This window comes from Actinacidiphila sp. bgisy145, assembly GCF_057708125.1.
Map to the genome: position 1 here is coordinate 56,392 of NZ_JBYIRL010000020.1, position 55,947 is coordinate 112,338.

General features: G+C 75.0%; 52 protein-coding genes and 1 tRNA gene (1 of these 53 only partly in view). 30 read left to right on the forward strand and 23 right to left on the reverse strand.

Annotated elements, in window-relative coordinates; genetic code table 11:
- Positions 1-680 precede the first annotated feature (680 nt).
- The 9 genes from AC3ERT_RS19290 to rpsN all read left to right on the forward strand — a co-directional run bounded on the left by AC3ERT_RS19290 (position 681) and on the right by rpsN (position 7,813).
- Positions 681-2,216 carry a type III PLP-dependent enzyme domain-containing protein gene (locus AC3ERT_RS19290; RefSeq protein ID WP_435175631.1) on the forward strand — a complete coding sequence of 512 codons (1,536 nt, stop codon included), beginning with the start codon at positions 681-683 and terminating at the stop codon, positions 2,214-2,216.
- On the forward strand, positions 2,213-3,556 hold the full coding sequence (locus AC3ERT_RS19295; protein WP_335978645.1) for a pyridoxal-phosphate dependent enzyme: 1,344 nt from the start codon (positions 2,213-2,215) through the stop codon (positions 3,554-3,556). The genes AC3ERT_RS19290 and AC3ERT_RS19295 overlap by 4 nt, the downstream gene beginning before the upstream one ends.
- 5 nt (positions 3,557-3,561) lie before the next feature.
- Entirely contained in the window at positions 3,562-4,797 is a 1,236-nt protein-coding gene (locus tag AC3ERT_RS19300) for an aminotransferase class V-fold PLP-dependent enzyme (protein WP_435175633.1), read from the forward strand.
- Between the two features lie 153 nt (positions 4,798-4,950).
- A complete protein-coding gene (locus tag AC3ERT_RS19305; protein ID WP_435135727.1) occupies positions 4,951-5,706 on the forward strand; it encodes a class I SAM-dependent methyltransferase in 756 nt (251 codons plus the stop codon).
- 177 nt (positions 5,707-5,883) lie between these two features.
- A complete protein-coding gene (locus tag AC3ERT_RS19310; protein ID WP_435135729.1) occupies positions 5,884-6,186 on the forward strand; it encodes a hypothetical protein in 303 nt (100 codons plus the stop codon).
- A 100-nt stretch (positions 6,187-6,286) separates the two neighbouring features.
- The gene (locus AC3ERT_RS19315; protein ID WP_335978651.1) at positions 6,287-6,592 is read left to right on the forward strand and encodes an ArsR/SmtB family transcription factor; all 306 of its coding nucleotides are present in this window, start codon (positions 6,287-6,289) and stop codon (positions 6,590-6,592) included.
- A gap of 70 nt (positions 6,593-6,662) precedes the next feature.
- Positions 6,663-7,103: a Fur family transcriptional regulator gene (locus AC3ERT_RS19320; protein WP_335978653.1), complete on the forward strand. Its 441-nt coding sequence runs from the start codon at positions 6,663-6,665 to the stop codon at positions 7,101-7,103.
- 152 nt (positions 7,104-7,255) lie between these two features.
- Complete coding sequence (rpmB, locus tag AC3ERT_RS19325; RefSeq protein WP_335978655.1) at positions 7,256-7,492, forward strand: 50S ribosomal protein L28; 237 nt, start codon at positions 7,256-7,258, stop codon at positions 7,490-7,492.
- A gap of 15 nt (positions 7,493-7,507) precedes the next feature.
- Entirely contained in the window at positions 7,508-7,813 is a 306-nt protein-coding gene (gene rpsN / locus AC3ERT_RS19330) for a 30S ribosomal protein S14 (protein WP_335978657.1), read from the forward strand.
- A gap of 49 nt (positions 7,814-7,862) precedes the next feature.
- On the opposite strand, the gene AC3ERT_RS19335 is transcribed toward rpsN, so the two are convergent.
- The 3 genes from AC3ERT_RS19335 to AC3ERT_RS19345 form a co-directional block, all read right to left on the reverse strand.
- Entirely contained in the window at positions 7,863-8,255 is a 393-nt protein-coding gene (locus tag AC3ERT_RS19335) for a 6-pyruvoyl trahydropterin synthase family protein (RefSeq protein WP_335978832.1), read from the reverse strand.
- Positions 8,256-8,317: 62 nt separating this feature from the next.
- Complete coding sequence (locus AC3ERT_RS19340) at positions 8,318-10,996, reverse strand: AAA family ATPase (RefSeq protein WP_435175635.1); 2,679 nt, start codon at positions 10,994-10,996, stop codon at positions 8,318-8,320.
- 203 nt (positions 10,997-11,199) lie between these two features.
- A complete protein-coding gene (locus AC3ERT_RS19345; protein ID WP_435175637.1) occupies positions 11,200-12,186 on the reverse strand; it encodes an alpha/beta hydrolase in 987 nt (328 codons plus the stop codon).
- Between the two features lie 218 nt (positions 12,187-12,404).
- Between AC3ERT_RS19345 and AC3ERT_RS19350 the strand changes: the two genes are divergently transcribed.
- The gene (locus AC3ERT_RS19350) at positions 12,405-13,283 is read left to right on the forward strand and encodes a helix-turn-helix domain-containing protein (RefSeq protein WP_435135737.1); all 879 of its coding nucleotides are present in this window, start codon (positions 12,405-12,407) and stop codon (positions 13,281-13,283) included.
- An 85-nt stretch (positions 13,284-13,368) separates the two neighbouring features.
- Here AC3ERT_RS19350 and AC3ERT_RS19355 read toward each other — a convergent pair whose 3' ends face one another.
- Together AC3ERT_RS19355 and AC3ERT_RS19360 are read right to left on the reverse strand one after the other, a co-directional pair.
- Positions 13,369-13,758 carry a VOC family protein gene (locus AC3ERT_RS19355; protein WP_335978663.1) on the reverse strand — a complete coding sequence of 130 codons (390 nt, stop codon included), beginning with the start codon at positions 13,756-13,758 and terminating at the stop codon, positions 13,369-13,371.
- 188 nt (positions 13,759-13,946) lie between these two features.
- Positions 13,947-14,573, reverse strand: a complete 627-nt coding sequence (locus tag AC3ERT_RS19360) for a TetR family transcriptional regulator (RefSeq protein ID WP_435175639.1) — start codon at positions 14,571-14,573, stop codon at positions 13,947-13,949.
- Positions 14,574-14,740: 167 nt separating this feature from the next.
- On the opposite strand from AC3ERT_RS19360, the gene AC3ERT_RS19365 reads away from it, so the two are divergent.
- On the forward strand, positions 14,741-15,658 hold the full coding sequence (locus AC3ERT_RS19365; protein WP_435175641.1) for an SDR family oxidoreductase: 918 nt from the start codon (positions 14,741-14,743) through the stop codon (positions 15,656-15,658).
- 38 nt (positions 15,659-15,696) lie between these two features.
- The gene (locus AC3ERT_RS19370) at positions 15,697-16,134 is read left to right on the forward strand and encodes a VOC family protein (RefSeq protein ID WP_335978669.1); all 438 of its coding nucleotides are present in this window, start codon (positions 15,697-15,699) and stop codon (positions 16,132-16,134) included.
- Between the two features lie 123 nt (positions 16,135-16,257).
- On the opposite strand, the gene AC3ERT_RS19375 is transcribed toward AC3ERT_RS19370, so the two are convergent.
- Both AC3ERT_RS19375 and AC3ERT_RS19380 read right to left on the reverse strand, forming a co-directional pair.
- A tRNA-Leu gene (locus tag AC3ERT_RS19375) sits at positions 16,258-16,342 on the reverse strand.
- A 144-nt stretch (positions 16,343-16,486) separates the two neighbouring features.
- On the reverse strand, positions 16,487-16,840 hold the full coding sequence (locus tag AC3ERT_RS19380; RefSeq protein ID WP_335978670.1) for a chorismate mutase: 354 nt from the start codon (positions 16,838-16,840) through the stop codon (positions 16,487-16,489).
- 160 nt (positions 16,841-17,000) lie between these two features.
- Between AC3ERT_RS19380 and fdhD the strand changes: the two genes are divergently transcribed.
- Positions 17,001-17,864, forward strand: coding sequence for a formate dehydrogenase accessory sulfurtransferase FdhD (fdhD, locus tag AC3ERT_RS19385; RefSeq protein WP_435135754.1), 864 nt, complete (start codon positions 17,001-17,003; stop codon positions 17,862-17,864).
- A gap of 52 nt (positions 17,865-17,916) precedes the next feature.
- On the opposite strand, the gene AC3ERT_RS19390 is transcribed toward fdhD, so the two are convergent.
- Together AC3ERT_RS19390 and AC3ERT_RS19395 are read right to left on the reverse strand one after the other, a co-directional pair.
- The gene (locus AC3ERT_RS19390; protein ID WP_435135756.1) at positions 17,917-18,492 is read right to left on the reverse strand and encodes a DinB family protein; all 576 of its coding nucleotides are present in this window, start codon (positions 18,490-18,492) and stop codon (positions 17,917-17,919) included.
- Positions 18,458-19,537, reverse strand: coding sequence for a bile acid:sodium symporter family protein (locus tag AC3ERT_RS19395; RefSeq protein WP_435135807.1), 1,080 nt, complete (start codon positions 19,535-19,537; stop codon positions 18,458-18,460). The genes AC3ERT_RS19390 and AC3ERT_RS19395 overlap by 35 nt, the downstream gene beginning before the upstream one ends.
- Positions 19,538-19,671: 134 nt before the next feature.
- On the opposite strand from AC3ERT_RS19395, the gene AC3ERT_RS19400 reads away from it, so the two are divergent.
- Together AC3ERT_RS19400 and AC3ERT_RS19405 are read left to right on the forward strand one after the other, a co-directional pair.
- Positions 19,672-20,571 carry a LysR substrate-binding domain-containing protein gene (locus AC3ERT_RS19400; RefSeq protein ID WP_435175644.1) on the forward strand — a complete coding sequence of 300 codons (900 nt, stop codon included), beginning with the start codon at positions 19,672-19,674 and terminating at the stop codon, positions 20,569-20,571.
- 321 nt (positions 20,572-20,892) lie between these two features.
- A complete protein-coding gene (locus tag AC3ERT_RS19405; protein WP_435175646.1) occupies positions 20,893-22,719 on the forward strand; it encodes an AMP-dependent synthetase/ligase in 1,827 nt (608 codons plus the stop codon).
- 77 nt (positions 22,720-22,796) lie between these two features.
- On the opposite strand, the gene AC3ERT_RS19410 is transcribed toward AC3ERT_RS19405, so the two are convergent.
- On the reverse strand, positions 22,797-23,501 hold the full coding sequence (locus tag AC3ERT_RS19410; protein ID WP_435175648.1) for an SLATT domain-containing protein: 705 nt from the start codon (positions 23,499-23,501) through the stop codon (positions 22,797-22,799).
- 150 nt (positions 23,502-23,651) lie between these two features.
- Here AC3ERT_RS19410 and AC3ERT_RS19415 point away from each other — a divergent pair, with 150 nt between their 5' ends.
- Positions 23,652-24,383 (forward strand): class I SAM-dependent methyltransferase, encoded by a 732-nt coding sequence (locus tag AC3ERT_RS19415; protein ID WP_335978678.1) that lies wholly within the window; start codon positions 23,652-23,654, stop codon positions 24,381-24,383.
- A 37-nt stretch (positions 24,384-24,420) separates the two neighbouring features.
- On the opposite strand, the gene AC3ERT_RS19420 is transcribed toward AC3ERT_RS19415, so the two are convergent.
- Complete coding sequence (locus tag AC3ERT_RS19420) at positions 24,421-25,164, reverse strand: Clp protease N-terminal domain-containing protein (RefSeq protein ID WP_435175650.1); 744 nt, start codon at positions 25,162-25,164, stop codon at positions 24,421-24,423.
- Between the two features lie 3 nt (positions 25,165-25,167).
- On the reverse strand, positions 25,168-27,243 hold the full coding sequence (locus tag AC3ERT_RS19425) for a phage holin family protein (protein WP_435175652.1): 2,076 nt from the start codon (positions 27,241-27,243) through the stop codon (positions 25,168-25,170).
- 323 nt (positions 27,244-27,566) lie between these two features.
- Between AC3ERT_RS19425 and AC3ERT_RS19430 the strand changes: the two genes are divergently transcribed.
- Both AC3ERT_RS19430 and AC3ERT_RS19435 read left to right on the forward strand, forming a co-directional pair.
- The gene (locus tag AC3ERT_RS19430) at positions 27,567-28,367 is read left to right on the forward strand and encodes an MBL fold metallo-hydrolase (protein WP_335978683.1); all 801 of its coding nucleotides are present in this window, start codon (positions 27,567-27,569) and stop codon (positions 28,365-28,367) included.
- Positions 28,367-29,047 (forward strand): DedA family protein, encoded by a 681-nt coding sequence (locus tag AC3ERT_RS19435; RefSeq protein ID WP_435175701.1) that lies wholly within the window; start codon positions 28,367-28,369, stop codon positions 29,045-29,047. The genes AC3ERT_RS19430 and AC3ERT_RS19435 overlap by 1 nt, the downstream gene beginning before the upstream one ends.
- 19 nt (positions 29,048-29,066) lie before the next feature.
- On the opposite strand, the gene AC3ERT_RS19440 is transcribed toward AC3ERT_RS19435, so the two are convergent.
- Together AC3ERT_RS19440 and AC3ERT_RS19445 are read right to left on the reverse strand one after the other, a co-directional pair.
- Complete coding sequence (locus AC3ERT_RS19440) at positions 29,067-30,185, reverse strand: MBL fold metallo-hydrolase (protein WP_435135767.1); 1,119 nt, start codon at positions 30,183-30,185, stop codon at positions 29,067-29,069.
- Positions 30,186-30,236: 51 nt separating this feature from the next.
- The gene (locus AC3ERT_RS19445) at positions 30,237-31,448 is read right to left on the reverse strand and encodes an aminotransferase class I/II-fold pyridoxal phosphate-dependent enzyme (protein ID WP_435175655.1); all 1,212 of its coding nucleotides are present in this window, start codon (positions 31,446-31,448) and stop codon (positions 30,237-30,239) included.
- 138 nt (positions 31,449-31,586) lie between these two features.
- Here AC3ERT_RS19445 and AC3ERT_RS19450 point away from each other — a divergent pair, with 138 nt between their 5' ends.
- Positions 31,587-33,041: a bifunctional phosphatase PAP2/diacylglycerol kinase family protein gene (locus AC3ERT_RS19450; protein ID WP_435135771.1), complete on the forward strand. Its 1,455-nt coding sequence runs from the start codon at positions 31,587-31,589 to the stop codon at positions 33,039-33,041.
- A 125-nt stretch (positions 33,042-33,166) separates the two neighbouring features.
- Here the strand turns inward: AC3ERT_RS19450 and AC3ERT_RS19455 are convergent, their stop codons facing one another.
- Both AC3ERT_RS19455 and AC3ERT_RS19460 read right to left on the reverse strand, forming a co-directional pair.
- Positions 33,167-33,595, reverse strand: coding sequence for an SseB family protein (locus AC3ERT_RS19455; protein WP_335978691.1), 429 nt, complete (start codon positions 33,593-33,595; stop codon positions 33,167-33,169).
- A gap of 147 nt (positions 33,596-33,742) precedes the next feature.
- Positions 33,743-34,810 carry an RNA ligase (ATP) gene (locus tag AC3ERT_RS19460; protein ID WP_435175657.1) on the reverse strand — a complete coding sequence of 356 codons (1,068 nt, stop codon included), beginning with the start codon at positions 34,808-34,810 and terminating at the stop codon, positions 33,743-33,745.
- A gap of 222 nt (positions 34,811-35,032) precedes the next feature.
- Here AC3ERT_RS19460 and AC3ERT_RS19465 point away from each other — a divergent pair, with 222 nt between their 5' ends.
- Positions 35,033-36,025 carry a ketopantoate reductase family protein gene (locus tag AC3ERT_RS19465; RefSeq protein ID WP_435135775.1) on the forward strand — a complete coding sequence of 331 codons (993 nt, stop codon included), beginning with the start codon at positions 35,033-35,035 and terminating at the stop codon, positions 36,023-36,025.
- 15 nt (positions 36,026-36,040) lie between these two features.
- On the opposite strand, the gene AC3ERT_RS19470 is transcribed toward AC3ERT_RS19465, so the two are convergent.
- Entirely contained in the window at positions 36,041-38,188 is a 2,148-nt protein-coding gene (locus AC3ERT_RS19470) for a DUF5107 domain-containing protein (RefSeq protein WP_435175659.1), read from the reverse strand.
- A gap of 211 nt (positions 38,189-38,399) precedes the next feature.
- Here AC3ERT_RS19470 and AC3ERT_RS19475 point away from each other — a divergent pair, with 211 nt between their 5' ends.
- From AC3ERT_RS19475 to AC3ERT_RS19485, 3 genes are read left to right on the forward strand one after another with little or no spacing between them, the layout of a single operon-like run.
- Positions 38,400-39,239, forward strand: a complete 840-nt coding sequence (locus tag AC3ERT_RS19475; RefSeq protein WP_435175661.1) for a maleylpyruvate isomerase family mycothiol-dependent enzyme — start codon at positions 38,400-38,402, stop codon at positions 39,237-39,239.
- 32 nt (positions 39,240-39,271) lie between these two features.
- Positions 39,272-40,069, forward strand: coding sequence for a hypothetical protein (locus AC3ERT_RS19480; protein WP_435135781.1), 798 nt, complete (start codon positions 39,272-39,274; stop codon positions 40,067-40,069).
- A 9-nt stretch (positions 40,070-40,078) separates the two neighbouring features.
- Positions 40,079-40,516 (forward strand): ankyrin repeat domain-containing protein, encoded by a 438-nt coding sequence (locus AC3ERT_RS19485; protein WP_435175663.1) that lies wholly within the window; start codon positions 40,079-40,081, stop codon positions 40,514-40,516.
- A 168-nt stretch (positions 40,517-40,684) separates the two neighbouring features.
- Here AC3ERT_RS19485 and alc read toward each other — a convergent pair whose 3' ends face one another.
- The 4 genes from alc to AC3ERT_RS19505 form a co-directional block, all read right to left on the reverse strand.
- Complete coding sequence (alc, locus tag AC3ERT_RS19490) at positions 40,685-41,833, reverse strand: allantoicase (protein ID WP_435175703.1); 1,149 nt, start codon at positions 41,831-41,833, stop codon at positions 40,685-40,687.
- Positions 41,834-42,033: 200 nt separating this feature from the next.
- On the reverse strand, positions 42,034-42,957 hold the full coding sequence (locus AC3ERT_RS19495) for a LysR family transcriptional regulator (RefSeq protein WP_435135783.1): 924 nt from the start codon (positions 42,955-42,957) through the stop codon (positions 42,034-42,036).
- Between the two features lie 64 nt (positions 42,958-43,021).
- Positions 43,022-43,891, reverse strand: coding sequence for a crotonase/enoyl-CoA hydratase family protein (locus tag AC3ERT_RS19500; protein WP_435175665.1), 870 nt, complete (start codon positions 43,889-43,891; stop codon positions 43,022-43,024).
- 20 nt (positions 43,892-43,911) lie between these two features.
- Positions 43,912-44,484, reverse strand: coding sequence for a helix-turn-helix domain-containing protein (locus tag AC3ERT_RS19505; RefSeq protein ID WP_435175667.1), 573 nt, complete (start codon positions 44,482-44,484; stop codon positions 43,912-43,914).
- A gap of 122 nt (positions 44,485-44,606) precedes the next feature.
- On the opposite strand from AC3ERT_RS19505, the gene AC3ERT_RS19510 reads away from it, so the two are divergent.
- The 3 genes from AC3ERT_RS19510 (at position 44,607) to AC3ERT_RS19520 (ending at position 46,991) form a co-directional block, all read left to right on the forward strand.
- Positions 44,607-45,377, forward strand: a complete 771-nt coding sequence (locus AC3ERT_RS19510) for an AzlC family ABC transporter permease (protein ID WP_435175669.1) — start codon at positions 44,607-44,609, stop codon at positions 45,375-45,377.
- Complete coding sequence (locus tag AC3ERT_RS19515; protein WP_335978710.1) at positions 45,374-45,691, forward strand: AzlD domain-containing protein; 318 nt, start codon at positions 45,374-45,376, stop codon at positions 45,689-45,691. The genes AC3ERT_RS19510 and AC3ERT_RS19515 overlap by 4 nt, the downstream gene beginning before the upstream one ends.
- A 211-nt stretch (positions 45,692-45,902) precedes the next feature.
- Positions 45,903-46,991 (forward strand): phosphatidylinositol-specific phospholipase C domain-containing protein, encoded by a 1,089-nt coding sequence (locus tag AC3ERT_RS19520; protein WP_435175671.1) that lies wholly within the window; start codon positions 45,903-45,905, stop codon positions 46,989-46,991.
- A 36-nt stretch (positions 46,992-47,027) separates the two neighbouring features.
- Here AC3ERT_RS19520 and AC3ERT_RS19525 read toward each other — a convergent pair whose 3' ends face one another.
- Both AC3ERT_RS19525 and AC3ERT_RS19530 read right to left on the reverse strand, forming a co-directional pair.
- Positions 47,028-47,435, reverse strand: coding sequence for a nuclear transport factor 2 family protein (locus AC3ERT_RS19525; RefSeq protein WP_435135791.1), 408 nt, complete (start codon positions 47,433-47,435; stop codon positions 47,028-47,030).
- Positions 47,436-47,682: 247 nt separating this feature from the next.
- The gene (locus AC3ERT_RS19530; RefSeq protein ID WP_335978715.1) at positions 47,683-48,543 is read right to left on the reverse strand and encodes a L,D-transpeptidase family protein; all 861 of its coding nucleotides are present in this window, start codon (positions 48,541-48,543) and stop codon (positions 47,683-47,685) included.
- A 903-nt stretch (positions 48,544-49,446) separates the two neighbouring features.
- Here AC3ERT_RS19530 and AC3ERT_RS19535 point away from each other — a divergent pair.
- The 4 genes from AC3ERT_RS19535 to AC3ERT_RS19550 form a co-directional block, all read left to right on the forward strand.
- Positions 49,447-50,250, forward strand: a complete 804-nt coding sequence (locus AC3ERT_RS19535; RefSeq protein WP_435175674.1) for a polysaccharide deacetylase family protein — start codon at positions 49,447-49,449, stop codon at positions 50,248-50,250.
- Positions 50,251-50,320: 70 nt separating this feature from the next.
- Positions 50,321-51,322, forward strand: coding sequence for a hypothetical protein (locus tag AC3ERT_RS19540; protein ID WP_435175676.1), 1,002 nt, complete (start codon positions 50,321-50,323; stop codon positions 51,320-51,322).
- Positions 51,323-51,490: 168 nt separating this feature from the next.
- A complete protein-coding gene (locus AC3ERT_RS19545) occupies positions 51,491-53,326 on the forward strand; it encodes an HSP90 family protein (RefSeq protein WP_435175678.1) in 1,836 nt (611 codons plus the stop codon).
- Positions 53,326-55,947, forward strand: the 5' portion of a protein-coding gene (locus AC3ERT_RS19550; protein ID WP_435175680.1) for a hypothetical protein. 489 nt of this gene lie beyond the right edge of the window; the window shows 2,622 of its 3,111 coding nt (coding positions 1-2,622); it begins with the start codon at positions 53,326-53,328; the stop codon falls past the right edge of the window. Before AC3ERT_RS19545 ends, AC3ERT_RS19550 begins: the two co-directional genes overlap by 1 nt.

Here is a 55,947-nt window from a genome sequence, read left to right on the forward strand (position 1 = left end):
GCAACCCGCAACGACCGAACCAGCCCCACACCGGCTTGCCAGCCGCAACCTGCAACGACCGGAACGCCACCACCGAACCGCGAACCACAGCCCGCCACGACCACAACGGCACCGCCGAACCAGCCCGACACCGGCCTGCGAGCCGCAACCCGCAACGACCGGACCGAGACCGCCGGGCCGCGAACCACAGACCGCAACCACCAGACCGGCACCGCCGAACCAGGCCGGCACCGGCCTGCGAGCCGCAACCCGCAACGACCGGACCGAGACCGCCGGGCCGCGAACCACAGACCGCTACCCCCGGACCGCGAACCACAGACCGCGACAACCGGAGCGGGACCGCCGGGCCGAGAACGCCGAACCGTGACGGCCACAACCTGCGAGCGCCAGACCGGCACCACCGGATCGGCACCGCCAACACGGCGGCTGCGAACGGGAACAGGCAGGACGACATCGACAGACCGACACCACCGACACGGCAGCACCAGTCCGGAGTGATCAGCCCGGTACCGACAGACCGGCACCGACAGACCGGCCGCACCGATCCGGCAGCGCCCACCCGCAACCGACAGACCACGACCGACAGACCGCGACCAGCAGACCGCAATCGTCCGGTCGCGCCCCGACAGCTCAGCCCCGGCCCCGGCGGTCAGGGGTTCCATGGAAGGCAGGACGAGACGATGGCCGAGCCGCTGTATCTGCGGGCGCGGGTCGAGGGGGAGGCGGCGGCGCTGCTGGCGGAACCGGAGCTGGTGCACTCGCTGGTGGACGCGTTGGAGTCGCCGCTGAACGTGGTGCTCCCCGAGCAGGCGGCGGCGAACGCCGAGGAGTTCGGCGCGGTGCTCGGACGGCACCGGCTGAAGGGGCGGGTGCTGTTCGCGCACAAGGCGTCGGCGTCGAGCGCGCTGCTGCGGCGGCTGGCGGACACCGCCGCCGGGGTGGACGTGGCGTCGTTGGGTGAGCTCCAGCACGCGCTGGGCTGCGGCTTCACACCGGACCGGATCACCGCGACGGGCCCGAAGAGCCCGCAGTTCCTGTGGCTGGCCGCGCGCAGCGGGGTGACGGTCGCGGTCGACTCGGCCGAAGAACTCGACCTGCTGGCAGGGCTGTTACGCGGCCACGCCCTGCCGCGCTGCCGCACGATGCTGCGGCTGAGCGGGTTCACGGCACCGGGCGTCCGGGTCCGCTCCCGGCTCAGCCGGTTCGGCATACCGGTGGCGGCGCTGGAGGACACGCTGGACCGCGTCGTCCGGTACGGGGACGTGCTGGACCTCGTCGGTGTCGCCTACCACCTGGACACCACGAGCCTGACGGAGAAAGCGACCGCGCTGGAAGGGTGCCTCCGGGCGCTGACGGCGTGCCGTGACCGCGAACTGTCCCCCGGCATCGTGGACATCGGGGGCGGGTTCGGGATCAGCTACCTCGCCCACCGCGAGGACTGGGACACGTACACCAGCGCGCTGTCCGCCGCGGCGCTCGGCACCCGACCCGCCCTCGCCTGGGGCGGCCACGGCTACGGGCTGCGCAACGACAAGGGCACCCTGCGCGGGTCGCTCGCGCTGTACCCGTCCTGGCGGCCGGCCGCGGGCGCGCACTACCTCGACGAGCTGCTGTCGGCGCCGTCGTCCGCGCAGCTGGGCGGCCGCCCACTGGCCGCGCTGGCGCTGGAGCACCTCTACGACGTGCACGCCGAGCCCGGCCGGGCGCTGCTCGACCAGTGCGGGCTGACCCTGGCGACGGTGCAGGAGGTCAGACGGCCGCCGGACGGGGGCGCGGACCTGTGGGTGCGGCTGGCCGCCAAGGCCGACGACATCGCCCTGGAGGAGCATGGGGTGCTGCTCGACCCGGTGCTGCTCCCCCGCCCCGGCACCAGCGAAGCGGCGGACCCGGGACCGTACGGCACGGGACCGTACGGCGCGGATTCGTACGGCGCGGGCTCGTACGGCCGGGGGCCCGTGGCGGTGCACCTGTTCGGGCACCTGTGCCTGGAGACCGACCTGATCACCCGCCGCCTGGTCCATCTGCCGCGGGCGCCGCGGCCCGGTGACGTGCTGGCGTTCGCGAACACCGCCGCGTACTGCATGGACTTCCACGCCGGGCGGTCCCAACGCCACCCGGCCGCCCGCAAGGTCGCCCTGTGGCGGTCGGGCGGGAGCTGGAAGTGGTGCCTGGACGAGGCGTACTGGCCGACAGTTCACAAGGGAGAGCCGCAGTGAGGTACGACCGCATCACCGACGCCATCGGCAACACACCGCTGGTGCGCATCGATCCGGCGGTGCACGGCCTACGCCACATCGACCTGTTCGCCAAGCTGGAGATGCTCAACCCGTTCGGCTCGGTCAAGGACCGCGCCGCCTGGCACATGGCGCGGGCCGGCCTGCCGGACGCGCAGGCCGACGGCAGCCGGATCGTCGAGCTGTCCAGCGGCAACACCGCCAAGGCGCTGGCGGTCATCGCGGGCATGCACGGCCTGACGTTCAAGAGCGTCACCAACCGGATGCGCATACCGGAGACCAAGGAACTGCTCCTGCTGCTCGGCGCGGAGATCGAGGAGCTGCCCGGGCAGAGCGAGTGCCTGGACCCCACCGACACCGAGGACCCGCTCACCCTCTTCCACCAGGCGCTGGCGGACTCGCCGACCCCACTGCTCCACACCGACCAGTACTTCAACCCCCGCAACAGCGAAGCCCACTTCGAGGGCACCGGCCCGGAGATCGTCGCCGACCTCGACGGCCGCGCGCCGGACTACTTCATCGCGTGCGTGGGCACGGCCGGCTCCTCCACCGGGGTGGCGAGCGCGCTGCGCGCCCACCGCCCGGACGTCGAGGTGGTCGGCCTGGTCGCGGCGAAGTCCGACTTCATCCCCGGCATCCGCACCCGCGACGAGGTGCACGAGGTCGGCCTGTTCGACCCGGCCACCTACGACACGCTCGCCGCGGTGGACTCCGGGGAGGCGATCGACGGCATGGTCACCCTGATCCGGCGCTGCGGGCTGCTCGCCGGGCCGACCGGCGGCGCCGCCTTCCACGGCGCGCTGCGGCACCTGCGCGCGGCCGACGAGTCGCTCGCGCGCAGCGGGCAGCCGCCCGCCGAGCGGAAGACCGCGGTGTTCATCGTCTGCGACCGGGTCGAGGGCTACCTCAGCTACATCCGGCAGCGGCGGCCGGACCTGCTCGGCGACACCGCCCGCACCCCGAACACGGTCGCCGGGCTGACCGCGGCCGAGGTCGCCGCGGCCCCGGCGGTGACCGTGGCCGAGGCGCGCGCCTGGATCGAGGAGGCGGACCCACTGGTCGTGGATCTGCGCAGCACCTACGCGTACACGGCCCTGCACATGGCCGGCGCGGTCAACATCACCGACGAGATCCTCGGTGAACTCCTGCGCGCGGGTGTGCCGTTCGCCCGCAGCCGGCCGGTGCTGCTGGCCTGCCCGGTCGGCGAGCAGTCCGCGCGGTACGCCGCGCTGCTCACCCGGATGGGGCACCCCGACACCCGCAGCCTCACCGGGGGCATCGTCGCCTGGCGCGACGCCGGCGCACCCCTGACCCGGGACTGACGCCGATGACGACACCCGAGAACCCGGAAGCCGCCGAGTCCCCCGAGTCCCCCGACGACGTGCTGCGCGAACTGGCGTCCTGGCACGAGGAGGTGCGCGCCCAGTTTCCGATCCTGCGGGCCGAACCCGGCCTGGCCTACCTCGACAGCGCCGCCACCTCGCAGAAGCCGCAGGCGGTCCTGGACGCGGTCCAGGGCTACTTGACGACGTCGAACGCCAACTCCGGCCGCGGGTCGTACCCGTGGGCGAACCGCACCACCGCGCTGGTGGCGCAGGCCCGCCGGCAGGTCGCCCAGTCGCTCGGCGACCCCGACCCGGACCGTTCGCAGGTCGTGCTGACCAGCGGCGCGACCGAGGCGCTGCGCCTGGTGGCCCGGGACTGGCTGGCCGCCCAACTCGCCGACGGCGACGAGGTGATCGTGCCCTTCGCCGACCACCAGGCGAACATCTCCCCCTGGCAGGAGGTACGGGACCTGCTCGCACGCCAGGGCGTACGCGTGGTGCTGCGGCCGATGCCGTACCAGCGCGGGTCGGGCGACTACGACCACGTGGCGCTGGCCGAACAGGTCGGTGCGCGCACCCGGTTCGTCGCGGCCACCCATGTGCACCACGTCTACGGCAACGACATGAACGTCCACCGGGTCCGCGCCGCCGTCGGCCCGCACGTCCCGATCTGCCTCGACGCGTCGCAGAGCGTCGGCCACCAGCCGATCCGGCTGGACGCCCTGGACGTCGACTTCGTGGCGTTCTCCGGCCACAAGGCGCTGGCGCTGCCCGGCACCGGCGCGCTGTGGGCACGGCAGGCGCGCGGCCCCGAGCTGCGCCCGGGCGGGTGGTCCGGCACCCCGAACACGGTGGGCGCGGTCTCGCTGTCCGCGGCGCTGGACTGGCTGCGGGACGCCGACACCGCGCGCGTCCACCGCTGGACCCGCGCCCTGACCGCGCGGCTGACCGACGAGCTGAGCCGGCTCGGCTCGTACCAGGTGCTGGGCTGCCGGACCAGCCTGGCCGCCGACTCCACCGTCCAGCGCCGCCAGAGCCTGGTCAGCTTCCGGCACCGGGCGATCCCCTCCGGCGACCTGGGGTTCGTCCTGTTCGACCGCGGGCTGATGGTGCGCAGCGACCAGCACTGCCAGGGCGGGTCCGGCGAGAAGACCGGCTCGGTCCGGGTCAGCACGCACGCCTACACCTCGGTCGAGGAGATCGACCGGCTGGTGGAGGCGCTGCGCGCGTTGGATTGAAGGGGCGCGCACCGGACCGGAGAGCGACCATCGGGCGGAACCGCCGCCGACGCGCCGCACTCCCATTGGAATGAAAACTGTTTTCAACTATAGGCTGGCAGGAAGACGGGGACACGGAACGGCGGCAGACGGCTCAGGCGGGCGGCGAGGACGATGGACACGGTGCGGGCACGGGAGTACGCGGAGCGCTGGGAGGCCCAGCAGCAGCGCTACGCCATCGCGCGCGAGGAGCGCGCCGGCGTCATCGCCGACGTGGTCGAGCACGTCACGGCCGGGCGGGAGCGCCCGCTCGTGGTCGATCTGGGCTGCGGGCCGGGCACCTTGACCGCCCGGCTCGCGGCCCGGCTGCCCGGCGTGGACTTCGTCGGCGTGGACCGCGACCCGGTCGTCCTGGGCCTGGCCCGGCAGTGCCACGGCGCGGCGGTCCGCTTCGTGGAGGCGGCGATCGGGGCGGAGCGGTGGACCGCCGACCTGGGCCTGGACCGGCCGGTCGACGCCGTGGTCTCCACCACCACGCTGCACTGCCTGCCGGAGCCGCTCCTGCGCCGCGCCTACCGGCAGCTCGGCGCGCTCCTGCGGCCGGGCGGGGCGCTGGTCAACGGCGACCACTTCGCCCCCGAGCCCACCGGGCCGCGCGAGATCAGCGCCCGCGTCGGGCGGCTGCGGGCCGAGCGGCAGCGGGCGTTCGACCACGAGGACTGGGACCAGTGGTGGCGCGCGGTCTCGGACGACCCGGCGTTCAGCGAGCTCGTCGCCGAGCGGCACCGCCGCGCCGGGTCGGTGCCGAGCACCAAGGACAGCGACCTGCCGCTCTCCCACCATGTGCGGCTGCTGCGGGCGGCGGGGTTCGGCCAGGCCGGCTCCGTCTGGCAGTTCGGCAGCAGCCACGTGCTGGTGGCGGTGCGCTGACCCGCGCCTCACCCGTACGGGCACCGGGCCGTCGTCCCTACGGCGCGGCAGGCCCTCTCCGTCGGCGCGGCACGCCCGCAACCTCGATACATGCAGAGATTGCCATATGTTAATGTCGCTATAGAGGCGTGAGCGCGCCTCCGTCGCACCACGACGCACCTTGATGGGAGTGGCAGCATGACCACCTCGACCGAGCACCGGCCGCACACCGACCACCAACACGTCCACGGCGCCGAGTGCGGGCATGTCGCGGTGCCGCACGGCGACCACACGGACTACGTGCACGACGGCCACCTGCACCGCACCCATGACGACCACGCCGACGAGTGCACGATCGCGCGGCACAGCGAGCACCAGGGCCACGCCCATGAGCACGGCCCCGGCTGCGGACATGTCGCGGTCCCGCACGAGGGCCACACGGACTACGTACACGACGGGCACCGGCACGCGGCCCACGAGGGCCACTGGGACGACCACTGAGCCCGCAGCCCCCCGCACCACCGGCTCCCTGTGGCCGGTTTCCCGATCCACCGCCCCCAGGCCCTATATGAGACCGATTCTCATATGTTAGGTTCTGCATATGACGGCTCCCGCGCATCCGGACGACCGGACCCTCGCCCTGCGAGCGGCCAGCGAGCTGCTGCGCGCACTGGCGTCCCCGGTACGGATGGGCATCGTGCGCGAGCTGTCCACCGGCGGCAAGCGGGTCCATGAGCTCGTCGCGGCACTCGGGGTCAACCAGCCCCTGGTCTCGCAGCACCTCAGGGTGCTGCGCACCTCGCGCATCGTGACGACCCACCGCGAGGCCCGCGAGGTCGAGTACACCCTCGTCGACGAACACGTCGCGCACATCGTGCTCGACGCGATCCGGCATGTCGAGGAGTGACCGCCCGGCCGCACCGCAGGCCGCCGCCGAGCACAGCGCACGCACCGCACCACCGACGGAGGGAAGATCCGTGAGCACCGCCGGGCAGTCCGTCCGCAGCCGTTCCACCCGGCAGCGCACCGCGGTGTCCGCCGCTCTGGACGAGGTCGACGAGTTCCGCAGCGCGCAGGACCTGCACAACATCCTGAAGCTGCGCGGGGAGTCGGTGGGGCTGACCACCGTCTACCGCACGCTCCAGTCGCTCGCCGAGGCGGGCGAGGTCGACGTCCTGCGCACCGGCGACGGCGAGTCCGTCTACCGACGCTGTTCGGAGGGCGGCCACCACCACCATCTGGTCTGCCGCTCCTGCGGCAAGGCGGTCGAGGTGGAGGGCCCGGCGGTGGAGCGGTGGGCCGAATCGACCGCCTCGGCGCACGGGTTCGTGGACATCGTGCACACCATGGAGATCTTCGGCACGTGCGCCGCGTGTGCGGCCGAGGGCCCGAAGGGGATCGCACCGCAGGGGCGCTGACGAGCAGGAGCGGCCGAGGCCGGAGCGCGTCCCGTCACGACGGGGCGGCGCCGGCCTCGCGCATGCCGGCACCCGGAGTGCATTTGGAAATGAAAACGCTTTTCCTTAAGCTGGTGGCCGTCCGACTCGCCCACCCACGGAAAGGCAGCCCCATGTCGGCCCACTGCCAGCTGACCGGCCGCAAACCCGGCTTCGGCAACACCGTCTCGCACTCCCACCGACGCACCGCGCGCCGCTTCGACCCCAACATCCAGACCAAGCGCTACTGGCTGCCCGGCGAGAACCGCCATGTGCGGCTGACGCTGAGCGCCAAGGGCATCAAGACCGTCGACCGCATCGGCATCGAGAAGGCCGTCCGGCTCGTCCGCGCACGCGGCCACCAGGTCTGAGGGGACACCAGCGCCATGGCCAAGAAGAGCAAGATCGCCAAGAACGACAAGCGCCGTGCCGTCGTGGCCCGTTACGCCGAGCGCCGCGCCGAACTGAGGCGCGTCATCGCCTCGCCCGCCACCTCCGCCGACGACCGCGCGGCCGCCCAGCGCGAGCTGCGCCGCCAGCCCCGCGACGCCAGCGCCACCCGCGTCCGCAACCGCGACGCGGTCGACGGCCGCCCCCGCGGCTACCTGCGCGCCTTCGGCCTGTCCCGCGTGGCCCTGCGCGCCCACGCGCACGCCGGCCACCTCCCCGGGGTCCGCAAGGCCAGCTGGTAGCAGCCGTCCCTCCGACCGCGCGCCGCCCGGCGCGGCACCCGGCCGCGGGTCAGTCGGTCCGCCGCCGCGACGGGCGGAACTCGGCCCAGGTCTTGACGGTCTCGGAAACCCGGACCGCCACCAGCTCGGGCAGGCGCGCGGTCCACCCGCCGAAGATCCACATGGCGAGGTTCTCGGCGGAGGACGGGAGTTCGCCGAGCACGTCGTTGAGGTGGCGGTGGTCGAGCGTGTCGTCCAGCCACTTCTTGAACCCGTCCAGGTCGCGGTAGTCGCGGACGAAACCGCTGTCCGTCAGCTGGTCGGTGCGCGCGGACAGCTCCAGGACCACCACGTAGTTGTGGCCGTGCATCCGCGCGCACTGGTGCCAGCCGGGCAGCCCCGTCAGCACATGGCTGGCCGAGAAGTGGAACTCCTTGGTGATGGTGAGGACAGCGCTGTCCATGTCCCACGCGGGCAGTTGCCCCGCCCGCGTGCGAGCCTCCTCCGCGGGACCCGGGTTCCCCGTCATGCCGCGCCCCCGCCCTCGCCGAGGATCACCCGGTTCAACCGCTCCGCGCCGAACGACTCACGCATCGCCGGATCGGTGATCAGCGCCCGTTTGCGCGCGACCTCTTCGCGGGCTCGATCCAGCAGGCCGTCCGCCTGTGCGGCCCGGCCGCCGCGCCGCATGGCGACGCCGGCGTGGTAGAGGACCTCCTCCGTGCGCAGGGCGGGCATGGGCCCGACCTCGTCCAGGATGCGCAGTGCTTCCTCGGCTTCGGCCACCGCCGCCACGGTGTCCCCCTTTCGCAGGAAGGTCCGGCTGCGCAGCGAGTGCGCCGCGATCGTGCTCCTGATCATCCCACTGTGCGCCGTCTCACGGATCGTGTCGACGGCAAGCCGGTCGGCCTGCTCCAGGAGTTCCGCCCGCTGCCGCGCGACGCGCAGCAGCACGTCCGCGTAGAGGTTCCGGACGATCGGCACCAGGTTCGCCAGCCAGGTCCGCTCGGTCTCGGCCCACGCGTCGGCGGCGAGCGCGAGGGTCTCCTCCGCGCGCTGCGGGTCGTGGGAGTACAGCTGGGCGAGCAGCGCCGTGTTGTAGGCGTGCCAGCCGCTGTCACCGCCGCGCCGGACCTCGAAGTCGAGTGCCTCGCGCAGGACGTCGGCGGCCGGCTGCTCCTGCCCGAGGCCGGTGAGGACCTGGGCGAGGTAGTTCAGGGCGATCGGCAGCTCCGCCTTGAGGGTCTCGCCCCGCAGCCGGTCGACGCAGCGCCGCAGCCGGGTCACCGCCTCGGTCAGCCGGCCGCTGTCGAAGAGCGAGATGCCCAACTGCATCTCGGCGAGGTTGCGCGCGTGCTGGAGCACCGGATCGCCGCTGCCGCCCAGCCGGGGGTCGGCGGCGTACATCCGCTCCGCTTCCTCCAACTGTGCGAGGCCCTCCTCGAGCCGCCGCTTGGAGACCTGGCGCCCGTACTCCACCCGGGCGACGAACAGCGCCACCGGGTCGCCATGCTCCTCCGCGAGCTCCACCGCGCGGCGCAGCTTCTCCAACCCCGGGACCAGCCCCCGCGTGGCCAGTTGGGTCTTCCCGCGCATCAGGGTGGTACGGATCATGAGGTCGCGGTCGCCGCACCGGGCGGCCGCTTCCTCCGCCTCCGCGGCGAGGCCGTCGATGTCCGGCACTCCGGCGTCCCGGTGCTGGCCGCGCCAGCGCACTTCCGACAGCGAGAGCAGCAGTTCGACGGCCAGCACGAGGCGGCGGTCGCGCCCCGGCACCGTCGGCGGCAACTCCCGGGCCGTACGGATGGCCTCCTCGCAGTGCTGTTCGGCCTCGGAGAACGACAGGCCGTCCACCGCCGCGTCCCGGGCCAGCCCGTAGTAGGCGTCCGAACAGGCGGCCAGGCACTGGCTGCCGCCCCGCTTGAGGTGGCGGGCGATCTCCAGCCGCCGCCCCAGCAGCGGCTCCCCCTGGGCCTGCGCCGCGAGTGCCGCGGCGATGCGCTCATGGCGGGACCTGCGCTGCTCGGGGGTCTGCCGCTGGTAGACCACGCTCCACAACGCCTGGTAGGTGAAGGCGTAGCAGTCGCTGACGTCCGCGCGCGCCCAGGCCGGCAGGGGGTGCTGCACCAGCAGTTCGGTGTTCTCCCTGATCTTCCGCAACTGCTCCATCACCCGGTCGTGCGACTGCTCCAGGACGGACGCCGCGGTCCGGGACAGGAAGACGCTGCCCTCGGTGGCGCCGACGGTCAGCAGTTCCTGGTCGGCTTCGGTGAGGTGGGCGAGCCGGGCCTCGACGACCCGGGTCAGGGTGCTGGGGATCGTGACCTCCGCGCCCTGCTCCTCCTTCCACGCGTCCAGGCACAGCTTGACGAACACCGAGTGCCCCGCGGTCACCTGGCTCAGCCGGGTGGACAGCTCCGGCGGCGCCGTCGGGTGGACGCTCACCACCAGTTCGCGGACGGCCTCCGCCGGCAGGCCCGGCAGCACCCGGCGGTCCACCAGCCCGTCCAGCTGCCAGCGGTAGAGCAGCTCCTCGACAGCGGCACCCGAACCGGAGGCCGGGCCGCTGCCCGTGGTGTGGCTGAGCAGCAGGCCGAACCCGGCCGACCGGGCCCGGCGCAGCAGGTAGTCCAGGACCAGCAGACTGCTGTGGTCGATGTGCTCCATGTCGTCGACGATCACCACCGCCGGCCCGTCCTCGCCCATCAGCCGCACGAGCTCGTCCACGATCCGCATGGCGGCGCCCTGCTGGAAGGGCACCAGGCTGTCGAACGGGATGGACCCGGACGACACCGAGGCGCGGGTGAGGTCGCGGCCCACCGCGAAGGCCTCGCCGAGACCGGGCACCAGCATCGACAGCAGCGCCGGGCCGTAGTCGAGGACCTGCTGACCGGCCTGCTTGAGCGCCCGCTTCAGCCGCCGGCGCCCGCCCGCGGACTCCCGCGCGAACAGCGTGAGCAGTTCGGTCACCGGCCCGTAGGTCAGCCCGGGGCCGATGCCGGGGTGGCACCGCACCGAGTAGACCCGGTTCAGCCCGCTGGCCGTGAGCTGCTGCTGGTACTCCGCCAGGAGCGCCGACTTCCCGATGCCCGGCGGGCCGCCGACCAGCATGGCCCAGCCGGCCCGGTCCCGGCGCTGCCCGGTGGCGAGCGCGTGCAGCTCCGCCATCGTCTCCGTACGGTCGACGAACAAGCCCGGCGCCACCAAGTCCCTGCTCCCCCTTCATCGGATGAAGTCCCCACATGCTGTCACGGGAAGCCACCCGAGGGACGGCTGTTGGCCGCAGTCGGTGCGTTGCAGTGCGTTGCCGCGGTGCGCAGCGGTCCGGGCCGCCCCGGGAGCGCCCCGCGCCAGACCCCGCGGCGCCCGGCGGCGCCCCGCCGCATCCCTCGGCACCCCGCGGACCCTCAGCGGGCGGCGGCGAGGTGGGCCGTGTAGAACGCGGCGAGCTTCTCGACGGCCGGGTCGACGTACTGCTTGCGGTCGTAGAGGTCCACGTGGCCGGCGCCCTCGATCCAGTGCAGTTCCTTCGGGCCGGTGGCGCGCTGGTGGACGTCGACGGCCATCCAGGAGGTGACCGCGCGGCTGCCGACGACCTGGAGCAGCGGGCGCGGGCCGATCAGGGGCACCGCCTGGAAGGCGTCGAAGGCGGCCATCTTGTCGATGCTCGGCCAGGCCAGGGTCCGCGCGGAGCGCTCGTGGCGGCCCCGGTCGGTGCAGTAGTAGTCGAAGCCCTCGGCCGCGTGCTCGCCACCGACGGCGGCGGCCTGCTCGGCGGTCTCGGGGAAGACCGGCAGGGCGCCCGGGTCCTCACCGCGGGCGGCGGCGGTACGGGCCTGGCCTGCGGCGTCCAGCATGCCCTGGAAGGCGGCCGGGTCCTGGGTGCCGTCGGCACCGAGCCGGAACTGCCGGGCGATGTCGACACCCGAGACGGTCGCGACCGCCTTGACGCGGTGGTCGCCCCCGGCCGCGGTGAGGGTGTAGCCGCCGGAGGCGCAGATGCCCAGCAGGCCGATGCGGTCGGGGTCGACCTCCTCACGGGTGGTGAGGAAGGACACGGCGGCCTTGAAGTCCTCCACCCGCTGGGCCGGGTCCTCCAGGCCGCGCGGCAGGCCCGCGGACTCGCCCTGGTAGGCGGCGTCGAAGGCGAGGGTGACGAAGCCGCGCTCGGCCATGCGCTGGGCGTACGTCCCGGCGGTCTGCTCCTTGACGCCCGCGCCGGGGTGGCCGACGACGAGTGCCGGACGCCGGCCCGCGACGGAGGACGTACCGGAGGCGGGGGAAGCGGCTCCGGAGGCGGTGTCGGAGGCGGCGCCGGGTGCGGTGTCGGGGGTGAAGAGGTGGGCGGCGATGCGGATGCCGGCGCTGTCGAAGCTGACGTTGGTCCTGGCCATGGTGCTCTCCTCGCAGGGGTGACGCTGACGGTGCTGACGCGTGCCCTGGAGGCGGGGCGAGGGGCGGGGGCGGTGGGCCGGGGCCCGTGCCCCGCCGGGCACATCTCCACATTCGACCGGTCGGCGCGGGTGCGGGAGAGACAGGTTCCTGCCCGGGAAAGAACGTGCCCCCCTTCGGCGTTTGCCCCGGCCACCGTCGCGTGCGGAGACTGGGGACCATGACCTCGGACTCCGACTCCCGGGCGCTCGGCGCCTTCCTCAAGGCCCGCCGGGCGCAGCTGACCCCGCGGGAGTGCGGCCTGCCGGAGACCGACGCGGCCCGCCGGGTGGCCGGGCTGCGCCGCGAGGAGGTGGCCCAGCTCGCCGCCATCAGCGTCGACTACTACACGCGGCTGGAGCAGGGCCGGGTCCGGGCGTCCGTCCCGGTGCTCACCACCCTGGCCCGCGCGCTGCGCCTCGACGACGACCAGCAGCGGTACCTCTACGAGATCGCCGGCCGCACCGACGCCCGCCCGCGCCGCCGCCGCACCGCCCAGCGCCTGCGCCCGCCCATGCGGCGCCTGCTCGATCAGCTCACCGAGAGCCCCGCGCTGGTCCTCGGCAAGCGGCTCGACGTCCTGGCGTGGAACCCCGCGGCCGTGGCCCTCTACACGGACTTCGCGGACCTGCCGGCCCACCGCCGCAACTACCTGCGGCTGGTCTTCACCCACCCCGGGGTACGCGCCCTGCACCGGAACTGGGCCCATGACGCCCGCGAGGCCGTCGCCGCCCTGCGGATGGAGGCCGCCGCCGACCCCGACGACCCGGACCTTGCCCAGCTCGTCGGCGAACTGTCCCTCCAGGACCCGGACTTCCTCACCTGGTGGGCCGAACACCGCGTCAACAGCGCCAGTTACGGCACCAAGCACTACCACCACCCTCTCGTCGGCGACCTCACCCTCGACTGCGACACCTGGGCCAGCCCGGACGGCTCCGGCCAGCGGCTGATGATCCTCACCGCCGAACCGGACTCCCCCTCGCACGACGCCCTGCGCATCCTCACCTCCTGGACCGCCCAGCGGCCGGCGGCCGACCGCTCGGACGACCCGAAGGCATGACGCGATGAGGACCCGGAGCAGCCCGCAGCCGTAGCCGCGGCGACCCCGGCGCCCGCCACGACCTCGCCCCGGCGCCCGGGCCGCCTCACCCGGCCGGGCGGCCACCGGCCCGCTCCCACTGCGCGTCGTCCCACTCGACGTACTCGATCTGGGCCCCGCCCGGCAGCCGGGCCGTCAGATTCCTTCCGGTGGGGACCTCCTGCGGGCCCCGTATGACCCGCGCCCCCACCTGATCGAGCAGCGCCAGGCACGCGTCGAGGTCGTCCACGATGAGTGTCGCCGACGTCTCCCGGTAGGGGGCCAGGGTCTGCTCCTCCCCCGCCACCACCAGCACCCGGCCGACAGCGGCCAGCTCCAGCCCGTTCGGCAGCGCGAACCGGCCGGTGACCGGCTCCCCGGTCATCTCGCCGAGCGGCACCGCCACCGCGTCCAGGTCGCTGCCATACACCCGCGCATACGTACGAAAGATCCTCATGCCGGTATCAAGCCCCGGCGCCCCACCGCTGTTCCCACCCCCCGCGATGTTCACCCTCCCGAGCGAACGGGCCACAGGTCACGGCCACGGCAGCCGCCCGCCCCGGCCCGTACCGCCGTCCGAACAGGGCCCTCCTGGGCTCTCCGCACAGCAAGGTGAGCAGCCGTCAGCCGAGGCCGAGGACGTGCTCAGCGCCCCTGCGCCGCCAGCGACCGCAGGTCCTCGAAGGCCCGCAGCAGGTGTCGGTCGAGCCCCTGCGCGGAGCCGCCCGCTGCCGGGCCGCCCGCAGCCGAACCGCCCTCGGCCAGGTCGACCGGGGCGGAGTCGTCGATCCACGCCTGGGCGGCGTGGTGGAAGGCGGCCCAGCCGGTCCGCGCGGCCAGGTCGGCCTTCCGGTCGGGGACGCCGCGCCCGCGCAGCGCCTCGGCAAGGGCTTCGGACACCGCCGCGCCCTTGGCCAGGTCGCGTTCGCGCAGCGCCGGGGTCTCGGCGATGAGCGCGAGCCGCGGCTCGGCGAACGGCCGGTTGTCCTCCAGTATCCGCGCGGCCTTGCGGAAGGCCCGCAGCAGTACGGCGAGCGGCGGCAGGTCCGCGGGGGCGGCGGCGACCTCGCGGGTGAGCGCGGCCCGCAGGTCGGCCTCGCCGTCGAAGAGGACCTCCCGCTTGTCGGGGAAGTGCCGGAAGAAGGTCCGCTCGTTCACCCCCGCGCGCGCGGCGATCTCGGCGGTGGTGGTCCGGTCGAACCCGCGCTCCCGGTACAGCTCCAGGGCCGCCTGCTGGAGGCGGCGGCGCGCTTCTGCTCCGCTACGTGGCACCTCTCGAACGTACCCCATGTGCCAGTCACTGGCACTACTTGACGCCAGTGAATGGCGTTACTTAGAGTCAGTGACTGGCGCTACGGGCCGGGGCTCCCCTTCCGCCCGGCCGTCGCACCGCGGCGGACCCACCCGTCGCCCCACCCCGACCTACCGAAAGGCGCCCCATGCGCATCTTCGTCACCGGCGGCACCGGCCAGACCGGTCCCGCCGTCGTCGCCGAACTCGTCGCAGCCGGCCACGACGTCACCGGCCTGGCCCGCTCGGACGCGGGCGCGGCCACCCTGGAAGCGCTGGGCGCGGCGGTGCACCGCGGCTCGCTCGACGACCACGACAGCCTGCGCCGGGGCGCGGAGGCCGCCGACGGCGTGCTGCACATGGCCTACGGGGGCGACTTCTCCGACCTGGACGACATGAAGCGGCGCGACCGGACGGCGATCGAGGCGCTCGGCGGGCCGCTGGAGCACACCGGCAAGCCGCTCGTCGTCACCTCGGGCACGTTCGTCATGCCCGAGGGCCGCGAGACCACCGAACGGGACGCCCCCGACGCCTCCGGGATCGCCGCCTTCCGCATCGCGGGCGAGCGGGCCTGCCTGGACTTCGCCGACCGCGGGGTCCGCGCGAGCGTGGTCCGCCTGGCACCCACCGTCCACGGGCCGCGCGACCACGGCTTCGTCCCCATGCTCATCGCCACCGCCCGCGCGACCGGCTGCTCCGCGTACGTCGGCGACGGCGCCAACCGCTGGCCCGCCGTCCACCGCCGCGACGCGGCCGTCCTCTTCCGGCTGGCCCTGGAGGGCGCCCCCGCGGGCAGCGTGCTGCACGGCGTGGCCGAGACCGGGGTGCCCCTGCGGCACATCGCGCAGGCCATCGCCGACGAACTGGCCGTCCCCACCCGCTCCCTCACCCCGGACCAGGCCTCAGGCCACTACGCCTCCCCGTTCATGGCACGCCTCTACGCCCACGACTCCCCCGTATCCAGCGCCCGCACCCAGGAGTTGCTGCGCTGGACCCCCACCCACCCGACCCTCCTCGACGACCTCGCCCACGGCGACTACTTCACCCCGGCGGGCCAGGCCGTCTGACGCATCCCGCCCGGCCGCCGGGGCCTAGCATGCGAGGCATGCCCATCAGACTCGAGAACGTCGGCATCGCCGTCCGGGACCTCGAAGCCGCGATCGCCTTCTTCACCGACCTCGGCCTCACCGTCCTCGGCCGGGACACGGTCAGCGGCGAGTGGACCGACACCGCGGTCGGCCTCGACGGCAACCACGCCAGGATCGCCATGCTCCAGACGCCCGACGGCCACGGCCGACTCGAACTCTTCGAGTACCTCCACCCCGAGGCGATCGAGACGCAGCCCACGCGCCCGAACGAGATCGGCATGCACCGCGTCGCCTTCTCCGTCGACAACCTCGACGAGGCCCTCGCGACCGCGGCGCGACACGGCTGCCACCCCCTGCGCGGCGTGGCCACCTACGAGGACATCTACAAACTCACCTACGTCCGCGGCCCCAGCGGCATCATCGTGATGCTCGCCGAAGCCCTGCGAAAGCCCTGACCGAGGCCGCACCGAGCGCGGACCGAGCACCGGCCGAACCCCGATCGCGCCCAGATCGGGCGCTGCCGGTCCGCGCCGGCCGCCGAAAACAGAAAAACCCCTGATCAACAGGGGTTTTCGCGGTGTCCGAGGGGGGACTTGAACCCCCACGCCCGATAAAGGGCACTAGCACCTCAAGCTAGCGCGTCTGCCATTCCGCCACCCGGACCGGTGGAGCCGCCGGGACCGGTGGGTCTCGGTGACGACTCCACGATACCAAGGATTCGGGGTGCTCCTCACCTGGGATTCCGGTGGGCGCAGGGGGTGCGGCGCCCGGCCGCGGGGGCCGCGGGGAGGGACGGTGCGGGGCGGGTCACGCCTCCGCGGAGCCGTCCTGGCGGGCGGCGATCGCCCGGTGGTGGCGGACGACCTCGTCGATGATGAAGTTGAGGAACTTCTCGGCGAAGGCCGGGTCGAGGCGGGCGTCGGCCGCCAGTCGCCGCAGTCGGGCGATCTGGTCGGCCTCGCGTGCGGGGTCGGCGGCCGGCAGGTCGTGCGCGGCCTTCAACTCCCCTACTTCCTGCGTGCACTTGAAGCGCTCGGCGAGCAGGTGGACGAGGGCCGCGTCGAGGTTGTCGATGCTGCCGCGCAGGGTGCGCAGCTTCGCCAGGGCCTGTTCGTTTCCGCCCAGGGTGTGTTCTGCGGCCGGCGTCGGCTGGTCTGTCATGCGGTCTGCCATCCTGGGAAGTCCGTGGTGGTCCGATTTCTGCCTGGCACACCCTATGGCAAGGTGCGCGGGCGGGGCGGCCCGACGGGACAACCGCGACAACCGGCCGACGGCGGGCAGCACCGGCCGGAACCGACGAGACCACCAGGACGGGTACGGCATGGGACGCGTCACCGAGCGGCGGCGGATACTGCGGATCAGGGACGGCGCGGCCGGGCACCGCGCGGACACGCTGGTGGCCGAGGAGCCGCTGGAGATCCGGCTGAACGGCCGCCCGCTGGCGATCACCATGCGCACCCCGGGCGACGACTTCGCGCTCGCGGTCGGCTTCCTGGTCAGCGAAGGGGTGCTGGCCCGGGCGGAGGACGTGGCCAGCGTGGTGTACTGCGCGGGCGCCACCGCCGACGGCGGCAACACGTACAACGTGGTGGACGTGGCTCTCGCCCCCGGCGTGCCGCTCCCGGACATCGCCCTGGAGCGGAACGTGTACACCTCGTCCTCCTGCGGCCTGTGCGGCAAGGCGAGCCTGGACGCGGTGCGCACCGCGAGCCGTATGCCGCCGCTCGATCCGGGACTGCCGCGCCTGACACCCGAGTTGCTGAGCGCGCTGCCGGAGCGGCTGCGGGCGGCGCAGAGCGTGTTCGACCGTACGGGGGGCCTGCACGCGGCGGCGCTGTTCGACGGCGACGGGGAGCTGCTGGACGTACGCGAGGACGTCGGGCGGCACAACGCGGTGGACAAGCTGGTCGGACGGGCGCTGCGGGAGGGGCTACTGCCGCTGGCCGGGCGGGTGCTGATGGTGTCGGGGCGGGCCTCGTTCGAGCTGGTGCAGAAGGCGGTGATGGCCGGTATCCCGGTGCTGGCGGCGGTCTCCGCGCCGTCCTCGCTCGCGGTGGACCTGGCCGCGGAGTCGGGGCTGACCCTGGTCGGCTTCCTGCGCGGCAGTTCGATGAACGTCTACGCCGGCGAGGAGCGCTTCGCCCCGGCGGCCGAGCCCGCGCCCGCCGCGCCCGTACGGGACTGACGCCCGCCGGAGCGCTGCGGGTAGGCGGCCGGTCGGTACGCGGCCGCCCGGGTCAGCGCCCCACCGACCCGTCGTACAGCTCCCGCAGGATGTCCGCGTGGCCGGCGTGCCGGCCGGTCTCCTCGACCATGTGCACCAGCACCCACCGCATCGACGGCGCGGGCGTCTCCCGCAGCGAGCGCGCCCCCGGCCACGCCAGGTCCGTGCAGCCCCGCACCACCGCGTCGGCCCGGCGCGCCGCCTCCCGGTACGCCGCCGCGGCCGCCTCGACGGTGTCGCCGTCGGGGGCGGCCAGTTCGTCGTCCCACGGCTCGGCGCCGCCCTCGCCGGCGTACGCCCACACGAACCAGTTCAGCTCGACGGCGGCCAGGTGCCGCAGCATGCCGGTCAGGCTGGTGCCCGACGGCACCGCGGGTGTCCGCGCCACGTCGTCGGGGACGCCCTCGGCCTTGCGGATCAACGACTCGCGCAGGTAGCCCAGGAAGGTCAGCAGGGTGGTCCGCTCGTCGGTCTCGGCCTCCGGCGGACGCAGGTCACCGCCCCAGCCGCTGCCGTCACCGCCGCCCCCGTCACCGCTCCCGTCGCCTCCCCGGTCAGCCCTGTCCGCCGCCGCCCGCTGCGGCGACACCCCCGGTTTGGAACCGTTCGTCCGCCGGGCCGTCCCCCACGCCTTCTCCTGAGTCACCGGGCAACCGTAGCCCGGCCTCCTCCTGCCCCGCCTCGTCCTGCCCGGCCTCCGCATCGCGCGCCCACCGCTTCGCGATCACCGCGCAGACCATCAGCTGCATCTGGTGGAAGAGCATCAGCGGCAGCACCGCCAGGCCCGCGCCCGAGCCGAACAGCACCGTGGCCATGGGCAGCCCGGAGGCCAGGCTCTTCTTGGACCCGGCGAACACCACGGTGATCCGGTCCGCCCGGCCGAACCCGAGCGCGCGGGCGCCGTAGGAGGTGGCCGTCAGCATCAGTGCGAGCAGCGCGGCCTCGGCGGCCAGGAGTTCCAGCAGCCGCGGCACCGCCACCTGGTGCCAGATGCCCTCCGCCATGCCCTCGCTGAAGGCGGTGTAGACCACGAGCAGGATCGAGCCGCGGTCGACGTAGCCGAGCGCCTTGCGGTGGCGGGCGAGCAGCGGCGCGGTCCAGCGGCGCAGCAGCTGTCCGGCGAGGAAGGGCGCGAGGAGTTGGAGCGCGATACCGGTCACGGCGTGCCCGCTGACGCCCGCGTCGCCCCCGATCAGCAGCGCGGCCAGCAGCGGGGTGAGCACGATCCCGGCGAGGCTGGAGAAGGAGCCGGCGCAGATCGCGGCGGCCACGTTGCCGCGGGCGATCGAGGTGAAGGCGATCGAGGACTGGATGGTGGAGGGCAGCACGCACAGGAAGAGGAAGCCGGGGTAGAGCTCGGGCGCGAGGACGTGGGGCACCAGGCCGCGCGCGGCCAGCCCGAGCAGCGGGAAGACGGCGAAGGTGGCGGCGAGCACCGCCAGGTGCAGCCGCCAGTGCCGCAGTCCGGCCATCGCCTCGCCGGTGGACAGCCGGCTGCCGTAGAGGAAGAACAGCAGGCCCACGGCGGCGTCGGAGGCGCCGCTCGCGACATGCGCCCCGCTGCCGGTGGCGGGCAGCAGCGCGGCGAGCAGCACGGTGGCCAGCAGCGCGGCGACGTACGGGTCGACGGGCAGGCGCCGCAGGAGCACGGCAGCGGGGTTCTTGCGGCGGGACGGGTTCCCGGTGGGGCTGGGCACGCCTCCACCCTGCCCGCCACCAGCGACATCGGCAAGCCAACTCACCCCACTGACTGTCATCACGTATCGCGATGACCGCCGCTAGGATGGGCGGCGTGTTCGAACCGGTGCAGCTACGCACGTTCCTGGCCGTCGCCCAGACCCTGAGCTTCACGCAGGCCGCCAGGCGCCTGGAGCTGCGGCAGTCCACGGTCAGCCAGCATGTGCGGCGGCTGGAGGAGGCCGCGGGCTGCCGGCTGTTCCTGCGGGACACCCACGGCGTGGAGCTGACCGAGGACGGCGAGGCCATGCTCGGCTTCGCCCGCACGATCCTGGCCGCCAACGAGCGGGCGGCCGGCTTCTTCGCGGGCACCCGGCTGCGCGGGCGGCTGCGGTTCGGCGTCTCCGAGGACTTCGTGCTCACCCGGCTGCCGGAGATCCTGGCCGCCTTCCGGCAGGAACACCCCGAGGTGGACCTGGAGTTGACCGTCGAGCTGTCGGGCATCCTGCACCGGATGCTGGACGCGGGGCAGTTGGACCTGTGCCTGGCCAAGCGGTCGGGGCCGGACGGCCCGGGGCAACTGGTCTACCAGGACACGCTGGTGTGGATCGGCAGCGAGCGGCTGCGGCTGGACCCGCGGCGTCCGGTGCCGCTGATCGTCTTCCCCGCTCCCGGGATCACCCGGGCCCGCGCGCTGGAGGTGCTGGAGCGGCAGGGCCGGACCTGGCGGGTGGTCTGCACCAGCGCGTCGCTCAGCGGCCTGGTCGCGGCCGCCCGCGCGGGGTTGGGCGTGATGGCGCACGCCCGCTCGCTCGTACCGGCCGGGCTGGTGCGGCTGCCGCCGCGCGCCGCGGGGCTGCCGGAACTGGGCGGCGTGGACTTCGTCCTGCTGCACGGCGCGCCCCGCGGCGCGGCGCAGGAGGCGGCCGCCGCGCTGTCGCGGGCGCTCCTCGCCGCCGGGGACACCCTGCACCGGCCGCTGGAGGCGTGAGCGCGGCAGGCGTGAGCGCGGCAGCCGGGGGCACGGGAGGGGCGGGCACCCGCCAGTGACGCGAAAGCGCTGACCAGGGCGCACGTCCGCGCAATCGGGGTGGAGTGGGCGTGCTCGACCAGGGCAGGTTTGGTGGAGATCCGTGTTCCGCGCCGCCCACGGGTCGGTCCCGACGACCGGGCGCCTACCCTGCTACGACCGGTAACCAGTGGTGGGAACGCATGGATGAGTGACCGAGCGGGTACTGTCCGGCCCCTCCCGCGGGTGACAGGGATCAGGTAGCTTACGGGCTCGCAGAAGGGCCCCATAGGAGAACCACAGTTGCGTCAGTTCACTGTCCCCCCACTGGTCACGACGCCGCAGGCGGGAGGGCTGGCCGATGCCGTCTACGGCAACGGCCGGGACCACCCCGGCCAGGTGGTGCTCGGGCGTGCGGACGGGCAGGGCGGCTGGCGCGACGTGACGGCCGCGGAGTTCCGCGACGAGGTGCTGGCGGTGGCCAAGGGCCTGCTCGCCGAGGGCATCCGGTTCGGCGACCGCGTCGCGATCATGTCCAGGACCCGCTATGAGTGGACGCTCTTCGACTTCGCGCTGTGGTCGATCGGCGCGCAGCCGGTCCCGGTGTACCCGACCTCCTCCTCCGAGCAGGTGCGGTGGATGCTGCACGACTCGGAGGCGGTCGCCGCGGTCGTGGAGCACGGCGACCACGCGATGACGATCGGCGCGGCCGTCGACGAACTGCCCCGGCTGACCCGGCTGTGGCAGCTGGACGCCGACTGCGTCGCGGAACTGAGCGCGGCCGGGAGCCATCTGGCCGACGACGTGGTGGAGCGGCACCGGCTCGCGGTGACGCCGGACGCGGTCGCCACGATCATCTACACCTCGGGCACGGTCGGCCGCCCCAAGGGCTGTGTGATCACGCACGCCAACTTCATGGCCGAGACCGACAACGTGGTGGCCCGCTGGGAGCCGGTGTTCCGCAGCCGGCCGGGCGAGGAGCCGTCCACGCTGCTGTTCCTGCCGCTGGCGCACGTCTTCGGGCGGATGGTGGAGGTGGGCTGCATCCGCGCCCGGGTGAAGCTCGGCCACCAGCCGAGCATGTCCGCCGCCGACCTGCTGCCGGATCTGGCCGCCTTCCGGCCGACGTTCGTGCTGGCGGTGCCGTACGTCTTCGAGAAGGTCTTCCAGGGCGCGCGCCGCAGCGCCGAGGCGAGCGGGCGGCTCGGGCCGTTCGAGAAGGCCGTCGACATCGCGGTGCGGTACGCCGAGGCGCAGGAGGCCAGGGCGTTCGGCACCGGACCGGGTCCGAGCGCGGGCCTGCGCATGCAGCACCAGCTCTACGACAAGCTGGTCTACAGCAAGGTCCGCGGCGCGCTGGGCGGCCGGGTGCGGCACGGCATCTCGGGCGGTTCGGCGATGGAGCGGCGGCTCGGCCTGTTCTTCGCGGGCGCCGGGGTGACCATCTACGAGGGCTACGGCCTGACCGAGACCACCGCCGCGGCCACCGCGAACCCCCCGGAGCAGACCCGGTTCGGCACGGTGGGGCTGCCGGTGCCGGGCACCACCGTGCTGATCGCCGAGGACGGCGAGATCTGGCTCGGCGGCGGGCAGGTCTTCGCCGGCTACCTCAACGACGAGAAGACCACCGCCGAGGTGCTGCGGGACGGCTGGCTGGCCACCGGCGACATCGGCTCCCTCGACGAGGACGGCTATCTGACCATCACCGGGCGGAAGAAGGAGGTCCTGGTCACCAGCGGCGGCAAGACGGTCTCGCCGACCCCGCTGGAGGACCGGGTGCGCGCCCACCCGCTGGTCGGCCAGTGCGTGGCGGTCGGCAACAACCGCCCCTACGTCGCCGCGCTGGTGACGCTCGACCCCGACGCGGTCAGGCACTGGCTCCAGATGTGCGGCAAGCCGCAGCTGCCGATCACCCAGCTGCTGCACGACCCCGAGCTGGAGACGGAGATCCGGCGGGCCGTGGTCGCCGCCAACACCCTTGTCTCCCAGGCCGAGTCGATCCGCACCTTCCGCATCCTGGGCGCGCAGTTCTCCGAGGAGCGCGGCACCCTGACGCCGTCGATGAAGCTGAAGCGGCGCGTGATCGAGACGGTGTACGCGGCGGAGATCGACGCGCTGTACCGGGCCTGAGGGACGCGGCGGCAGCCGTCGACCAGCCTGCCGCGCACGGTGGTCGGCGGTCGGGCGGTATACGGTCGGCGCGGCGGTCAGGCGCCCGGCGCGCGCTGCGGCCCGGGCAGCCCGGCCTGCTCGTGGAGTTGCCGGGTCGCCGCGCCGAACTCGGCCTGCCAGGTGGCCGTCTCGCGTTCGACCTGCCCGCGCACGGCTGCCGCGAGCCGTCCGATCAGGGCCAACTGCCGCTCCACCTCGGCGGGTTCGAGCGGCACGTCGGGCTGGGCCTGGCCGGCGGGCCCGGCCCGCAGCACGTCGGCGGCCCACTCCAACTGGACCGCGCTCAGTTCGAAGCGCAGCGTGTGCGCGGCCTCGATGTCCCGCATCCAGGCCGCGGACAGCCCGAAGAAGTGGTCGAAGCCCTTGCAGCCGGCCGCGGCCGCGAGCAGGACGTATCCCCAGCCCTGGCCGGCCGAGCCGGTGGCGGCGGCGCCCAGCGGCAGCGCGGTCCCGGCGACCGCGAGGAGGATCGCCAGCCCCTGGAGCAGCCGTGACGCGGTGCGCTTGGCCCGCTTGTCCCGCAGATACCAGTCGATGGCGTCCTCGGCGCCGCGCTCGGCCCATCCGCGCAGGTCGGCGAGGGCCTGCCGCTGGGCGGCCGGGGTGCCGGCGGCCACCGCCGGGAAGGGCCGCCGCGCCAGGTCCGGGCGGCCCCGCCCGCGCGCCCGCGCCGCCGCTCCGCCGGCCGTACCCGTATCCGTATCCGTATCCGTATCCCGGTCCCCGTCCCTGTCCGCCACGGCGCCTGTTTCCCCCTTCCGCCGCACCCCCGTGCGGACCCGGCCGTGAGGGTACGGCACACCCGCCTGTTGCACAGCACCCGCAGGTGTAACCGGACCGCAAGACGCGGGGTGGAGCGCCGTTCATCCGGCGCCCGTACATTCGTCGTCATGCTGGACTACGACGTGGAGGCGGCGTGCTACGACGCCGCCCGCGGGGGTGTTCCGCGCGCGGGCTCCGCGGCGCGGGCGGTGCTCGCCCTGGTCCCGGAACGGGCCCGCACCCTGCTGGACGTGGGCTGCGGCACCGGACTGGTGACCGAGCGGCTGCTGCGGCCGGGACTTCGGGTGCTCGGCGTGGACCTTTCGTCGGGGATGACCCGGCTGGCGTCCGAACGGCTGTGCGGCGGGCTGGTGTTGGCCGACTGCCGCAGGCTGCCGTTCGCCGACGGGAGCCTGGACGCGGTGAGCGCGGTGTGGCTGCTGCACCTGCTGCCGGACGCGGCCGCGGTGGTCGCGGAGTGCGCGCGGGTGCTGCGGCCGGGCGGGATGTTCGTGGCCTCGGTGGACCATGACGCCGGGTACGACATGGGCAGCGACGTCAGCGAACTCCTCGCGCCCTTCCGGCCCGCGCGCGCCCATGACGCGACGCTGCGGGTGCTGACGGTGGGCGCCGAGCACGGCCTGCGCCGGGCTGGCGAGGCCCGCTTCACCGGGCACGGCCAGGGGATGTCGCCGGCGTGGGCGGCCGGGAAGGTGGCGCGCGGCGACTTCGCGCCGGCCGGCGCCCTGGACGCGGAGCAGTCCGGGGCGCTGGCCCGGCGCCTGTCGCTGCTGCCGGACCCCGACGTGCCGCGCGCCGATCCGGTCTACCGGCTGCTGGCGCTGCGCAAGGAGGCGTGAGCCGGCCGGCCCGGCGGCAGCCGCCGGCGGCTGACGTTCACTGCTCGGTGTGACGGGCCTCGACGTACGCGGCCAACGTGGCGACCACCCACTGCTCGACCGCCTCGTGGGTGATCCCGAGCGTGGTCAACGCCTGGGCGGCGGGCTGCTGTTCGTCGCTGAGCACGCCGAGCAGGATGTGCTCGGTGCCGATGTAGTTGTGGCCGAGCCGCAGTGCCTCGCGCAGCACCAGTTGCAGGACGCGCTTGGTGGCCGCGCTCACCGGGACGTGGCCCATGATCGGCTGTTCCTCGGTCCCCGGGGTGGCGACCGCGGCGCGGACCTCCGCCACGGTGGTGCCGAGCGCGACGAGCGCGCGCACCGCGAGGGTGTCGGCCTGGTCGAGCAGCCCGAGCACCAGGTGCTCGGGTTCGACCAGGGAGTGCCGGGCCTCGCGCGCCTCCTGCTCGGCCGACGCCACCGACGTGCGGGCGCGGGGGGTGAAGCGGGAGAAGGCCGCCTCGCCGTCCATGAGCCCGAGGTCCTCCGGGGCCTTGGGCACGAACCGCTTCTGCGCGGCCTGCTTGCTGACCCCCATGTGCCGGCCGATGTCGGTCCACGACGCGCCGGCCCGCCGGGCCTGGTCCACGAAGTGGCCGATCAGGTGGTCCGCGACGTCGCCGAGGTGTCCGGCGACACCCACGGCGTGCTCCAGGTTCTGGAGCGGGTCGTCGCCGGGGTTCTGCTGCTTGACGTAGTCGATGAGGTCGTCGAGTCGTACGGTCTGCTGCTGTTCCGTCATGCGTCAACTATAGGTTGACGCCTCCTCATCGTCAACCATCAGTTGACGATCACACCGCGGGTCCGGTCCTGACGGCCGGTCCGGCGCGGTGAGCCAGCCGTGGAAGAGCTGGTGCAGGGCCTGTGCGCCGACCAACGGCGCCGTCGGCAGCGGCAGTTCCACCGGGTGCAGCAGGAAGGGGTGGGTCTGCGGCCCGCCGAGGCCGCCGTGCGAACCGGCCTGCTCCTCGAAGGCGTGCACGGTGCCGGCCGCCTGGTCGCAGGCGGAGTTGACCATCAGGTCGGCGGTGTGCGGAAAGCCGTCCGTGCGCAGCACCGCCGCGGCCGCGCCCGGGCCGAACGGCGCCAGCGGGTCGGCGCCGGTCACCCGCCCGGTGGCCAGGTCGTGCGCGCCGCCCCGGCCGAGCACCACCGGGCCCCGTACGGCACTGCGCACCAGTACGAACCCGATCCCGGGGTGCGCGGTGAGCGTCGGCAGCAGGTCCGGGCAGCGCCGCTCCAGCTCCTCCAGCGTCGCCCGCCCGGCGATGTCGGGGAACGCCACCAGCCCCAGGTTCCCCGAGGCGAGCACCACCGGATCGGACGGCGGCCCCTCGCACTCCGCCTCCTCCGCCCGCCGGCCCCGCTCCGGGCGCCGCAGCGCGGTGCGCGCCGCCGTCCGCGCCTCGGCACCGCCGCGGCGCCGCTCGGTCCGCCGGCCGCTCCTGCCGTGCGCCGGCAGCCCGCAGCCGGTCCGCACCAGCTCGCGCAGCCCCGTACCGTAGGCGCCCTCGAAGGTCTCGCCCGCGCTCTGGCCGTGGTCGGACAGCAGCACGATCCGGTACGGGCGCGGGGCGTAGCGGGCCGAGTCGGCGATCAGCCGCACCGAACGGTCCAGCCGGGCCAGCACCTTGCGGGCGTCGCGGCTGCGCGGACCGGAGTGGTGGGCCACCTCGTCGTAGGCGACCAGGTCGGCGTAGACCGCGGTGCGCCCGGCGAGCATGTCGCCGACGACGGCCGCCACCGCCACGTCCCGCTCGACGACCGTGGCGAAGGCGCGCAGCAGCGGGTACAGGCCGCCGCGCTTGATCCGCGGGCGGTCGCGCCGCAGCCGGGCCGCGGTGGACTCGCCTATCTCGCGGCCCACCTCGGCCGCGAACGACCAGGCGGTGCGCACCGCGTTGGCCGGGTCGGAGAAGTAGGCGAAGTAACCCGACCGGGACCGGGTGAACTTCGCGCGCTGAGCCGCCACCGACATCACCAGCGCGGACTGCTCGGCGCCGCCGGTGAACAGGTTGCCGCGGCTGGCCCCGTCGTCGGCGAGCAGCCCGCCGCAGCCGGTGCGCCGCACCGCCCGCCGCTCCAGCTCCGCCGCGCTGGAGGGCCGGTTGCAGACCATGACCTGCCCGGTCTCCTTCTCGTACCAGCGGAAGGCGGGCACGTCGTGGTTGCTGCCGTGCAGGATCGCCAGCTGGCTGGCGCCGGTCTGGCTGCTCCAGTCCGTGCGCCAGCCGACGAGGTGGTGGGTGCGGTCCAGCCAGGAGGCGACGGTGGGCATCGCGGGCGGGCGGGCGGTGAGCGCGTCGCGCAGCACGTCGTGGCCGACACCGTCGAGTTGGAGGAAGACCGTGCCGGGCGTGGTCGGCAGCGGCGGGTCGCCGACGTGCCGCCGCCTGCGCCCGGCCAGCCGGGCCAGCCGGCGGCCGTAGGCGGCGTCGTCGCGCACGGCCAGCGCCGTACTCGTCGCCGAGGACGCCGCAGACATCACGGCGGCGATCACCACCGCGGTGGCCGGGGTGACCTCGCTGCGGCCGTGCGGGGTCAGGCTCAAAGCGACCAGCAGCAGCGAGCCGTTGAGGAAGAACACCAGCGCGCCCAGCACCAGCGCGGGCACCAGCAGCAGCGCGCGGACCAGCAGCGGCCACACCAGCGCGCTCAGCACGCCGAACGCGCCGGCCCCCAGCCCCGCGGTGACCGCGACCTGGGTGGGGCTGTCGCCACCGGGCGCCTCCAGCGTGAAGTCCGGCAGCACCGCGGCGAGTACGGCGAGCGTCGCCGAGGCGACCACCCACACCGCGAGCACACGGCCGACGGTCCGCACGGCGCTGCGCCTCGCGGCCCGTCTCCGACTCTCTCCCGGCTGAGGCACCCGACCAGACTGCCATATCCGCCGGTCTGCCCGGTTCGGGCCTGTGGACAACCGACGGCGGGCAGGTGGCGGCAGGTCTCAGCAGGTGGCAGCACGTGGCAGCAGGCGGCAGCGGGCGTCATCGGGTGGCGGCGGGCGGGCCGGGGCGGCCAGGGCATACGCTCGAGGTCGGACGGCCCCGGCGGCGACGCCGGCACCGAAGAGGCGGGCGGACCCGCGGACGGCCGGGCCGGGTGGCCGGTCGGTGCCGTGAGCGGCGGGAAGGGCGTGGCGGCGTGGTGGTGGAGATCACATGGTGGGGGCACGCCACGGTGACCGTCCAGGACTCGGGCGTCCGGGTGCTCACCGACCCGCTGTTCGTACGGCGGTTGGCGCACCTGCGCCGGCGGCGCGGCGCACTGCCCACCCCCGCGGCCGCCCGGGCCGACGTGGTGCTGGTGTCCCATCTGCACGCCGACCACCTGCACGTCGGCTCGCTGGCGCGGCTCGCGCCGGGCACCACCGTGCTGCTGCCGCGCGGCGCGAGGGCCGCGGTGCCGGCGCTGCGGCGGGTACGGGACCGGCTGCGGCTGGTGGAGGTGGTGGCCGGCGAGGCGGTGGAGTTCGGCGGCCTGACGGTGCGCGCGGTGCCGGCCGCGCACGACGGGCGGCGGCTGCCGTACGGGCCGCAGCGCGCCGCGCCGCTCGGATACGTGGTGGCCGGGGAGGCGCGGACGTACTTCGCCGGGGACACCGGGCTGTTCGACGGGATGGCCGACGCGGTCGGACCGTGCGACATCGCGCTGCTGCCGGTGGGCGGTTGGGGGCCGTTCCTGGGCACCGGGCACCTGAACGCCGAGCGGGCGGCGCGCGCGCTGGCCGAACTGGCGCCGCGCACGGCGGTGCCGGTGCACTACGGCACCTACTGGCCGATCGGCATGGACGCGGTGCGGCCGCACGAGTTCCACGCGCCCGGTGCGGAGTTCGAGCGGTTCGCCGCCGAACTCGCGCCCGGGGTGGCGGTGCACCGCCCGGCGCACGGGCAGAGCGTGCGGGTCGCGGACCTGGGCCGGGCCGGGCAGGGGGCCGGCGGATGATGGGCCTGCTGGCCGCGGCGGCGGCGCATCCGGCCGCGCACCCGGCGGCGTCGCAGGGCACCCAGTCGGCGGTCGGCTACCCGTCGCTGTTCCTGCTGATCGTGCTCGGCTCGCTGGTGCCCGTGGTGCCGACCGGCGCGCTGGTGTCGGGAGCGGCGGTGGTCGCCTTCCACCAGACCGAACCGGTCGCGCTGGCCTTCGTCTTCGCGGTGGCGTCGGTCGCGGCGTTCCTCGGCGATGTGGCGCTGTACTGGCTGGGGCTGCGCGGGGTGCGGTCGCGCAACGGCTCGCGCTGGCTGCACCGGCTCCAGCGGCGCGCCGAACAGGGCACGCTGGAGCGGGCGGAGCAGCAGCTCGACCGGCACGGGGCGGCGGTGCTGGTGCTGTCCCGGCTGGTGCCGGCCGGGCGCATCCCGGTGATGGTGGCGTGCCTGCTGGCGCAGATGCCGCTGCGCCGCTTCGTGCGCGGCGACATCCCGGCGTGCCTGGCGTGGGCGGCGGCCTACCAGCTCATCGGGATACTCGGCGGGTCGCTCTTCGACAAGCCGTGGCAGGGCGTGGTGCTGGCGGTGGCGCTGACGATCCTGATCGCGGCCGGGCCCGCGGTCACCGGGCGGGTGCGGAAGGTCCGCCGGGCGGGTACGGCAGACCGGCCGGAGCAGCCGCGTACGGCGCCCTGACGCGCTGACGGTCCGGGGGTCAGGGCACCAGCACGCGGGACGCGCCGATCGGCAGGTCCCACAGCGCCTCGCGCGGCAGCCCGGCGGAGGTCCACGCGGCGCGCAGCCGGGTGAGCGGTTCGAGGGGCGGCTCGCCGGAGAGCAGGAACGTCGCCCAGTGCATCGGGGCCATCGCGGCCGCGCCGAGGTCGAGGTACGCCTGCACCGCCTCGTCGGGGTCGGTGTGCACCGGCCGCAGCATCCAGCGGGGCGTGTACGCGCCGATCGGCAGCAGCGCGAGGTCGATGCCGGGGTGCACCCGGGCGATCTCGGCGAAGTAGGCGCCGTATCCGGTGTCCCCGGCGAAGTACACGCGGTGCCCGTCGGCGTCGGTGAGCACCCACCCGCCCCACAGCGTCCGGCAGGTGTCGGTCAGGGTGCGGCGGCTCCAGTGGTGCGCGGGCACGAAGTCGAACCGCACCCCGCGCAGCCAGGTGCCCTCCCACCAGTCCAGTTCGGTGACGCGGTGGAAGCCGCGGCGCCTAAACCAGCTGCCGAGCCCGGCCGGCACGTAGCAGGGCGTGGAGCGCGGCAGCCGTTTGACGGTGGGCGCGTCGAGGTGGTCGTAGTGGTTGTGGCTGATGACGACCGCGTCGATCGGCGGGAGCGCCCGCCACGGCACGCCGACCGGGGTGATGCGGCGGGGGGTGCCGGGGATGCGGCGGGACCAGACGGGGTCGGTGAGCACCGTCAGCCCGCCGATCCGGACCACCCAGCTGGCGTGCCCGGCCCAGGTCACGCTGACCGTGCCGGGCCCGGCGGCGGGCAGCGGGGCGGGCGCGACCGGCAGGAGGGGCACGTCCTTGAGGGTGTGTGCGGGCGGGCGGGCCGCGCACTCGCGGACCAGCCGGGCGATGTCGCGGATGCCGGTCGCCGGGAGCGGTTCGGAGAGGCGGTCGACGAAAGTGGCCGGCCAGCGGCGGGGCCGGGCGGACGGCTCGGGCGCGTCGGCGGCGCGCGGCCGGCCGGAGGCGAGCCGGCCGCCGCTGCCGGGCGCGCCGTCCGGGCCGGGGGCGCTGTCGGGGCGGGGAGAGCCGTCCGGGCGGGGGGCGCCGGTGGCCGCGGGCGCGGTCGGGGCGGACGCGCGCTGGTCGCTCATCTGGGCTCCCTCGCTCCCCCGCCTGGCCGGAACGCTTCTGCCGAACGTATGTCAGGCCCCACCGCCCCGCGATCCGGTGTCGGCCGAACCGCTGACCGCGCCCAGGCCGGTCAGCGCGGTGAACGCGTCGGTCAGCGCGGCCAGTCCGGCCGCGACGTGCGGCACCGCGACCGGGTCGGCGGCGGCCAGCGCGGCGCGCCGCTCGTCCTCGGTGGCGCCGAGCAGCACCCCGGTGCCGATCCTGGCTCGCGGCTCCTGCGGGTCGTCGCCGAAGCGGTGGCCGCCGGGCACGGGACGGCCCAGCGCGCCGGTGAGGAACTCCTCCACCCGCCGGGCCGCCTCGGGGCCGGCCGGACCGGCCGTCGGGTAGAGCTGCCAGCCGGCGCGCGGCGGGCGGCAGGACGCCCCGGCCTCGGTGATCGCCCGGTACGCGGCCGCCGCCGTCCGCGCGTGCAGCAGGTTCGCGGCGGCGGCCCGGCCGGCGACCTCGGCCGGCTCGCCGAGCACGTACGCGGTCGCGGCGGCGACCGGCGCGGGCAGCACCGCGCGCAGGCCGGCCAGCACCTCCGCGGCGCGCCGCCGCCAGGACGTGCCGTGCGCGGTGCCGGGGAAGCGGGCCAGCGCGGCCGGGAAGTCCGCGGGCACCAGCGTCGCGCCGAGGTCGGTGAGCACCACCGTGTGGTCGGGCAGCATCTCGGCCGGGCTGAGCAGGACCGTCTCGCGGTGGTGCAGCGTGTCGGAGTACGTCTCGTCGGACACGATCAGCAGGCCCGCCTCCGCGGCGGCCTCGCACGTCTCGTGGAGCAGCTCGGGCGCGGTGACGGTGCCGGTCGGGTCGTCCGCGGCCGACAGCACCAGCAGCCGCGGGTCCGCGCCGCGCGCCCGGGCCCGCCGTACGGTCTCCAGCAGCGCGACCGGGTCGGGGACGCCGCCGCCCTCGGCGGCCGTGGGCACGGTGTGCACGCGGCGGCCGAGCAGCCGCGCCACCGGGGGCTGCCAGGCCGCGGCGGGGCGGGCCAGCACCGGGTCGCCCTCGCTCGCCGCGAGCACCGCGAGCAGCAGCTGCTCGGCGCCCGGCGCGGCCAGCAGGTGGGCCGCGCCGCCGGGCAGCGCGCGCCGCGCCCAGTACCCGTCGGCCGCGGCCAGCAGGTCCGGGCCGCCTCCGACCGGCTCCGTCCCGGCCGCCGCCGCGGCCACGCGCGCCGCCCAGTACCCGGGCACCGGCAGCCCCGGATCGGGTCTCGTCCCGTCGGCCCACGGCATCGCGCACCCTCCAGGCGTGGAAAACGGCCCCCCTGTGCCCCACCTTCCCCCGTTTCGGGGTTCACCGCCCGTCGGACGGCGGTCAGCCACCAGCCGGACGGCAGGTGCGGGCGGGCCGGGCCGGGGTAGCCGAGCCGCATGACGTATCCGTGGAAGGACTGGGACCGGGAACTGTTCGCCGCCGTGGCCGGGCGGCGCTGGCCGGGCGCGGAGCCCGTGCTGCCCCGGCTGAGCCGGCTGGCGAACCACGGGCGGCTGTGGTGCGGGCTGGCGGCGGGCATGGCGGCGGTGGGCGGGCCGAACGGCCGCAAGGCGGCGCTGCGCGGGATGGGCTCGCTGGCGCTGGCCTCGCTGGCGGTGAACACGGTGGGCAAGGGCGCGGTGCGCAGGGCGCGGCCGCTGCTGGACGCGGTGCCGGTGATCCGGCAGTTGCAGCGGCAGCCGGTCACGACGTCCTTCCCGTCCGGGCACGCCGCCTCCGCGGCGGCGTTCGCGGCTGGGGTGGCGGCGCAGTCCGGCGCGTGGGGCGCGGCGGTGGCGCCGGTCGCGGCGAGCGTGGCGTTCTCCCGCGTCTACACCGGCGTGCACTACCCGAGCGACGTGGTGGCCGGCGCCGCGCTGGGCGTCGGCGCGGCGCTGCTGGTACGCAGGCTGCTGCCGGTCCAGCGGCGGCCGTCGGCGGGAGCGCCCGCGCAGGCGCCGCGGCTGGCGGAGGGGCGGGGCCTGCACGTGGTGGCCAACACCGCGTCGGGCCCGCCGCCGCTGCTGACCACCCCGGCGCGGCGGATCGCCGCGGCGCTGCCCGGGGCGGCCGTCGCGGAGTGCACGGAGGACGACGACCTGGTCGAGCTGCTGGAGCGGGCGGCCGAGGCGGCGGTGCGGGACGGCGGCGCGCTGGGGGTGTGCGGCGGCGACGGCACCGTACGCGAGGCGGCCGCGGTCGCGCTGCGGCACCGGCTGCCGCTGGCGGTCTTCCCCGGCGGCACCCGCAACCACTTCGCCGCGGACCTGGGGCTGCTGTCGGTCGAGCTGACCGCGGCGGCGGTGCGCACCGGCCGGGCCTCGCGGGTGGACGTGGCCCGCAGCACCGGGGTGGACGGTGCTGCGGCGCCGTTCCTGAACACCTTCAGCATCGGCGCCTACCCGGACCTGGTACGGGTCAGGGAGCGCTGGTCGCGGCGGGTGGGCAGCTGGCCGGCGAGCGTGCTGGCGGCGGTGCACGTGCTGCGCACCTGCGAGCCGGTCGAGGTGGAGGTGAACGGGCGGCGGCGCTCGGTGTGGCTGCTCTTCGCGGGCAACTGCCGCTATGCCAGCTGGGGCCCGGCGCCGGTGCGGCGGCGGGAGCTGGCCGACGGGATGCTGGACGTGCGGATGGTGGACGGCGGGCCGTTCGCCCGGACCCGGATGCTGGGCGCCGCCCTGACCGGGGCGCTGACCTCGTCGCCGGTGTACACCGCGGTGGTCGTCCCGCGGCTGCGGGTGCGGGTGCCGGGCGAGGGGGTGCACCTGGCCTGCGACGGGGAGGTTGCGGCGGCTCCCGGGGAGGTGCTGCTCGACAAGGCGCCGCGGGGCCTGGTCGTCTACCGGGCCTGAGCCCAGCCGCGTACCGGGCCTGAGCGCAGCCGTGCCGGACGCGCTCGGTGCGGGTAGGGGGCCGCGCGGTCCTGATGCGGGTACGGCCCCGGCGGGTGGAGCGCCGGGGCCGTACCCGCGGGGGCTCAGTTCCCGGCGACGAGGCCGGCGAGCGCGCGCACGCCCTCCCCGGAGATGCTCAGCGCGTCCTCGTTGCCGGTGTCGATGGACAGGATCAGGTCGTCGGAGGGCCAGGCGCCGCTGAGGACGGCGAGCTGGACCAGCCGGTAGCGGCGGGTGGCGGGCAGCGCCTCGGCCATCCGGGTCTCCGAGGTGAAGACCGGGACGAGCTGGCGGCCGTCCTCCTGCTCGTAGACCGGCAGCTGGATCTCGCGGGGCGGTTCTGCCGCCTCCGCGCCGGCCGGCGGCGGCTGTTCCTCGGCGCCGGGCACCGGCAGCAGCACCTCGCTGACCGCGAGGGTGCTCAGGGCGATCACGTTCTCGCTGCCGTGCGAGATCTCGTGCAGGGCCCGCTGGGCCGGGGGCAGGGCGCCGTTGGGGTTCATGTCGGTCATCGTCGTGCTTCCTCTCGCCGCGTCCGCGCTCGGTGTCTGCAAGTGGCTGAACCCGGCGCGTACCCAGCCGGGGGCGGAGCATGCCGACCGTGCGCGGAAACACCCGAAGGGCCGGATCGCCGGCCCGGCCCTTCGGGGGGCGTGCCCTCACTCGTACTCGGTGCCGCCCTTGCGGGTCAGGTAGGCGTCGCCGACGACCTTGGCGACGGCCCGGCCACCGACGTCGGGGCTGTACTTGCCGTCGGCGGTGCGGACCACCACGCCCTCGCGGATGTGCAGGCCGCGGCCGGAGACCGTCTCGGGACCCGCGGCCAGCGCGAGCACCCGGTCGAGGTCAAACGGGCCGTGGAACAGCCTCGGTACGACGGGCAGTTCGCCCGCCGTCAGGTCGGCCGGGTCGTGCCAGCTGAGCTGCCCGCCGGCATCCGCGCACACGTCGAACGCGGCGAAGGCGGGACATCCGGTGCCCGCGTGCGCGCCGTAGTCGAGGTCCTGCACCCCCTTGCCGTAGACCTCGCCATAGATCCCGATCCGGTCCGCGCCCAGCCGGGCGGCCAGTGCGGCGGCCACGGCCGGCAGGTTGTGCCCGCGCACCGCGCGCCAGTAGAGGTTGCCGTCCGCCTCGCGCAGCGCGAGGCCGCGGGCGCCCAGGCCCTTGGAGGTGACCTGCACGCTGCCCGAGGCGGCGTGGTAGGTCAGGCAGCAGGCGGTGCCGTGCAGCTTCTCGGTGACGGTGACCAGGTCGCCGGGGGCGAAGACGCCCGGGTAGCGCTTGAGGTTCTCGATGTCGGTCCACGGCAGCAGGTCGGGCGCGGCGTCCACGTCGCCGCTCATCGAGACCGGCACCGGCGGCGTCCACTTGACGACGCCCAACGCGTCGGCGAAGTCCGTGCCGTCGGCCGCGGCGCGCGCCAGGTCGACACCGTCGAGGGCGCCCGGCCGGCAGACGATGCCCTGCGAGAGCTCGCCGCGCAGCCGCACCGCCCGCACCCGGTTCCTCCCCGACCCGGCCAGCCGCCCGGTCAGGCCGAGTTCGTCGACGAGCGGACCGGGCAGCACCGCCTGCTCGGGTATGTAGACCGCGAACTCCCCTGTGCGGTAGGCCCCCTTGGCGACCACCGCGCGGTACAGGCCCACCTGTGCGAGCTCCAGCGCGTCGGCGTTCGGGTGGTCGAGGACGGTCAGCCGCTCGGCGGTGACGCGCAGGGTGGACATGGTGGTGCCCCCTTCGGTGTCCACGGGAACGCGGGCCGAGCCCCGGCCCGCGCCCCAACTCTGCGGGGCGCGGCGGGACTTGGGCCAACGGTTTTCCGTTCCGGCCCGGGCCGTGGCCACGAGGCGCCGGACAGGTGCTCGCGGCGGGAGGCAGCGGGCGCAAGCCGCCTGCGGTCAGGGCGGGAGTTGTGCCGGGCGGCCGGGACGTCCAGGGTTTCAGCCATGCGATACATCATGATCGGCGCGGGCGCGATCGGCGGCGCCATCGGCGGACGGCTCTTCGACAGCGGCCACGAGGTGGTGCTCGTGGCCCGCGGCGCGCACCTGGCGGCCGTCCGCGCGCACGGACTGCGGCTCGAACTGGCCGACGGAGAGCGGAGGTTGCCGATCCCCGCGGTCCAGGGCCCGGCCGAGCTGACCGCGCGGGACGACGACGTGCTCGTGCTCGGCGTCAAGACCCAGGACACCCCCGCCGTCCTGGAGACCTGGGGCGCGTACGGCGAGGGCACGGCGGGCGGCGGCCCGGGCGCCGGGCCCGCCGTGGTGTGCGCGCAGAACGGCGTGGAGAACGAGCGCTTGGCGCTGCGCCGGTTCGGCCGTGTCTACGGCGCGTGCGTCTGGCTGCCCGCGACGTTCCTCGAACCGGGCGTGGTCAGCGCGCTGTGCGCACCGCTGACCGGGATGCTGCACCTGGGCCGCTACCCCTCGGGCAGCGACGCGACCGTACGGGCGATCGCCGCCGACCTGACGGCCGCGGGCTTCGCGGCACCGGTCACCGAGGACGTGATGGCCTGGAAGTACGCCAAGCTGCTGTCGAACCTCGGCAACGCGGTGGACGCGGTGCTCGGCTCCGGCGCCGGCCAGGACGCGGGCCGCGAGCTGACCGCGCGGGCCCGGGCCGAGGGCGCGGCGGTCCTGGCCGCGGCGGGGATCGCGTACATCGGCACCGAGCAGCAGGCGCGCACCCGCGGGGACCGGGTGGAGTCCCCTTCGGCCAAGCCCAGTTCGACCTGGCAGAGCCTGGCGCGCGGCACCGGGTCGATCGAGTCGGACTACCTCAACGGCGAGATCGTGCTGCTCGGCCGCCGCTTCGGGGTACCCGTGCCGGTCAACGAGGCGCTCCAGCACGCCGCGAACCGCGCCGCCCGGGAGCGCCGCGCCCCCGGCGAGCTGACCGCCCAGGAGCGGGCGGCCCTGCTCACCGCGGGCGGCTGACCGGGCCGCCCGCCGTCAGCGGTGGGCGGCCGGCGGCTCCTGCGGGCGCATCCGGAAGTCGTACGCGGCCGGCAGCGGGTGCTCGCGGCGGGCCCGGGCGCGCGCGTCCTGCGGGGCGCTGTCGTCGGCGGCGGCGTCGTCGGCGAGCAGCGCCTCGGCGACCGCGTACCAGGTGTCGCTGAGCACTTCGTCGCCCTCGGCGAGGTCGTCGACGGCCACGCCCTCGTCGAGCAGGGCGCGGGCCCGGGCCGGGTCGCCCTGGGCGAGCGCGGTACGGGCCCGCAGCAGCCGCACCCGCCCGCCTTCCAGCGGCGCGGGCGCGGCCTGCCCGTCGGGGCCGGGGACCGGGCGGTCGAGGATGCGCGCGGCGTCCTCGGCGCGGGAGGCGGCGAGCAGCACCGGCACGGCCTCCAGCGCGTAGGCGCGCAGGGCGGTGTGCGCGGAGGGCCAGCCGGAGTCGGCGAGGGCGTCGGCCAGCGCGTCGTACCCGGCCGCGTACCGCTGCGCGGCCTGCTCGGTCCGGTCGGCGGCGGCGTCGGCGACGGCCAGGGCGCGCAGCGTCCACGGGGAGGGGTGCGCGGCGAGCGAGCGCTCCCAGCTGCGGACGGCCTGGGCGCGGTCGCCGGCGGCCCACTGCGCGATGCCGAGGTGATAGTCGCGGTACCACTCGTTGCCGGGGTAGGTGTCGGCGGCTTCCAGCAGCTCGCGCCAGTCGGGCGAGACCAGGGTGGGGCCGGGCACGGGGTCGGCGGTGGGGCGGGGGAAGACGCCGGACAGGAGCAGTTCGAGCCAGGGCTGCTGGGCGGCACCGAGGGTGGCGGGCGGGAACGGGGTGCCGGGCAGCGGGTGGCGGCCGCGCTCGACTTCGAGGGCGCCCCAGCCGGAGCCGGTGGCCAGCACGTCGGCGGGGTCGGGGTCGGTGTCGGCGCGGGTGAGCCAGGCGGTGCGGGCGGCGTCCAGGGCGGCCCGGGGCAGGGCCTCCTCCAGGGCGGTGGCGGCGGCCGCGCGGGCGGCGGGCCAGTCGGCGCCGTGCACGTGTGCCGGGTCGGCGGCGAGCGGCCCGTACGCCTCCAGCCAGCTCACCTCGGACTCGGCGGCCATCGGCAGGTGTTCGAGCTGGGTGCGGGCCAGGCCGGCCTGGATCTCCAGGTAGCCGCCGGTGCCGGGCTCGGTGAGCCACTCCTGCCAGCGGCGGCCGCCGCGGCCGCGGCCCCAGCGGAACAGCTTGCGCCCGCGCAGCCGGTCGGTCGACGTCTGCACCAGGCCGCGGCCCTGCCCGTCGAGCGCGGCGATCCAGCGGCGATCCTCGTCCGCGATGTCGAAGAAGTGGTCGGCGGCGTGCTCGAACCGGGTCGGGTAGGTGAGGTCGGCGCTGTCCGGCGCGCCCGGGCCGCCGGGGGCTTCCTGGGCGCGCGGCACCGGCACGCGGGTGAGGGCGCGGTGGTAGTCGAACTGCCAGGCCGCGTCCGCCGAAACCAGCACCCGGGTGTCGGGGATCTCGGGTACGGCCGTGTTGGACCACCAGTACAGCGGCACGGTCCGGTCGTGCGGATTGCGGACCCGCACGCCGACGTAGAGGAAGTCCGAGCCGGCCGGCAGCCACAGGTCGACCTGGAACGGCAGGTCGCGCAGCCGCTCCCACTCCCACAGCCGCAGCATCTCGCCGCCGTCGGGCGCGGTGACCCGGGCGGCGTGCAGCGGCGCGCAGGTGTGGGCGGCGTGCCCGGTGGCGCCGAGGTTCCACTCCACGCCGCCGGAGAACCAGGCGCCGGCCAGCGCGAAGTCCGCGGGCTGGAACACCGGGTTGCGGTAGAGCAGTTCGCGGCCGGTGGGCTTGTGCAGCAGCGAGTACAGCCGGCCGCCGAGCCCGGGCAGCACGGTGGCGCGCAACCGGTCGTTCTCGACGACGAGGGCGTCGAGTTCGACCGGCGCCCGGTCCCGGCCGTACCCGTCGAGGACCCGCACCGGCAGCACGGTGCGCAGCGGGGCGTAGCCGATCTGCCGGGCCATGTCCGGGGGCAGCGCCTGGCGCTGCTCGGGGTCGAGGCGGTGCGGTTGGCCGCGCTCGCCGAGCGCGGGCAGCGGGTTCTCCGGGCCCAGCGGGGCGGCGGGGATGCGCACGGTGGCGCGCCGCACGGTCGTCGCGGTCGTATCGGTCGTCACGGTCGTCGCGGTCCTGGCCAAGGCCACCTCATCCGGGCGCGGGCGGCCGCCTTCCGCACGGCGGCCGTGTGACGACCATGGAACATCCTCAGCGGCCCGCTGAACAGAGCCCGCACCGTACAGTCTTGGGCAAATCTGCCGCAATGCCGGTAAAACGTTCCGATCCCCGGACCCGCCCCCGCTGTCGCCGCCCGCTGCTACAACGGTGCCCATGACGCCCTTCCACATCCCTCCCGCCGGGGACTTCCCGGTGCTGCGCTTCTCCGACTGGCTGGAACTGGTGGCGGACCGGTCGGCCGCGCTGCGGAAGGCGGCGGAGGCCGCCGACGCGCGGGCCCGGGTGCCGGGGTGCCCGGACTGGACGGTCCACGACCTGGTGGCACACGTCGGGCAGGTGCAGCGCTTCTGGGCGGCGGCCGTCACCGCGGGCCCGGCCACCCGCCCGCCGGACCCGCACCCCGACCCGACCACGGACCCGTCCTCGGACCCGGCCTCGGCCAAAGACGGCGCCCTCCTCCCGCCCGGAGAGCTCTCGGCGTGGTCGGCCCGCGCCACCGCCGCGCTGCTGGACGCGCTGCGGGCGGCCGGCCCGGACCGGGAGTGCTGGACGTGGTGGGCGGCGCCGGGGCGCCCGGCGACGGCCGGCACCGTCGCCCGCCACCAGGTGCAGGAGGCCGCCGTGCACGCCCGCGACGCGCAGGACGCCGCCGGCGCCCCCGAACCGCTGCCCCCGGCCCTGGCGTTGGACGCGGTGGACGAACTCCTCCAGGTCGGCTTCGGCACCATGGACGGCTGGCCGCACGCCCCCGCCCGGGTCGCCCTCGTCTCCACCGAGGGCCCGGCCTGGACACTGATCCTCGACGCCACCGGCGCCTCCGCGGTCCGGGTCGGCCCGGGCGACGGGCCCGCGCCCGACGCCTGCCTCACCGGGTCCGCCGGGGAGTTGCTGCTCTGCCTCTACCGGCGGGTCCCGTGGAACAGCGGCACCCTCCGGGTCTCCGGCGACCCCGCGCCGGTCCGCCAACTGGCGGTCTGGTCGCCGCTGGATTGAGCACGTACCGTCCTGACTGAGGAGTGATGCTCATGTCAGGACGAGCGTTACGGGTGGGCGGAGCCGTGGGCGGGGCGCTCATGCTGCTCGCCGGCTGCTCCTTCGGCGCCCACCCGCATGCCACCGCCACCGCTTCGCCCTCCGCCGCATCCGCGCCGCCACCCGTCGGGAGCATCGAGCACCCCCGGCCGGTGGAGTGCGTCGACGGCTTCGTCCCGCCCGACAACTCCCCCTCCCCACCGCGCCGCACCACCCATCCGGCCGGCTCCCCCACGACCGCGCCCACCTCCCGTTCCCCGCACTCCCCGCACTCCACCCGCGCCGCCTCCCCGTCCACATCGTCGACCACCTCCGCGTCCACCTCCGCCTCCCAGACCGCCGATCCCTCGGTTACCGCCCACCCGGGCACCACGCCCTCGGGCACCGCCGACCCCACCACGGCACCCGCTGGCTCCGACATCGCTGTCGGCCCCCTGACCTGGCAGGGCCTGGGCGACCTGGCCGACGGCGAGCAGCGCGACCTCGGCCGGCAGAACTCCGGCGGCTGGCACTACCGCATCGACACCCTGCTCCATGCGGGCACCAGCGTCACGGTCACGGTCGGCGCCGAGCAGCGGGCCCGCGCCGGGCTGGAGTTCGGCGGCGAGTACGGCTCCGCTCCCGCGCCCGCGGTCTCCTTCCACGCGTGCCCGGGCTCCCCCACCTCCTTTCACGGTGCGTTCTTCGTCGCCGGTGACGGCCGCGCCTGCGTGCCCCTGGACATCAAGGTCGGTGACACCCCGACACGGCATGTGGTGATCTCTTTCTTCAGCGGACGCTGCCCTGCGTAGGGTGGTGGCATGACCGAGTCCAGCCCTGACCCCGCCTCCCCCTCCGAGCCGCCCGGCGAGCCCGCGCACGACCCGGAGGTGCTCCAACTCGCCGCTCAGGTCTTCGACCTGGCCCGGCAGGGCGACACCGACAAGCTCGCCGCCTATGTCGACGCCGGGGTGCCGGCCGACCTGACGAACGACCGCGGCGACAGCCTCGTCATGCTCGCCGCCTACCACGGCCACACCTCGACGGTGCTCGCCCTCATCCAGCGCGGCGCCGACGTCGACCGGATCAACGACCGCGGTCAGACCCCGCTCGCCGGTGCGGTGTTCAAGGGCGAGCAGGACGTGATCAGCGCCCTGGTGGAGGCCGGCGCCGACCCGGCCGCGGGCACGCCGTCCGCGATCGAGACGGCCCGCGTCTTCGGCCGCACCGAACTGCTGGCGCGCTTCGGCGCGCAGTGACCTGACCTGACGCCCGGCGCGCACGGGAGCCGCACCACCGGCTCCCGTCAGCCCGGCCGACACCTCGCCCCGAACCGCCCGACGCCGAGCCGACAGGTCCCCAACGCAGCCGCCAACCGCCCAGCCGCCAGATGCCCGACCGCCGGACGCCCCGCCGCCACCGCCGGTTCAGGCGATCGCTGCCGCCCGCGCCGCCAGCCGCGCCGCGCCCTGCGCCGTCAGCGAGCCGTACAGCCGCAGCCGGGATATGCCCCCGTCGGGGAAGATCTCGATCCGGGCGTCCGTGGCCGGAGCGCCGACCTGGATACCGGCCGGGGCGCCGCCCAGGACAGCGGCCGTGCCGTCCTCGACGACGAACCGGTGCACGGTGTCGGGGTGCAGCCGGACCCGGTCGAGCAGCGGCCGCCAGGGGCCGTCCGCCCCGTCCCGCAGGGACAGCGTGGCCCAGCCGGCCGCATTGCCCTTCAGGTAGGCGGTGTCGATCTCTACCGCCCGGATCACGCCCTGCTCGGCCAGGCGGTAGTCGATCCAGTCGTGGCCGTGGTCGCGGCGGCGCCGGGTCTCCCAGCCGTCGTCCATCCGCCGGGAGCGGCCCGGCAGGATGGTGTGCTCGGGCGGCGAGTAGAAGCGGTCCGAGGCGTTCCGGACTGCGCCGCCGTGTTCCAGGGCGACCAGGTCGAAGGTGCCGAGGGCGGCCAGCCAGGCGGGGTCGGCCACCACCTCGCCGTACACCCGCAGCCGGGCGACACCGCCGTCCGGATACTGACGCAGCCTCAGGTGGGTGAAGCGCCGCTCCCGGCGGATCGCGAAGGCGTTCTCCGCGTGGCCGCCGACCGGGGTGCGCGGCACCAGCGCGGTCCATGCCACCGACGGGTCCGCCACCTCCTCGGCGCCCGCCGACGGGGAGAGCGCGGCGGCTTCCACCGAGACGGACCGCGGGTAGTTGCCGCGGAAGTGCGCGGTGTCCACCACGACGCCGCGGACCACCCCGGGCACCGCGAGCCGCACCACCGCCCAGTCGTGGTCCTCCGCTTCCGGGTGCGGGGCCGACGCGGAGCGGCCCCGGCGCCTGCGGGTCTCCCAGCCGTCCATCACCTTGCCCTTGTGTCCGAACCGCTCGGGGTCGAAGACGGCGGGCCCGGGCAGGAGCAGATTCTCCCGCTCGGCGAAGAACTCGTCATTGGCCGCGACCACCCCCGCCCCGAGCCTGCGGTCGGTCAGCTCCGCCAGCCCGGTGAAGGGGAGCTCGGCCCGCCGGTAGTCCGCGAAGGGATTCCCCCCGCCGTACGGCAGCGCGTCCCCGGTGAAGCCGGTCAGCGCGGTGAAAGCCGCTTCCGCTCCCGTCCCCGCGTCCCCCGCCCCCGCAGCCGCGCCCGCGGCCACACCGGCGGCCGCCGCTCCCGATTCCGTACCCACCCGAACCCCTCCTCCTCGCCGGTCCTCCCTTGCCCCTTTTCCTGCCCCTACTCTCCCCCCTCCGACACTTCAACTCCAGCGATAGTTTTTGAACATTCTGTTCAGCTCAGCTTCACAGTGGGGTCCAGTTCGGCGGCGTGCCGCAACGCGCCCATCGCCCGCCGCACCAGCGCCGCGTCCTCCGTGCCGGCGCGGACCGCCGCCACGATCCTGCGCACCGGCCGGTCCACGTCGAGCGGCCGCACCGCCACCTCCCGCCGCCACCCGCCGACGGCCGCCATCTGCGGCACGAGCGCGATCCCCAGGCCCGCCGACACCAGCGAGAAGATCGCCGGCCAGTCGGAGGCGGCGTGCGCCTGCTCCGGCACGAACCCGGCGTCGGCACAGGCCGCTAGGGTCAGGGTGCGCCACGGCCCGGCGCTGCCGAAGATCCACGGCTCCTCGGCGAGCGCGGCCAGCCGCAGCCCGGGTTCGGCGGCCAGCGGGTGGCCGATCGGCAGCGCGATGTCCAGCGGGTCGGTGAGCAGCGGGAAGACCGTGAACCTCGGATCGCGGGCGGTCGGCGCGTCGACCGCGAGGGACACCGCGACGTCCACCGCGCCCGCCGCCAGCTCCTCGAAGACCGCCGCCGCCTCGACCTCCCGCACCGACACGGTGACGGCGGGCGCCGAGCGGCGCAGCAGTTCCGCGGCCGGCACCACGAGCCGGCTGATCGCGGTGGCGATGGTGCCGATCGTCACCAGCCCGGCGTCACCGCGTGCGTACCCCTCCAACTCCGCGCCCGCGCGCTCCAGTTGGGCGAATACCACCTCGGCGTGGCGGAGCAGGACGTGTGCCGCGCCGGTCAGCCGCACCCCGCGGCCGTGCGCCTCGACGACGGGCGTCCCTATCTGCTTGGAGAGCACGGCGAGCTGCTGCGACACCGCCGACGGCGTCATCCGCAGGGCGGCCGCGGCGGCCGTGACGGTGCCCGCGTCGTGCAGGGCGCGGAGGATGTGCAGCTTCTTGAGTTCCCACTCCTTCATACGGCCAGCCTAAACAGTCCTCCGCGGATCGTACGGCCGATGCCGACGAGTCGGGCGCGGCCTCCTATCCGTCGAAGCCGCCGTGCCGCCCCTCGCCGGCCGCGAACCGGGCGACCCCTGCGGCCATTTCGGCGAGCGAGACCTGCCCGTGGGCGAACTCCCCCGCCAGCGCCTGCTGTTCGGTCTGCCCTTCCTGCTCCAGCAGGGACATCCGGTCCTCGCGCAGGCAGGTCTGCGGGAACGCGGCGATCCGCGCGGCCAGTTCTTCGGCGGCGGCGCGGGAGGTGCCGACCGGGACCAGCCGGTCGGCCAGGCCGATGGCGTGGGCCTCGGCCGCGTCGACCGGGCGTCCGGTGAGGACCAGGTCCATCGCCCGGCCGGCGCCGATCAGCCGCGGCAGCCGTACGGTCCCGCCGTCGATCAGCGGCACGCCCCACCGGCGGCAGAACACTCCGAGGACGGCGTCCTGCTCGACCACCCGCAGGTCGCACCAGAGCGCCAACTCCAGCCCGCCCGCGACCGCGTGGCCCGCGATGGCGGCGATCACCGGCTTGCCCAGCCGCAGCCGGGTGGGGCCCATCGGTCCGTCGCCGTCGGCTGCCAGCCGGTTGCCGCGCGCGGTGCCCACGGCCTTGAGGTCGGCGCCCGCGCAGAAGGTGCCGCCCTCGCCCCACAGCACGGCGACGGCCGCCTCCGGGTCGGCGTCGAACGCCCGGAAGGCGTCCGCGAGCGCCTGCGCGGTGGGCCCGTCGACGGCGTTGCGCGCGTGGGGCCGCGACAGCACCACGGTGGTGACCGGGCCCGAGCGCTCGGTGCGTACCGACGGCGCCGTCGGTTCGGGCGGCACCGGCCGTACGGGCGGTACGGGCGGTACGGGCGGCTGCGGCATCGCGCGGAACTCCTCGCACTCGTACGCGTGCTGGGGCGCGGACACCGTACTGCGCCGCGGGCCGGTCAGCTGTGCTCGGACAGCAGCACCGCGACGGTCCCGGGTTCGAGGGCGCGGAAGACGTGCGGCACGTCCCCGGGGTAGCTGACGTAGTCGCCGGGGTGCAGTTCGACCGGGTCGTCGGCGATGCCGACCATCGCGCGGCCGGTGCTCAGCACCACGTGCTCGACCACGCCGGGCATGTGCGGCTCGGACTCGCGGTCGCTGCCGGTCTGCGCGGAGACGACGTAGATGTCCCGGCGGGCGTGCGGCGGGCAGGACGCCAGGAGCGTGGCGACGTAGGAGGAGTGTTCGGCGGTGAAGGTGGGACCCTCGCCGGCGCGGATCACCTGGACCCGGGGCGGGGGCGGGTCGACCAGTTGGGCGAAGGGCACGTCGAGGGCCACGCTGAGCGCCCACAGCGTCTCCACGCTCGGGTTGCCGGTGCCGGACTCCAGTTGGGAGAGCGTGGACTTGGCGATGCCGGCGCGGCGTGCGGCCTCGGCCAGCGAGAGCCCGGCGCGGCGGCGCTGGTGCTGAAGGGACGCGGCGATGGCGGCGATCGGCGGGCCGCCGCGGGGTCTGTCCTCCGTCGTCATACCGGGTGGCTCCAGTTCCTTCGGGCGTCGATCTTCGTCCGGCCGTCGCTCTGCCGTCGTTCGGTGGAGACGTCGTGTCGTTCGGCTTGACGAACGCGGCTTCCTTATGTTCATTCTATACGGTGATCCGTTCGATATGGCGAACCCGGGACAAGGAGCTGGCGGACCTGCTGCGCGACATCGCGCTGGTCTGCGTGGCCGACGCGCTGGTCGGCGCGTCCTTCGGCGCGATCACGGTGGGCCTGGGCCTGCCGCTGTGGCTGCCGATGCTGATGTCCGTGGTGGTGTTCGCGGGGGCGGCGCAGTTCCTCTTCGTCGGGATCGTCGGCGCCGGGGGCAACCCGCTGGCGGCGCTCGCGGCGGGCCTGCTGGTCAATGTCCGGCACGTGCCGTTCGGCTTCGCGGTCGGCGACGTGCTCGACGGCACCGGGCCGCTGCGCCGGCTGCTGGGCAGCCATGTGATGGTCGACGAGACGGTGGCGTTCACCCTCGCACAGCGCACCCCGGCCCGGCGGCGTACGGCGTACTGGCTGTGCGGGGCGGGCCTGTTCGCCGCCTGGAACCTCGGGGTGGCCGCGGGCGCGTTCGGCGGGCGGGCGGTCGGCGACACCGACGCCTTCGGGCTCGACGCGGCCTTCCCCGCGGTGCTGCTCGCCCTGCTGCTGCCTTCCCTGGACCGGCCCGGCAACCGCCGCGCGGCCTTCGCCGGGGTGGTGATCGCGCTGGCCACCACGCCCTTCCTGCCCGCCGGGCTGCCGGTCCTGCTCGCCCTCGCCGGGGTCGCCGCGGGCCTGCCATACGGCGCCGAGGCGGATACGGAGCACGCACCCGCAAACGCCCCCGCCGACGCTCCCGCCGACGCCGCCCCCACCGAGCCGAGGCCCAGCCGATGAGCACCGAACTCCTGGCCACGACGGCCGCATTGGGAGCGGGCACCTTCGCGTTCCGCTTCGCCGGGCCCGTGTTGCGCTCGCGGATCACCCTTCCGGCCCGCTTCGAACGGCTCATGGCCGTCGCCGTGGTCGTGCTGCTGGCCGCCCTGGTGGCCACCTCCGCCCTGACACAGGGGCACGGCTTCGCCGGCGCCGCGCGCACGGCGGGAGTGGCGGTCGGCGGGCTCTTCGCCTGGCGCCGCGCCCCGTTCGCGGTGGTCGTCGTCGCGGCGGCGGCCACGGCCGCCGTGCTGCGCCTGCTCGGCGCGAGCTGAGCCGCGCGACCGCCCCCACCACCTCGGCGCCCTTGACACACCATCACCCCCACACCCCCGGCGCGATGCGCGTAGGGCCGAACTCCCTTGGCCGACAGTGGAGGTGGTGGAGGTGACAGCGGGACGACAGATCGTGTTACCTGTCATGTCTCCGTCGATTCATGGCCCGCGGGCACCGTCTGGGCGGAGCGACACCCCCACAGGAGGACACGTGACCGTTCGGTTGATCCGCCGAGCTTCCCTACGTATTCGCGCCGCGCTACTGGGCGCATCGACGCTGTGCCTCGCCTTCACCGTCGCGGGCGCCGGCGGCGGAGCCGCTTCCGCCGCCGACACCGACTCGCTGCCGTTCTCCGGCACCACCGGCTCCGGGCTGCACAACACCTACGACCCGAGCGAGTTCAGCTACCTCGCGCAGTCGCTGGACACCGGGACGTCGATGATCGAACTGGACGTCTGGGACGACTTCGTCACCAAGGAGTGGAAGGTCAGCCACTCCAACCCGCTGGGCAACAGCAACAACTGCGTGAACGTCTCGTCCGCGGCCGACCTGTACACCGGCGGCGCCAACAAGGACCTGGAGAGCTGCCTCGACGACGTGCGGGTGTGGCTCGGCGCGCACCCCGGCCACGGCCCGCTGATCATCAAGCTGGAGATGAAGGCCGGTTTCCAGACGACGTACGGGATGAGCCCGGCGAAGCTGGACCAGTCGATCACCGACCACCTGGGCAGCCTCGTCTACAAGCCGTCCGACCTGCTGACGAAGTCCGACGGCAGCAAGTACGCCTCCCTGGACGCGGCGGCGAGCGCGGGCAACTGGCCGACCCGGCAGCAGCTCGCGGGCAAGGTCCTGCTGGAGGTCATCCCCGGCACCGTCGAGGAGTCCAACCCCACCGACTCGCTGTGGACCGACCAGGAGTACGCCGACTACCTGGCCGGCCTGCAGAGCCAGGGCAAGCTGTCGCAGGCCAACATCTTCCCCGCGGTGCACAACGCGGCGGCCGGCGACCCGCGGACGCGCTACTCCGACGCCTCGATCCGCCCCTGGTTCGTGGTCTTCGACGGTGACGCGGCGACGTATCTGAACGGCAGCATCGACACCAGCTGGTACGACACCCACCACTACCTGCTGATCATGACCGACGCGCAGAACGTGCCGCCGACGCTGGACGACACCGCCCCCACGGCCGCGGACGCGCAGGCCCGGGTCGCCCAACTGGCCGCGGCCCACGCCTCGATCGCGTCCAACGACTGGACCGGCCTGACCGGCGTCCAGGCGACGGTGCTGCCGCGCGGCTGACCGCGCGGACGCACCGAATCCCGACGGCCCGGCCGGTCACGCACCGGTCGGGCTGAGGTGGACGGCCGCGAGCTGCCAGCGGCCGTCCACCTCCACGAGGGTCTGGGTGATCCGGAAGCCGGCATCCGCGTCGCGCCCGTCGAAGACACTCTGCTGGCGCTGGACGCCCACCGCCACGGCGCAGCTCCCGTACTGACGCAGCGTCACCTCGGTCCAGGTGAAGTCGTCGTGCACCAGCGCGCCCGACGCGTACCGGTCGAGCCACTGCGCCTTGCCCAGCACGAAGCCCTGCGGGCCGACCGCGGTGAAGTCGTCGGTGAGCAGGGCGTCGAGAGCGGCGACGTCGCCGCGCCGCTCCGCCTCGGCCCAGCGCCTGCCGAAGTCGGCGAGCTCGCCGGGGTGTTCGCCCGCAGGCAGCGTCCGCACCGCTGAAGTCTCTGGCATTCTGGCCTCCGTTGCACGTGTACCGCCCCGCAGGGGTCTCACCATGAAGACCCGCGCGGGCAGGGATTTCGTGACATCGGCCGACGGCGGACACCCGTACGGCTGCCGCCGGAGCCGGCCCGCACCGACCGGCCGGCGCGCTCCCGCAGGGGTAACGCCCCGGAGCGGGACGGGGCAACGGGCACAAACGGGGGACGGCGCCGGCGGCGCGGGCGGACCCGGCCGCCGGCACGGTGGAGGCGGGACGTCAGGCGGCCAGGGACTGGCCGTCGCCCATCACGATCACCGGGTGGTCGGCGGGCAGCAGGGTGCGCAGCAGCGTCACCATGTGGGAGGCCGCGATGCTGACGCAGCCGTGCGTGGGGCCGCCGTGGTCGACGTGCACCCAGATGCCGCCGCCCTTGCTCGCGCCGAGCGGCTGGGTGCCGTCGAGCGGGGAGGTGCCGGGGACCCGGTTGTAGTCGATCGCGATGACGTAGTCGAACGCCTCGTCCAGGGTCTCGCCGTCGAAGCCGACCCCGCCGGCGTGGAAGCTCGACGAGTGGTCGTACGGGAGCTTGGTGCCCGGGTCGGCGTCGAACCCGCCCGCGTCGTGGAGGGTGAACACGCCGATCGGGCTGTGCAGGTCGCCGGCGTGGTGGTCGGCGGTCCAGCCGTCCTTGGCGTTGTGCGCCGTCCAGGTCGCGCCGGGCTGCCAGTGGCCGTCGGACCGTCTGGACCAGAGCGTCACCAGGGAGTCCGAGGAGTTCTTGGCCCGGCCCGAGGCCACCAGCACCTGCCGGCTGTTCGCCGGGATCTTCGCGCGCGTCCTGGGACCGAGGCCGGGGATGGCCAGGGGCATCGGGTCGGACGACGGCGAGGCACTGCCCGCGACCCGCGCGGCGGTGCCGGCGGCGGAGCGGGCGGCCGCGTCGCGGTTGTCGGTGGAGGCCGTGCCGTAGTGGTCGGTGGCCACGTAGCCGGCGCCGAGCAGGGCGAGGCCGAGGGCCGTCACCGACACGGCGACGGCCACCCGCTTCGCGGTGCGGCGCGGCCGCCGGTGCCGGCGAGGGCCCCGGTCGTCTTGGCTGGGACGCTGGGTGGTCGCGTCCGGGAGGGCGGCAGTCATCGCGACGATCCTCGCAAACCCGGAGCCGGAGTACATCATCCAACCCCCGCCAACGCCCGATTCGCCCTACAAGTCACCTTCGTGGCGCACAGATGTGCGGATGTTCGATCGTCTGACGGGGCGTCATATCATCCGACCCCATGTCAGCGACCCCGGTGGGAGCAAGTCCGGCAAACGGCCCAAAACCCGCCATCGGCGGGCCGGTTCAGCTCGCCCCGAAGGCGATCCGGCACCCCCGCTTCGCCCTTGCCGGCGAGGAGGCCGGCCGCATTGTCATCGGGCGGTCGGCCGCGTACGGGCGGCGCGCTCCGGTCCGGACGGCGACGGCGGCAGCGGCGAGGCGGTCGGGGTTGACGCCGTCGGCACCGCACCGCCCGGCCCCGCATCGCCCGGCCCCGCGCCGCCGCACGCCGCGGTCGCGGCGGCGGGAGGGGAGGCGGATGCCGTACGCCCGCGCCCGCCCGGGAGTTCGCGACCGCCGCCGACCGCGACGACGTACACCGCCAGGCACACGCCGGCGACGGCGATCACCGCCGCCGACCACGCGGCGCCGTGCCGCCTGCCGCGCCTGCGCCGACGCCCGCGCCCGCTCCTGGCTCCGACCCCGGCCCCCATCGGCTGCCTCCCACGTCCCGCACCTGCACGGCCCGTTCGCACAGGAGACGGCGGGACCGCGGGGCGGATAACGGAAACCGGTGGGTCGGGCGGGCGCACTCCCGTGGGGCCGCCGAAAGGTCGTTCGAGCCCGGCTGGGAGAATCCTGGGAGAACGCTGTGCGCGACGTCCGGCGCGCGGCTCGGCGGAACCGGTGGATAAGTAGGTACCGCGTGTATACCCTCTGTGTATAGTGAGGAGTGGGCGCGCCCGAGCGGGCCTGCCGACACGACGAGGGGGAGTTCCCGCATGCGCACGACCACAGCGCGCCGAGCCCGCGCGCTGACCACGCTGCTGGCGGCCGCCACCATGGCCTTCACCCTGACCGGGTGCAACGGCTACGACGCCACCTCCCCGGCCGCAGCGCGCAAGCACCTGGCGACGACCGGGGCCGCCGCGTTCGCCAGCGGCGCGAAAGGCAGCGTGGACTGCCGCAAGGTCAAGTGCATAGCGATCACCTTCGACGCGGGACCGAGCGTGCGCACCCCGCAGATCCTGGGCATCCTCAGCAAGTACCACGTGCACGCGACCTTCTTCACGCTCGGCAAGAACCACGTGATGAAGCACCCGCAGATGGTGCGGGACATGGTCGCGCAGGGCCACGAGGTGGAGACCCTCACCTGGAGCCACCAGATCCTCACGAAGATCAGCTCCTCCGAGATCCGCAAGGAGATCACCCAGGGGCGGGACGCGGTGCAGAAGGTCGCCGGGGTCACGCCCACCCTGCTGCGCCCGCCGCAGGGCCGGACCAGCAGCAAGGTCACCAGGATCGTCAAGCAGCTCGGCATGTCCGAGGTGGTCTGGAACTCCGACGGGGCCGACTACCGGACCACCGACTCCAAGCTCATAGCGTCCCGGATACTCAAGTCGGCCAAGCCGGACGGGATCATCCTGCTGCACGACCTGGTCGACAAGACGAACAAGGGCTACAACGGCACGGTCGCCTCGATCGCCCCGATCATCTCCACCCTCCAGGCCCGCGGCTACACCTTCGTCACCGTCAAGCAGCTCCTCGCGCCCGGCACCCCGCAGGCGGGCAAGGTCTACAAGTAGCCCCGGCGGCCCGCTGTCGGTCCGGCGTGATATCCAAGCCTTTGGGGAGCACGCGACAAGGGGGCGGCAGATGGCGTGGCGGAGGCTGTTGCAGGTACGCCAACCGGAGGGGCACGCGTACGCGCTGCGGCCGCGCGGCAGGGGTGCGGCCGTGGACCGCGCCTTCGGCGATCCGCGGCTGGCGGAGATGAGGCAGGCCGCCCAGGGCGGCGCCGAGCGGTGGCCGGTGCTGCGCGCCCACCTGGCGGCGGCCGACGGCGACGAGGACCTGACGTTCCTGGTCGAGGGCGTCGGGGACATCGCCCAGGTCGAGCAGTGGACGCGAGAGGTGGCCGACGCCGACCCCGGCGACACCCTGGCGCTGCTGGTCTCCGGCGCCCGGCACGTGGAGTGGGCCTGGCAGGCGCGCGGCCGGGCGAGCGGCGCCCACGTCTCCGCGGAGCAGTGGAAGGTCTTCCGCGAGCGGCTGCTGGTCGCCGAGGAGCAGCTGTACGAGGTGGCCGAGCGCGAGCCGTCCTGGGCCGCGCCCTGGTACTTCCTCCAGGTCAGCGGCCGCGGTCTGGGGGTCGGGCAGGAGGCGGCCGAGCGCCGGTTCGAGGCCGTGCGCCGCCGGGCGCCGGGCCATGTGGCCGCCCACCGCCAGCACCTCCAGCAGCTGTGCGCCAAGTGGGGCGGCAGCCAGGAGCGGATGCACGCGTTCGCCAGGAGGTCGGCACTCGCCGCCCCCGAGGGCAGCGGCCTGGGACAACTCGTCGCACAGGCCCACCTGGAGGACTGGATGGAGGCCGGCGGCGATCCGGACTCCACCGTCCTGCACGCCCCGCACGTGGTGCGCGCCCTGCACGAGGCGGGCGCGCGCTCGGTGCACCATCCGGCGTTCGCCCGGCGCGGCGACTGGGCCGTGGGCGTCAACACCTTCGCGATGGCGTTCGCGCTGGCCGGGGAGGACGCGGCGGCCCGCGCCATGTTCCGGATGGTGCGCAAGGCCCCCACCGAGATGCCGTGGCGGTACATGGACGGCAGGTCGCCCGCCGTGCCCTTCCTCGCGTGGCGGGCACGCGTCGGCGCCTGACCTCGGTCCCCGTTCGCGCCCGCACGCGCCCGACGCCGCCACCGCGGCCGTTCCGCGCCCGCGCCGCCGCTCCCCCGCGCTCCGCTCCCGCCTGCCGCATCCCGTACCGGGCACCCCGCACCCCGCCCGACGTATCCCGCCCGACCCCTTTGACGACAAGGCTCCTCGGTGTCCGACGACGCACAGACCACCCACACCTTCCAGGTCGACCTGCGCGGCCTGGTGGACCTGCTCTCCCACCACCTCTACTCCAGCCCCCGGGTGTACCTGCGCGAGCTGCTGCAGAACGCGGTCGACGCGATCACCGCGCGCCAGGCGGCGGACGCGGCGGCGCCGGCGCGGATCAGCGTGCGGGCCGGCGACGGGCGCCTGACCGTCACCGACACCGGCATCGGGCTGACCGAGGCGGACGTGCACCGCTTCCTCGCCACGATCGGCCGCAGCTCCAAGCGCACCGCCGCCGGGCCGCTGGACGGCGACCAACTCGCCGCGGCCCGCAACGACTTCATCGGGCAGTTCGGCATCGGCCTGCTCGCCTGCTTCGTGGTCGCCGACGAGATCACCGTACGGACCCGGTCGGCCGCCGACCCGGCGGCGCCCGCGGTCCAGTGGCGCGGCAGGTCAGACGGCCGCTACACGATCAGCCTGCTGCCCGCCGCCGAACTGCCGGAGCCGGGCACCACCGTGACGCTGGTGCCGCGCGCCGACGCCACGGAGTGGACCTCCCACGACCGGGTCGTGGCGCTGGCCCGGCACTACGGCAGCCTGCTGCGCCACGAGGTCACGGTGGCCGACGAGCGCGGCTCCGTGATCCGGATCAACGGCACCCCGCCGCCGTGGCAGGCGTCCCACCCGTCGGTGTCGGCCCGCCGGCAGGCGCTCGCCGACCACTGCCGGACGGTGTTCGACTTCGTGCCGCTGGACAGCATCGAGCTGGACCTGCCGGTGGTCGGCCTGCGCGGAGTCGCGTACGTGCTGCCCACCTCGGTGCACCCGTCGCGGCAGGCCGGGCACCGGGTGCACCTGAAGGGCATGCTGCTGTCGGACCAGGCGCCCGAACTCCTCCCGGAGTGGGCGTTCTTCGTACGGTGCGTGGTCGACGCCGACAGCCTGCGGCCCACCGCCTCGCGCGAGGCGCTGTACGAGGACGAGACGCTGGCGGCGATCAGGGACGCGCTCGGGGCGCGCATCCGGGACTGGCTGACCGGGATATCGGCGAGCGACCCGGCGCTGCTGCACCGGTTCATCGCGGTGCACCACCTCGCGGTCAAGGCGCTGGCCCGCTACGACGACGCGCTGCTGCGGCTGCTGCTGCCGTGGCTGCCGTTCGAGACGACCGACGGGCAGGTGACGCTCGACGAGTTCGCCCGCAGCCACCCGGCCGTGCTGGTCACGCAGACCGTGGAGGAGTTCCGCCAAGTGGCGCCGATCGCGGCCGCGGCCGGGCTCGGCGTGGTCAACGGCGGGTACGCGTACGACCGGGACCTGGTGCACCGGCTGCCGGAGGTGCGGCCGGGCACGTCGGTGGTCGACCTCGACCCGGCGACGGTCACCGCGCACCTGGACGCGGTGGACCCTTCGGCGGAGCTGGCTGCGGCGGCCTTCCTGCACACCGCGCGCGAGGTGGTGGCGCAGTTCGACTGCGACGTGGTGCTGCGGGCCTTCCACCCGGTGAGCGCGCCCTCACTGCTGCTGGACAACCGCGAGGCCCGGCACGAGCGGGCGCGCGGCGAGCTGGCCGGGCAGGCGGACGGGCTGTGGGCGGACATCCTCGGCTCGCTGCGGGCCGAGGCGCCGCGCGCGCAGCTCGTGCTCAACCACCTCAACCCGCTGGTGCGCAGGGCCGCCTCGATCAGCGAGCCGGGCCTGGCGACCACCGCGGTCGAAGCGCTCTACGGGCAGGCGCTGCTGCTGTCCCGGCGGCCGCTGCGCGCCTCGGAGAGCGCCCTGCTGAACCGGGCCTTCATCGGCCTGCTGGACCACGCGATGCACGAGGAGCGGTGATGCTGGAGACCTCGGAGGCCGTCTTCGACGCGCTGCGGGAGAACAACGAGCGGCCCTTCGGACGGCAGCGCACGCTGCGCGCGGAGGAGCTGGCCGAGGCGGCCGGGCAACTGGCGGACCGGGGCGCCCTGGTGACCGCGCTGTTCGAGCTGATGTCCGCGTACACGTGGGCGGGCGAGGAGCGGAAGTCGCCGGTCGTCTTCGCGCGGCTGGTGCGGATGTGGGACGAGCACCCGGCCGACTTCAGCGACTGGGAGGAGCACCAGCTCTACTGGCGCTACAAGTGGGTGACGACCGCGCTGCTCCAGGTGCCGGACGTGCCGCTGGCGGCGGTGGAGCGGTGGACCGAGGAGATGCGGGACCGCTACCAGGCCGCCGGGCACGGCCTCCAGCCGGTGCTGGCGATGCGCTACCACATCGCCGAGCACACCGGCGCGGGTCTCGACGAGGCGTACGACCTGTGGGCGACCCGGCCGCGGACCGACCTGAGCGACTGCGAGGCGTGCGAGACCCGGCACCGGGCGCTGTACCACCTGGCGTCGGGTGACGAGGAGCGGGCGCTGCGGGAGTGGCAGCCCGTACTGGCGGGCGGCCAGACCTGCATGGAGGAGCCGTACGTCAGCATGGCGCACGCGCTGCTGCCGCTGCTGCGCGCCGGGCGGCTGGACGAGGCGCGCTCGCACCACCTGGTGGGCTACCGCTTCGCCCGCGGCAAGCCGGACATGCCCTACGCGCTCGGCCTGCACCTGGAGTTCTGCGCGCTCACCCGCAACGAGGCGCGCGGGCTGGAGCTGCTCGCCGAGAACCGGTCGATGTTCGACGTGGTGGGCTCGCCGCTGGACCGGCTGAACTGGCTGACGGGTGTGGAGGCGCTGCTCGCGCGGCTCGCCGCGCAGGGCCACGGCGCGCTGGCGGTGGCCGGTCCGCCCGGCCGCGCCTGGACGGTGGACGCGCTGCTGGCGCATGTCCGGCAGGAGGCGGAGCCGCTGGCGGCGGCGTTCGACCGGCGGAACGGCACGGCGGCGGTCGGCGCGCGGCGGCGGGAGCGGCTGGCGCGGCGCCCGCTGCTGGAGGAGCCGCTGGCGCTGGGCGTGCGGGCGGCGGCGCCGCTGGCTCCGTCGGCGGGGGCGGCGGGGGCGGCGGGGGCGTCCGGGAGCACGGAGCCCGGCAGTACGGCTCCCGGCGGCGCGGCCCGCACGGAGGGCGCACCCGCCGGGGCGGTCCCCGCGGACTTCGCCGAACTGGTGCTGCACGTCAGGGCGTTGGCGGCGGACGGCCGGCCCGACGCGGACCCGCTGTGGGACCGGATCGGGGCCCGGGCGGCCGAGCCGGGGTACGTCCATGACGAGGCCGCGCTCGGCCCGGAGCAGGTGCTGACCGCCGAACTCGCCGAGCACGCCGGGTTCGACGGCCTCGACCGGGAGCAGTGGGCGCGGGCCCGCGCGGAGTTGCTGCGCGCCGCAGAGCTGTACGAGGCGGCGGGGCTGTCCGGGCGGGCGGTGACGGCGCGGGCCAGGGCCGCGGTCGCGGTGTTCGCGGCGGCCGACCCGTCGGCCCCGGCCGGCACCACCGAAACCGCCGATGCCGCCGATGCCGCCGATGCCGCGGACGCCGCCGAAACCGCGGACGCCGCCGAGGCCCCCGCTGCGGCCGACGCCGGCGCCGTGTCCGGCCTGCCCGGCCCGGCTGCCGCACGCGCCGAACTCGACGCCGAACTGCGGCTCGCGGCTGACCTGTTGGCCGAGGAACGCATCGCACCGGACCGCTACCTCGCGGTCCTCCAGTGCGAGGCCATGACCCGGCGGCGCCAGGTGATCGACGAGCTGCCGGCGCCGGGCGAGGCCGCGCGGGCCGCGTTCGACGCCGCCGTGGCGCGGCTGATCGGGGAGGCGGCCCGCCTCGACGTGCCGGCCCGGGCGTCGGCCGCCCGGCAGTACGCCGCCGACGTAGCCATGCGGCTGGGCGACTTCCGAACGGCCGAGGCGGAGCTGGCCGGCGCGATCGAACTGCTGGAGGGCGCCGGCCAGTTGTGGCGCACCCCGCGGGCGCTGGCGCTGCTCGCCCAGGTCCGGCTGCACGGCGGCGCGCCCGGCGAGGCGGTCGCGCTGCTGCACCGGGCGCTGTCGGCCGCGACGCGCTGGCCCGACCGCTCCTTGCACCTGGGGCCGCTGCACGCGCTGTTGGGGCACGCCTACGGCCGCGACGGCGACGCGGCGAGCGCGATCCGGCACCTGTCGGAGGCGGCGGACCGGATGGACCGGGACGGCGCGGACCAGAGCGCCGCGCAGGTCCGGGTCGAGCTGGCCGACCTGCTGACCGCCGAGGGCCGCCCGGCCGACGCGGTCGCGGTGCTGGAGTCGGTGACGCTCGGCGACACCGCCGGGATCGACCGCCGGCTGCTCGCCCAGATCCGGCTGGACCTGGGCCGCGGGCTCGCCGCGCTCGGCGAACTGCGGGAGGCGGCGGCCGAGTTCGTGTCCCTCGCGGACACCGTCGCCGCCTGGGAGGGCGACCGGGGCACGCACACCCTCGTCGCCTGCGAGGCCGCGGTGGCCCTGGCGCGGTCCGGCCAGCAGGCGGCCGCGCGCGGCGCGTACGAGCGGGCCGTCGCCTCCCACGCG

Coding starts and splice junctions, on each gene's coding strand:
- AC3ERT_RS19290 (WP_435175631.1), top strand. CDS start 681: ATGGCCGAGCCGCTGTATCTGCGGGCGCGGGTCGAGGGGGAGGCGGCG.
- AC3ERT_RS19300 (WP_435175633.1), top strand. CDS start 3,562: ATGACGACACCCGAGAACCCGGAAGCCGCCGAGTCCCCCGAGTCCCCC.
- AC3ERT_RS19305 (WP_435135727.1), top strand. CDS start 4,951: ATGGACACGGTGCGGGCACGGGAGTACGCGGAGCGCTGGGAGGCCCAG.
- AC3ERT_RS19310 (WP_435135729.1), top strand. CDS start 5,884: ATGACCACCTCGACCGAGCACCGGCCGCACACCGACCACCAACACGTC.
- AC3ERT_RS19315 (WP_335978651.1), top strand. CDS start 6,287: ATGACGGCTCCCGCGCATCCGGACGACCGGACCCTCGCCCTGCGAGCG.
- rpmB (WP_335978655.1), top strand. CDS start 7,256: ATGTCGGCCCACTGCCAGCTGACCGGCCGCAAACCCGGCTTCGGCAAC.
- rpsN (WP_335978657.1), top strand. CDS start 7,508: ATGGCCAAGAAGAGCAAGATCGCCAAGAACGACAAGCGCCGTGCCGTC.
- AC3ERT_RS19335 (WP_335978832.1), bottom strand. CDS start 8,255: ATGGACAGCGCTGTCCTCACCATCACCAAGGAGTTCCACTTCTCGGCC.
- AC3ERT_RS19345 (WP_435175637.1), bottom strand. CDS start 12,186: ATGGCCAGGACCAACGTCAGCTTCGACAGCGCCGGCATCCGCATCGCC.
- AC3ERT_RS19350 (WP_435135737.1), top strand. CDS start 12,405: ATGACCTCGGACTCCGACTCCCGGGCGCTCGGCGCCTTCCTCAAGGCC.
- AC3ERT_RS19355 (WP_335978663.1), bottom strand. CDS start 13,758: ATGAGGATCTTTCGTACGTATGCGCGGGTGTATGGCAGCGACCTGGAC.
- AC3ERT_RS19365 (WP_435175641.1), top strand. CDS start 14,741: ATGCGCATCTTCGTCACCGGCGGCACCGGCCAGACCGGTCCCGCCGTC.
- AC3ERT_RS19370 (WP_335978669.1), top strand. CDS start 15,697: ATGCCCATCAGACTCGAGAACGTCGGCATCGCCGTCCGGGACCTCGAA.
- AC3ERT_RS19380 (WP_335978670.1), bottom strand. CDS start 16,840: ATGACAGACCAGCCGACGCCGGCCGCAGAACACACCCTGGGCGGAAAC.
- fdhD (WP_435135754.1), top strand. CDS start 17,001: ATGGGACGCGTCACCGAGCGGCGGCGGATACTGCGGATCAGGGACGGC.
- AC3ERT_RS19400 (WP_435175644.1), top strand. CDS start 19,672: ATGACCGCCGCTAGGATGGGCGGCGTGTTCGAACCGGTGCAGCTACGC.
- AC3ERT_RS19415 (WP_335978678.1), top strand. CDS start 23,652: ATGCTGGACTACGACGTGGAGGCGGCGTGCTACGACGCCGCCCGCGGG.
- AC3ERT_RS19420 (WP_435175650.1), bottom strand. CDS start 25,164: ATGACGGAACAGCAGCAGACCGTACGACTCGACGACCTCATCGACTAC.
- AC3ERT_RS19435 (WP_435175701.1), top strand. CDS start 28,367: ATGGGCCTGCTGGCCGCGGCGGCGGCGCATCCGGCCGCGCACCCGGCG.
- AC3ERT_RS19440 (WP_435135767.1), bottom strand. CDS start 30,185: ATGAGCGACCAGCGCGCGTCCGCCCCGACCGCGCCCGCGGCCACCGGC.
- AC3ERT_RS19445 (WP_435175655.1), bottom strand. CDS start 31,448: ATGCCGTGGGCCGACGGGACGAGACCCGATCCGGGGCTGCCGGTGCCC.
- AC3ERT_RS19450 (WP_435135771.1), top strand. CDS start 31,587: ATGACGTATCCGTGGAAGGACTGGGACCGGGAACTGTTCGCCGCCGTG.
- AC3ERT_RS19455 (WP_335978691.1), bottom strand. CDS start 33,595: ATGACCGACATGAACCCCAACGGCGCCCTGCCCCCGGCCCAGCGGGCC.
- AC3ERT_RS19460 (WP_435175657.1), bottom strand. CDS start 34,810: ATGTCCACCCTGCGCGTCACCGCCGAGCGGCTGACCGTCCTCGACCAC.
- AC3ERT_RS19465 (WP_435135775.1), top strand. CDS start 35,033: ATGCGATACATCATGATCGGCGCGGGCGCGATCGGCGGCGCCATCGGC.
- AC3ERT_RS19475 (WP_435175661.1), top strand. CDS start 38,400: ATGACGCCCTTCCACATCCCTCCCGCCGGGGACTTCCCGGTGCTGCGC.
- AC3ERT_RS19480 (WP_435135781.1), top strand. CDS start 39,272: ATGTCAGGACGAGCGTTACGGGTGGGCGGAGCCGTGGGCGGGGCGCTC.
- AC3ERT_RS19485 (WP_435175663.1), top strand. CDS start 40,079: ATGACCGAGTCCAGCCCTGACCCCGCCTCCCCCTCCGAGCCGCCCGGC.
- AC3ERT_RS19495 (WP_435135783.1), bottom strand. CDS start 42,957: ATGAAGGAGTGGGAACTCAAGAAGCTGCACATCCTCCGCGCCCTGCAC.
- AC3ERT_RS19505 (WP_435175667.1), bottom strand. CDS start 44,484: ATGACGACGGAGGACAGACCCCGCGGCGGCCCGCCGATCGCCGCCATC.
- AC3ERT_RS19515 (WP_335978710.1), top strand. CDS start 45,374: ATGAGCACCGAACTCCTGGCCACGACGGCCGCATTGGGAGCGGGCACC.
- AC3ERT_RS19525 (WP_435135791.1), bottom strand. CDS start 47,435: ATGCCAGAGACTTCAGCGGTGCGGACGCTGCCTGCGGGCGAACACCCC.
- AC3ERT_RS19530 (WP_335978715.1), bottom strand. CDS start 48,543: ATGACTGCCGCCCTCCCGGACGCGACCACCCAGCGTCCCAGCCAAGAC.
- AC3ERT_RS19535 (WP_435175674.1), top strand. CDS start 49,447: ATGCGCACGACCACAGCGCGCCGAGCCCGCGCGCTGACCACGCTGCTG.
- AC3ERT_RS19540 (WP_435175676.1), top strand. CDS start 50,321: ATGGCGTGGCGGAGGCTGTTGCAGGTACGCCAACCGGAGGGGCACGCG.